This is a genomic window from Baekduia sp. (genome assembly GCF_035685985.1).
Taxonomy (GTDB): Bacteria; Actinomycetota; Thermoleophilia; order Solirubrobacterales; family Solirubrobacteraceae; genus Baekduia.
The window spans coordinates 1-54,557 of the sequence record NZ_DASRZV010000032.1; the positions used below are offsets into that span (position 1 = coordinate 1).

57 protein-coding genes (1 of these 57 running past the window's edge) are annotated in these 54,557 nt (G+C 73.3%); 35 read left to right on the forward strand and 22 right to left on the reverse strand.

The genetic code is table 11. The features are described from left to right. Nucleotides 1-308 precede the first annotated feature (308 nt). Together VFG42_RS21065 and VFG42_RS21070 are read left to right on the forward strand one after the other, a co-directional pair. Nucleotides 309-884 carry a QsdR family transcriptional regulator gene (locus VFG42_RS21065; protein ID WP_324910774.1) on the forward strand — a complete coding sequence of 192 codons (576 nt, stop codon included), beginning with the start codon at nt 309-311 and terminating at the stop codon, nt 882-884. 41 nt (nt 885-925) lie between these two features. After that, nucleotides 926-2,098, forward strand: a complete 1,173-nt coding sequence (locus VFG42_RS21070) for a hydroxymethylglutaryl-CoA reductase (protein WP_324910775.1) — start codon at nt 926-928, stop codon at nt 2,096-2,098. Between the two features lie 15 nt (nt 2,099-2,113). Here VFG42_RS21070 and VFG42_RS21075 read toward each other — a convergent pair whose 3' ends face one another. The 5 genes from VFG42_RS21075 to VFG42_RS21095 all read right to left on the reverse strand — a co-directional run bounded on the left by VFG42_RS21075 (nt 2,114) and on the right by VFG42_RS21095 (nt 5,354). Beyond that, the gene (locus tag VFG42_RS21075; protein WP_324910776.1) at nt 2,114-2,605 is read right to left on the reverse strand and encodes a nitroreductase family deazaflavin-dependent oxidoreductase; all 492 of its coding nucleotides are present in this window, start codon (nt 2,603-2,605) and stop codon (nt 2,114-2,116) included. A 167-nt stretch (nt 2,606-2,772) separates the two neighbouring features. Then, on the reverse strand, nt 2,773-3,678 hold the full coding sequence (locus tag VFG42_RS21080) for a dihydrodipicolinate synthase family protein (RefSeq protein WP_324910777.1): 906 nt from the start codon (nt 3,676-3,678) through the stop codon (nt 2,773-2,775). A 4-nt stretch (nt 3,679-3,682) separates the two neighbouring features. Further along, the gene (locus tag VFG42_RS21085; protein ID WP_324910778.1) at nt 3,683-4,078 is read right to left on the reverse strand and encodes a hypothetical protein; all 396 of its coding nucleotides are present in this window, start codon (nt 4,076-4,078) and stop codon (nt 3,683-3,685) included. Next, entirely contained in the window at nt 4,075-4,782 is a 708-nt protein-coding gene (locus VFG42_RS21090; RefSeq protein ID WP_324910779.1) for a hypothetical protein, read from the reverse strand. The genes VFG42_RS21085 and VFG42_RS21090 overlap by 4 nt, the downstream gene beginning before the upstream one ends. Beyond that, nucleotides 4,779-5,354, reverse strand: a complete 576-nt coding sequence (locus VFG42_RS21095) for an RNA polymerase sigma factor (RefSeq protein ID WP_324910780.1) — start codon at nt 5,352-5,354, stop codon at nt 4,779-4,781. Before VFG42_RS21095 ends, VFG42_RS21090 begins: the two co-directional genes overlap by 4 nt. A gap of 146 nt (nt 5,355-5,500) precedes the next feature. Here VFG42_RS21095 and VFG42_RS21100 point away from each other — a divergent pair, with 146 nt between their 5' ends. Both VFG42_RS21100 and VFG42_RS21105 read left to right on the forward strand, forming a co-directional pair. After that, nucleotides 5,501-5,803 carry a hypothetical protein gene (locus VFG42_RS21100; protein ID WP_324910781.1) on the forward strand — a complete coding sequence of 101 codons (303 nt, stop codon included), beginning with the start codon at nt 5,501-5,503 and terminating at the stop codon, nt 5,801-5,803. Then, complete coding sequence (locus VFG42_RS21105) at nt 5,803-6,462, forward strand: hypothetical protein (RefSeq protein WP_324910782.1); 660 nt, start codon at nt 5,803-5,805, stop codon at nt 6,460-6,462. The genes VFG42_RS21100 and VFG42_RS21105 overlap by 1 nt, the downstream gene beginning before the upstream one ends. On the opposite strand, the gene VFG42_RS21110 is transcribed toward VFG42_RS21105, so the two are convergent. Then, nucleotides 6,459-7,094 (reverse strand): TetR/AcrR family transcriptional regulator, encoded by a 636-nt coding sequence (locus tag VFG42_RS21110; RefSeq protein ID WP_324910783.1) that lies wholly within the window; start codon nt 7,092-7,094, stop codon nt 6,459-6,461. The genes VFG42_RS21105 and VFG42_RS21110 overlap by 4 nt on opposite strands. 126 nt (nt 7,095-7,220) lie before the next feature. Continuing rightward, on the reverse strand, nt 7,221-7,925 hold the full coding sequence (locus VFG42_RS21115) for a TetR/AcrR family transcriptional regulator (protein WP_324910784.1): 705 nt from the start codon (nt 7,923-7,925) through the stop codon (nt 7,221-7,223). Between the two features lie 392 nt (nt 7,926-8,317). Between VFG42_RS21115 and VFG42_RS21120 the strand changes: the two genes are divergently transcribed. Beyond that, the gene (locus VFG42_RS21120; protein WP_324910785.1) at nt 8,318-8,749 is read left to right on the forward strand and encodes a hypothetical protein; all 432 of its coding nucleotides are present in this window, start codon (nt 8,318-8,320) and stop codon (nt 8,747-8,749) included. Here VFG42_RS21120 and VFG42_RS21125 read toward each other — a convergent pair. Beyond that, nucleotides 8,739-9,263, reverse strand: a complete 525-nt coding sequence (locus tag VFG42_RS21125; RefSeq protein ID WP_324910786.1) for a TetR/AcrR family transcriptional regulator — start codon at nt 9,261-9,263, stop codon at nt 8,739-8,741. The genes VFG42_RS21120 and VFG42_RS21125 overlap by 11 nt on opposite strands. 220 nt (nt 9,264-9,483) lie before the next feature. After that, complete coding sequence (locus VFG42_RS21130) at nt 9,484-10,212, reverse strand: hypothetical protein (protein WP_324910787.1); 729 nt, start codon at nt 10,210-10,212, stop codon at nt 9,484-9,486. 157 nt (nt 10,213-10,369) lie between these two features. Between VFG42_RS21130 and VFG42_RS21135 the strand changes: the two genes are divergently transcribed. The 8 genes from VFG42_RS21135 to VFG42_RS21170 all read left to right on the forward strand — a co-directional run bounded on the left by VFG42_RS21135 (nt 10,370) and on the right by VFG42_RS21170 (nt 20,705). Beyond that, complete coding sequence (locus tag VFG42_RS21135; protein WP_324910788.1) at nt 10,370-11,764, forward strand: MlaD family protein; 1,395 nt, start codon at nt 10,370-10,372, stop codon at nt 11,762-11,764. Continuing rightward, nucleotides 11,761-13,110 (forward strand): MlaD family protein, encoded by a 1,350-nt coding sequence (locus VFG42_RS21140; RefSeq protein WP_324910789.1) that lies wholly within the window; start codon nt 11,761-11,763, stop codon nt 13,108-13,110. Before VFG42_RS21135 ends, VFG42_RS21140 begins: the two co-directional genes overlap by 4 nt. After that, entirely contained in the window at nt 13,107-14,582 is a 1,476-nt protein-coding gene (locus VFG42_RS21145) for an MlaD family protein (RefSeq protein WP_324910790.1), read from the forward strand. Before VFG42_RS21140 ends, VFG42_RS21145 begins: the two co-directional genes overlap by 4 nt. After that, on the forward strand, nt 14,579-16,087 hold the full coding sequence (locus VFG42_RS21150) for an MlaD family protein (protein WP_324910791.1): 1,509 nt from the start codon (nt 14,579-14,581) through the stop codon (nt 16,085-16,087). The genes VFG42_RS21145 and VFG42_RS21150 overlap by 4 nt, the downstream gene beginning before the upstream one ends. Beyond that, nucleotides 16,087-17,433, forward strand: coding sequence for an MlaD family protein (locus VFG42_RS21155; RefSeq protein WP_324910792.1), 1,347 nt, complete (start codon nt 16,087-16,089; stop codon nt 17,431-17,433). Before VFG42_RS21150 ends, VFG42_RS21155 begins: the two co-directional genes overlap by 1 nt. Then, nucleotides 17,430-18,914 (forward strand): MlaD family protein, encoded by a 1,485-nt coding sequence (locus VFG42_RS21160; RefSeq protein ID WP_324910793.1) that lies wholly within the window; start codon nt 17,430-17,432, stop codon nt 18,912-18,914. Before VFG42_RS21155 ends, VFG42_RS21160 begins: the two co-directional genes overlap by 4 nt. Before the next feature lie 772 nt (nt 18,915-19,686). After that, nucleotides 19,687-20,103 (forward strand): hypothetical protein, encoded by a 417-nt coding sequence (locus VFG42_RS21165; RefSeq protein WP_324910794.1) that lies wholly within the window; start codon nt 19,687-19,689, stop codon nt 20,101-20,103. Nucleotides 20,104-20,114: 11 nt separating this feature from the next. Further along, nucleotides 20,115-20,705, forward strand: coding sequence for a hypothetical protein (locus VFG42_RS21170; RefSeq protein WP_324910795.1), 591 nt, complete (start codon nt 20,115-20,117; stop codon nt 20,703-20,705). A gap of 69 nt (nt 20,706-20,774) precedes the next feature. Here the strand turns inward: VFG42_RS21170 and VFG42_RS21175 are convergent, their stop codons facing one another. Further along, entirely contained in the window at nt 20,775-21,356 is a 582-nt protein-coding gene (locus VFG42_RS21175) for an NADPH-dependent FMN reductase (RefSeq protein ID WP_324910796.1), read from the reverse strand. A gap of 72 nt (nt 21,357-21,428) precedes the next feature. Between VFG42_RS21175 and VFG42_RS21180 the strand changes: the two genes are divergently transcribed. Beyond that, nucleotides 21,429-22,559 carry an LLM class flavin-dependent oxidoreductase gene (locus VFG42_RS21180; protein WP_324910797.1) on the forward strand — a complete coding sequence of 377 codons (1,131 nt, stop codon included), beginning with the start codon at nt 21,429-21,431 and terminating at the stop codon, nt 22,557-22,559. A gap of 5 nt (nt 22,560-22,564) precedes the next feature. Beyond that, a complete protein-coding gene (locus VFG42_RS21185) occupies nt 22,565-23,776 on the forward strand; it encodes an acyl-CoA dehydrogenase family protein (RefSeq protein WP_324910798.1) in 1,212 nt (403 codons plus the stop codon). Nucleotides 23,777-23,780: 4 nt separating this feature from the next. Here the strand turns inward: VFG42_RS21185 and VFG42_RS21190 are convergent, their stop codons facing one another. Both VFG42_RS21190 and VFG42_RS21195 read right to left on the reverse strand, forming a co-directional pair. Next, a complete protein-coding gene (locus tag VFG42_RS21190; protein WP_324910799.1) occupies nt 23,781-24,155 on the reverse strand; it encodes a TOBE domain-containing protein in 375 nt (124 codons plus the stop codon). Nucleotides 24,156-24,164: 9 nt separating this feature from the next. Then, a complete protein-coding gene (locus tag VFG42_RS21195; protein ID WP_324910800.1) occupies nt 24,165-24,614 on the reverse strand; it encodes a hypothetical protein in 450 nt (149 codons plus the stop codon). A gap of 77 nt (nt 24,615-24,691) precedes the next feature. Between VFG42_RS21195 and VFG42_RS21200 the strand changes: the two genes are divergently transcribed. The 7 genes from VFG42_RS21200 to VFG42_RS21230 are packed head-to-tail and all read left to right on the forward strand — an operon-like array spanning nt 24,692 to nt 29,459. Next, nucleotides 24,692-25,219 (forward strand): hypothetical protein, encoded by a 528-nt coding sequence (locus VFG42_RS21200; RefSeq protein ID WP_324910801.1) that lies wholly within the window; start codon nt 24,692-24,694, stop codon nt 25,217-25,219. After that, nucleotides 25,219-25,959, forward strand: a complete 741-nt coding sequence (modA, locus tag VFG42_RS21205; protein WP_324910802.1) for a molybdate ABC transporter substrate-binding protein — start codon at nt 25,219-25,221, stop codon at nt 25,957-25,959. The genes VFG42_RS21200 and modA overlap by 1 nt, the downstream gene beginning before the upstream one ends. A 10-nt stretch (nt 25,960-25,969) precedes the next feature. Beyond that, on the forward strand, nt 25,970-26,803 hold the full coding sequence (locus VFG42_RS21210; RefSeq protein ID WP_324910803.1) for an ABC transporter permease: 834 nt from the start codon (nt 25,970-25,972) through the stop codon (nt 26,801-26,803). After that, nucleotides 26,740-27,681: an ABC transporter ATP-binding protein gene (locus VFG42_RS21215; protein ID WP_324910804.1), complete on the forward strand. Its 942-nt coding sequence runs from the start codon at nt 26,740-26,742 to the stop codon at nt 27,679-27,681. Before VFG42_RS21210 ends, VFG42_RS21215 begins: the two co-directional genes overlap by 64 nt. A gap of 43 nt (nt 27,682-27,724) precedes the next feature. Beyond that, complete coding sequence (locus VFG42_RS21220) at nt 27,725-28,183, forward strand: plastocyanin/azurin family copper-binding protein (protein ID WP_324910805.1); 459 nt, start codon at nt 27,725-27,727, stop codon at nt 28,181-28,183. 41 nt (nt 28,184-28,224) lie between these two features. Then, nucleotides 28,225-28,785, forward strand: coding sequence for an RNA polymerase sigma factor (locus VFG42_RS21225; RefSeq protein ID WP_324910806.1), 561 nt, complete (start codon nt 28,225-28,227; stop codon nt 28,783-28,785). After that, complete coding sequence (locus tag VFG42_RS21230) at nt 28,782-29,459, forward strand: hypothetical protein (RefSeq protein WP_324910807.1); 678 nt, start codon at nt 28,782-28,784, stop codon at nt 29,457-29,459. The genes VFG42_RS21225 and VFG42_RS21230 overlap by 4 nt, the downstream gene beginning before the upstream one ends. Nucleotides 29,460-29,468: 9 nt before the next feature. On the opposite strand, the gene VFG42_RS21235 is transcribed toward VFG42_RS21230, so the two are convergent. Beyond that, nucleotides 29,469-29,828, reverse strand: coding sequence for a response regulator (locus tag VFG42_RS21235; protein WP_324910809.1), 360 nt, complete (start codon nt 29,826-29,828; stop codon nt 29,469-29,471). 66 nt (nt 29,829-29,894) lie between these two features. Next, on the reverse strand, nt 29,895-30,551 hold the full coding sequence (locus VFG42_RS21240; RefSeq protein WP_324910810.1) for a phosphoribosyltransferase: 657 nt from the start codon (nt 30,549-30,551) through the stop codon (nt 29,895-29,897). Between the two features lie 63 nt (nt 30,552-30,614). On the opposite strand from VFG42_RS21240, the gene VFG42_RS21245 reads away from it, so the two are divergent. Both VFG42_RS21245 and VFG42_RS21250 read left to right on the forward strand, forming a co-directional pair. Beyond that, nucleotides 30,615-31,526, forward strand: a complete 912-nt coding sequence (locus VFG42_RS21245; protein ID WP_324910811.1) for a pseudouridine-5'-phosphate glycosidase — start codon at nt 30,615-30,617, stop codon at nt 31,524-31,526. Continuing rightward, complete coding sequence (locus VFG42_RS21250) at nt 31,523-32,407, forward strand: carbohydrate kinase family protein (protein ID WP_324910812.1); 885 nt, start codon at nt 31,523-31,525, stop codon at nt 32,405-32,407. The genes VFG42_RS21245 and VFG42_RS21250 overlap by 4 nt, the downstream gene beginning before the upstream one ends. Nucleotides 32,408-32,449: 42 nt before the next feature. Here the strand turns inward: VFG42_RS21250 and VFG42_RS21255 are convergent, their stop codons facing one another. Beyond that, nucleotides 32,450-32,785 carry a co-chaperone GroES gene (locus VFG42_RS21255; RefSeq protein WP_324910813.1) on the reverse strand — a complete coding sequence of 112 codons (336 nt, stop codon included), beginning with the start codon at nt 32,783-32,785 and terminating at the stop codon, nt 32,450-32,452. Nucleotides 32,786-32,833: 48 nt separating this feature from the next. On the opposite strand from VFG42_RS21255, the gene VFG42_RS21260 reads away from it, so the two are divergent. Then, nucleotides 32,834-33,346, forward strand: a complete 513-nt coding sequence (locus VFG42_RS21260; protein WP_324910814.1) for an isoprenylcysteine carboxylmethyltransferase family protein — start codon at nt 32,834-32,836, stop codon at nt 33,344-33,346. Here VFG42_RS21260 and VFG42_RS21265 read toward each other — a convergent pair. Both VFG42_RS21265 and hrpA read right to left on the reverse strand, forming a co-directional pair. Beyond that, a complete protein-coding gene (locus VFG42_RS21265) occupies nt 33,297-33,680 on the reverse strand; it encodes a nuclear transport factor 2 family protein (RefSeq protein ID WP_324910815.1) in 384 nt (127 codons plus the stop codon). The genes VFG42_RS21260 and VFG42_RS21265 overlap by 50 nt on opposite strands. Before the next feature lie 64 nt (nt 33,681-33,744). Next, entirely contained in the window at nt 33,745-37,572 is a 3,828-nt protein-coding gene (gene hrpA / locus VFG42_RS21270) for an ATP-dependent RNA helicase HrpA (RefSeq protein WP_324910816.1), read from the reverse strand. 78 nt (nt 37,573-37,650) lie between these two features. Between hrpA and VFG42_RS21275 the strand changes: the two genes are divergently transcribed. Both VFG42_RS21275 and VFG42_RS21280 read left to right on the forward strand, forming a co-directional pair. Next, the gene (locus VFG42_RS21275) at nt 37,651-39,726 is read left to right on the forward strand and encodes a PKD domain-containing protein (RefSeq protein WP_324910817.1); all 2,076 of its coding nucleotides are present in this window, start codon (nt 37,651-37,653) and stop codon (nt 39,724-39,726) included. A gap of 29 nt (nt 39,727-39,755) precedes the next feature. Beyond that, nucleotides 39,756-40,871, forward strand: a complete 1,116-nt coding sequence (locus VFG42_RS21280; protein WP_324910818.1) for a winged helix DNA-binding domain-containing protein — start codon at nt 39,756-39,758, stop codon at nt 40,869-40,871. On the opposite strand, the gene VFG42_RS21285 is transcribed toward VFG42_RS21280, so the two are convergent. Beyond that, nucleotides 40,868-42,289, reverse strand: coding sequence for a cytochrome P450 (locus VFG42_RS21285; RefSeq protein ID WP_324910819.1), 1,422 nt, complete (start codon nt 42,287-42,289; stop codon nt 40,868-40,870). The two genes, VFG42_RS21280 and VFG42_RS21285, sit on opposite strands and share 4 nt — an antisense overlap. 166 nt (nt 42,290-42,455) lie before the next feature. On the opposite strand from VFG42_RS21285, the gene VFG42_RS21290 reads away from it, so the two are divergent. Genes VFG42_RS21290 through VFG42_RS21300 form a run of 3 tightly spaced genes read left to right on the forward strand, consistent with a single transcriptional unit; the run spans nt 42,456 to nt 45,519 of the window. Then, nucleotides 42,456-43,538 carry a PspC domain-containing protein gene (locus VFG42_RS21290; protein ID WP_324910820.1) on the forward strand — a complete coding sequence of 361 codons (1,083 nt, stop codon included), beginning with the start codon at nt 42,456-42,458 and terminating at the stop codon, nt 43,536-43,538. After that, a complete protein-coding gene (locus tag VFG42_RS21295) occupies nt 43,535-44,830 on the forward strand; it encodes a sensor histidine kinase (protein WP_324910821.1) in 1,296 nt (431 codons plus the stop codon). Before VFG42_RS21290 ends, VFG42_RS21295 begins: the two co-directional genes overlap by 4 nt. Continuing rightward, complete coding sequence (locus VFG42_RS21300; RefSeq protein ID WP_324910822.1) at nt 44,827-45,519, forward strand: response regulator transcription factor; 693 nt, start codon at nt 44,827-44,829, stop codon at nt 45,517-45,519. Before VFG42_RS21295 ends, VFG42_RS21300 begins: the two co-directional genes overlap by 4 nt. A gap of 150 nt (nt 45,520-45,669) precedes the next feature. Here the strand turns inward: VFG42_RS21300 and VFG42_RS21305 are convergent, their stop codons facing one another. Further along, on the reverse strand, nt 45,670-46,704 hold the full coding sequence (locus VFG42_RS21305) for an iron-siderophore ABC transporter substrate-binding protein (protein ID WP_324910823.1): 1,035 nt from the start codon (nt 46,702-46,704) through the stop codon (nt 45,670-45,672). Nucleotides 46,705-46,780: 76 nt separating this feature from the next. Between VFG42_RS21305 and VFG42_RS21310 the strand changes: the two genes are divergently transcribed. Then, nucleotides 46,781-48,043 (forward strand): winged helix-turn-helix domain-containing protein, encoded by a 1,263-nt coding sequence (locus VFG42_RS21310; protein ID WP_324910824.1) that lies wholly within the window; start codon nt 46,781-46,783, stop codon nt 48,041-48,043. Between the two features lie 271 nt (nt 48,044-48,314). Here VFG42_RS21310 and VFG42_RS21315 read toward each other — a convergent pair whose 3' ends face one another. Beyond that, nucleotides 48,315-49,166 (reverse strand): TIGR03560 family F420-dependent LLM class oxidoreductase, encoded by an 852-nt coding sequence (locus VFG42_RS21315; protein WP_324910825.1) that lies wholly within the window; start codon nt 49,164-49,166, stop codon nt 48,315-48,317. Nucleotides 49,167-49,195: 29 nt separating this feature from the next. Beyond that, on the reverse strand, nt 49,196-49,504 hold the full coding sequence (locus VFG42_RS21320; RefSeq protein ID WP_324910826.1) for a hypothetical protein: 309 nt from the start codon (nt 49,502-49,504) through the stop codon (nt 49,196-49,198). 152 nt (nt 49,505-49,656) lie between these two features. Between VFG42_RS21320 and VFG42_RS21325 the strand changes: the two genes are divergently transcribed. From VFG42_RS21325 to VFG42_RS21340, 4 genes are all read left to right on the forward strand, one after another. Beyond that, on the forward strand, nt 49,657-50,763 hold the full coding sequence (locus tag VFG42_RS21325) for a DUF5655 domain-containing protein (protein WP_324910827.1): 1,107 nt from the start codon (nt 49,657-49,659) through the stop codon (nt 50,761-50,763). A gap of 180 nt (nt 50,764-50,943) precedes the next feature. Then, nucleotides 50,944-51,489, forward strand: coding sequence for a carboxymuconolactone decarboxylase family protein (locus VFG42_RS21330; protein ID WP_349260447.1), 546 nt, complete (start codon nt 50,944-50,946; stop codon nt 51,487-51,489). Nucleotides 51,490-51,500: 11 nt separating this feature from the next. Next, nucleotides 51,501-52,367 carry an RNA polymerase sigma-70 factor gene (locus VFG42_RS21335; protein ID WP_324910829.1) on the forward strand — a complete coding sequence of 289 codons (867 nt, stop codon included), beginning with the start codon at nt 51,501-51,503 and terminating at the stop codon, nt 52,365-52,367. A 38-nt stretch (nt 52,368-52,405) separates the two neighbouring features. Then, nucleotides 52,406-53,911 (forward strand): hypothetical protein, encoded by a 1,506-nt coding sequence (locus VFG42_RS21340; protein ID WP_324910830.1) that lies wholly within the window; start codon nt 52,406-52,408, stop codon nt 53,909-53,911. On the opposite strand, the gene VFG42_RS21345 is transcribed toward VFG42_RS21340, so the two are convergent. Then, nucleotides 53,908-54,557, reverse strand: the 3' portion of a protein-coding gene (locus VFG42_RS21345; protein WP_324910831.1) for a sigma-70 family RNA polymerase sigma factor. Its footprint extends 685 nt past the window's final position; the window shows 650 of its 1,335 coding nt (coding positions 686-1,335); its start codon lies beyond the right edge, outside the window — the gene reads right to left on this strand; its stop codon occupies nt 53,908-53,910. The genes VFG42_RS21340 and VFG42_RS21345 overlap by 4 nt on opposite strands.

A 54,557-nucleotide genomic window follows, 5' to 3' on the forward strand; every position in this document is an offset into this window, starting at 1 on the left:
CACCCGGCTCGGCTCTGCGCGGACGAGTGGCACATCGGGGTCGTCTGGCGACCCCGATGTGCCATCGATCTCGAGGGTGCGCCACACCGAGCCGGGATTCAGGTCTGGATGCGGGTCCCGCCCCCAGCGTCCCGCGCCCTCCCTGAGCCCGGCGCCCCGGCCCACGGACAACACCAGACGCCGGCTACGCCCACCCGGCCTCACTCCCTCGATGAGCTTGCCCACCAGCGCCCCGCACCACCCGCAAAGCCCGCGCCGGACGCCACCAACGCCCGCGCCACCCGACCAACAGCGATAGGTTGACCTCCGTGGCCGCCGAGCCCACCACACCGCTGCGCCGCCAACTCGCCGGGGAGGGCACGACGCGCCGTCCCTCCGCGCTCGACGCCTTCCTCGCCGCCCGTCGCCGCTTCCTCGCCGGCGAGCGGGTGGACATGACCGCGCTGGCCGCGCAGCTCGGCGTCAATCGGGTCACCCTGTACCGCTGGGTCGGCTCGCGCGAGCAGCTGCTGGTCGAGGTGGTGTGGTCGCTCGCGCGGCGGACGCTCGACCAGCTGGAGGCCGAGCACCGGGGCGAGGGGCGGGCCGTGGCGATCCTCAGCGAGTTCCTGGAGGCGACGATCGCGCACCCCGGGATGCAGCGGTGGCTGGCCGAGGAGGGGGAGTCCGCGATGCGGCTCCTCACCCGCCACGAGACCGACTTCCAGCCGCGGCTCATCGCGGCGGTCGAGGCGCTGATCGACCCGGGGGACCCGGACCGCCACGAGGTCGCGTACGCGCTGGTGCGCGTGATCGAGTCCTACACCTACCTGGACCTCATCACCGGCGAGACGCCGGACGCGGGGCGCGCGCGGCCGATCTTCGCGCGTCTGCTACAAAGCTGACCCTTGTTGCACGGCCCCGTTCGAGGAGGAGAGCCCGACCGATGTCCCGCACCCCGGTCCCGCGCGACCGCGCCAACGACTACACCCGCGACGCGGCGAAGCTGCGGCGCGACTTCTTGACGCAGCGCACCGGCGTCGCGCTCGAGCACCTCGGGACCTACTCGCAGGACCCGGCCGCGCTGCCGGGCAACATCGAGCACTTCACCGGCGTCGCGCAGGTCCCGCTCGGGATCGCCGGACCGCTGCTGGTCGACGGCGAGCACGCCCAGGGCGAGTTCTACGTGCCGATGGCCACCGCGGAGGGCACGCTGGTCGCCTCCTACAACCGCGGCATGAAGCTGCTCCACGAGGCGGGCGGGGTCACGACGACGATCGTCGAGGACCACATGCAGCGCGCGCCCTCGTTCATCTTCCCGTCGGCGCGCGAGGCGCGGCGGTTCGGCGAGTGGCTCGTCGAGCGCTTCGACGACATCGCCGCCGCCGCCGAGGCGACGACCAGCACGGGACGGCTGCGCGAGATCGAGCAGTACTCGGCGTCGCGCATCCTCTACACCCGCTTCAACTACACCACCGGCGACGCGGCCGGCCAGAACCTGACCGGCAAGGCGACGCAGGCCGCCTGCCAGTGGATCGTGGCCAACTACCCCGGGATCGAGCAGTACTTCCTGGAGTCGAACTTCGCCACCGACAAGAAGACCTCGCAGGTCAACATGCTGCACACGCGCGGCAAGCGCGTGATCGCCGAGGCGACGATCCCGGACGCGCTGCTGCGGTCGGTGATGAACTCCAGCAGCGAGCTGATGTTCCGCGCCCGCCAGGTCTCGAACCTCGGCGGCTTCATGAGCGGCGTCAACAACAACGGCGCGCACTCGGCCAACGGCATCACCGCGATGTTCATCGCCACCGGCCAGGACGTCGCCAACGTCGCCGAGTCGTCCGCCGCGTTCGTCTTCGCCGAGCTGCGCGACAACGGCGACTACTACTACTCGATCACGATCCCGTCGCTGATCGTCGCGACCTACGGCGGCGGCACCGGCCTGGGCACCCAGCGCGAGTGCCTGGAGCTGATGGGCTGCTACGGCGACGGCCAGGTCCGCAAGCTCACCGAGATCGTCGCGGCGACCGTCCTGTGCGGCGAGCTGTCGCTCGGCTCGGCGATCGTCGCCGAGGAGTGGGTCAAGGCCCACGACGCCTACGGGCGCAACCGCCCGTAGGCCCGCGGCCGACCGCTACGCCCGCCGCTCCAGGATCACCAGCGGGATCTCGCGCCCGCCGGTGCGCGCCTGGTAGTCGCCGTAGGCGGGGTAGAGGTCGATCAGCTCGGGCCACAGCCGCGCGCGCTCGCCGGCGTCGGCGACGCGTGCGGTGACCGGACGGCGCTCGCGGCCGACCTGGACGGTCGTCTCCGGGTTGGCCTTCAGGTTGTGAAACCACGCCGGGTTCTTCGGCGAGCCGCCCCATGAGGCGACGATCACCAGCGCGTCGCCGTCGGGCAGGTACAGCAGCGGCGCGACCCGCTCCTGACCGCTCTTGGCCCCCACGTGATGCAGCAGCAGCGTCGGCGCGCCGTCGAACGACGCCCCGAGGCGGCCGCCGGTCCGCTTGTAGATGAACGTGTTGGCGGCCGTGATCCGGTTCCAGGCCCAGAACGCCGGGGAACCGGGCCGGGGCGGGCGGGCGGCGGAGGTGATGCGGCCGTAGAGGCCCTTCGAGCGCGTCATGTGGGCGGACATCATCGCTTCAGACATCCGTCCATGCGTCGATCACCGTGGGCATGCGACACATCTGCAACCGCTGCCTGCGCCTGTGGCTTCCCCGGCGCGACGAGCAGCGCGCCACCTGCCGCCACTGCGGCGGCGCCCTGCGCCCGCACTAGCGGCGTCCCGCCTCAGCCCGCCGCGACGGCGGCGAGCGCGGCCCGCGCCCGCTCGACGGCCGCCGGCGTGGCGTTGGCCAGCGGCATCCGGACGTTCGGCGTCGGGATCAGGCCCTGCTCGTGCAGGAGCGCCTTGACGACCGCCGGGCTGGGCTCGGCGAACAGCGTCTGGACCAGCGGCAGCAGCGCCTCGGCGTGCGGGCGGCCCGCCGCCACGTCGCCTGCGGTTCCCGCGGCGAGCATCGTCACGAAGCGGCCGGTGACCAGGTGCGAGGAGGCCGCGATCGCGCCCGCGCCGCCCATCAGCGCGGTGGGGAACAGGAACGCGTCGTCGCCGCCGAGGACCGCGAAGCCGTCGGGCTTGGCGGCCAGCACGGCGAGCGTGTCGGCGTCCAGCGCCCCGACCGCCTGCTTGAGGCCCGCGACGTTCGGCGTGGCGGCCAGCTCCAGCAGCGCGGCCGCGCCCAGCCCCCGGCCGGTGCGATACGGGATGTTGTAGAGCACGACCGGCACCGGCGAGCGCTCGGCGACGGCCTGGAAGTGCGCGACGATCCCCGCCTCGCTCGGCCGGACGTAGTAGGGCACGACCGCCAGCGACGCGTGGACGTCGTGGTCGAGGTCGCCCAGCGCCTCGTGGCGCGCGATCGTCGTCCGCGTGTCGTTGGTGCCCGCGCCGACGATCAGCTCGGCGCCGCGGTCGGCGCACACGCGCGCCAACGCCGCGACCGTCGCGGCCCGCTCGGCGTCGTCCAGCGACGTCGGCTCGCCGGTCGTCGACAGCGCGACCACGCCCTTGGCGCCCGCGTCCAGGGCGTGCGCCGCCAGGTTCTCCAACGCCCCGACGTCGACCCGGTCGTCGGCGTCGAACGGCGTCACGACCGGCACGTAGAGGCCGGACGGGCGATAGGCGGAGGGCATCGCCCTATCGTAGGCCGGGATACGGGAAGGTGAGCGTCCGGCCGAGCTGCTTGCCCTGGTAGATCCAACGGGCCCGGTAGCGACCGTGACGGGCGTGGGGGAAGTGCCGCGCGAGCCGCACGTCGGAGCCGTAGGCGCCGGTCGTCGTCCGCACGAGCGTGAAGGACTTGCAGCGCTCTCGGGCGCCGGGCGGGGTGACGCACACCTGGTAGGGACCGCGCAGGTCCCACCCGGTGATGTTCAGCGTCCGCCGGCCGTGCTTGTCGAAGACGGCGACGCACCAGCGCTCGCCCGGACCGCAGGAGATCGCCTCGCCCGGGCTCGGGATCGGCGCGGCGAGCGCCGCCGCCGGCGCCAGGAGCGCCAGGCCGGCCAGCGCGACGCTCAGCCCGCGCCTCACCGCGAGGACGGATCGCCGACCACGCCCAGCAGCGCCCCGTCGGCGCCGAAGCCCTCGACCGTCGGCGGGGCGGACGCGCCGTCGAAGCCCTCCGGGAACAACGCGACGTAGACGCGGGCGGCGTCGGTCAGCCCGCTGCGGCGCAGGTTCTCGGCGGGGACGGCGACCGTGTCGACCCGCGTGACATTGCCCTTGGGCGGGCGCACGCGCACCGCCGTGACGTCGGCGGCCGCGGTGCCCGCGACGACGGCCAGCCCGCCGGGGTCGCTGAGCATCGTCGTCAGCTTCGCCGCCGTGCGCGGCGTGTCGCAGTTGGTCCCGTTCAGCACCCGCCGGCTCCCTCGCCACGCCTCGGTGTGCAGGCACACGCGGCCGCCGTCGTTCCAGCCGCCGATGCGCCAGAGGACGTCTCCGACGCGTCCGTCGACGAGCCGGACGGCGGGCGTCGACGCCAGTTGCGCCTCCGGTCCCACCTCGCCGACCGGGTCGTCCCAGATCGAGCGCGTGGCAACGACCGCGCCGGGCACGAGCAGCACGCCGATCGCGGCGAGCACCGGGATCGTCCGGCGCCGCCTGCGACTGCGCGACCGAGCGGCGCGCTCGTGCTCGACGCGCGCGGTGGCACTCAGAAGCTCGTCGCCCCAGTCGATCAGTCCGGGCAGGTCTGGGCCGTGGTCGTCCGAGACCGCGGGCCGGTTCGTCACATGAACTCCCGGATCTCGCCCGCGTCCGGGCTCAGCCGTTCCGCGAGCGCGCGCATGCCGCGCGACACGCGTGCGCGGACAGCTTGCTCATTGATGCCCAATTGCTGTGCCATCTGCTCGTACGACTGCTCCTCGAGGACCCGGAGGCGCAAAGCCTCCTGCTGTTCGTGGGACAAGTCGCTCAGATGTGACGCAATCCGGCGCCTGAGGTCCGAGATCCCGGCCAGGTCCTCGAGTCGTTCCAGCTCCACATCGCTGAGATGCGGCCGCTGGATGCCGAGACGTTCCAACGCGCGCGCTTCGGCGCGGTCACGGCGGACGAAGTGGCTGACCTGGTGGCGCGCGATGCCGTAGAGCCAGCCGATGGCCTCCTCGCGCGTGCGTCCGCGGAACTGGTTGCGGTTCGTGAACGCCTGGGCGAACGTCTCCGCGGTGAGGTCCGCGCCGACCCCGGCATCCATCGTCTTGCGCGCGATGTAGACCGCCATGCCCGGCGCGTGTGAGCGGTACAGCGCGTCGAGCGTTTCGCTGGTGATCGCAAAGCGCGGAGGTTCTGTGCGACGGCGGAGCACGAGGGGGCGAGGGGTGGGCGTCACAATAGAGACATCGGTGGCTCTTACTCGGCGCCACCCAACTGATGGAGGAGTCTCGCATGGATCGCCTCGCGCATCGAGCGGCCTTGGTCGCGGCTTGCGCCTTATTCGGCCTTCTCGGCCTTTTGACAAGCACAGCATCGGCTACCAACAACGCCTACTGCGGCATCCTGATCGCCAACGGCACGTGGTGCGGCGACGGGTCGAACCACAGCTGGGTGTTCAACAGCGCCTCCTATACCGGAGGAGGCAGCGTCTGGGTCTGCGAGCGCCTGCTCATCGCGGACACCTCGACCCAGAGGGAGAACCCCGTCTGCGGTTACACCTACGTCTCCGCGTCTTTCGGCTCCTACATCTACCTCACCGAGGCCGAGGTGAGCCACTGGACCGGCGCCAACCACACGATCTACGGGCTGTCCACCTACTGATGCGTCACACGATCCTGAAGAGCGCGGCGCTCGTCGCCGCCATCGCGTCGCTCGCCGGCTCCGCCGGCGCCTCCGAGGCCCTCGCGCCCGCCGCGCCGGCGCCGCCGGCGCCCGCCGACCCGCACGCCCACGCCGCGCAGCCGGCCGGAGCGGCCGACACCGCGCAGGTCGCGACGCTCGGCGTGCTGCGCCGTGCCCGGCAGACCTCCGACGCGGTGCCCGACGCCGTGCGCTCGCACATCGCCCAGGCGATGGGCCCCGACGTCGGCGCCAACCCGGATCTCGCCCGTCGCGCGCTGCGCACGTCGTTGGGCGAGGACCTCTACGTGGTCCCGGGACGCGGCTGGGTCTGCCTCGCCTCGTCCGGCGGCGCGGCCGGCTGCACGCCGACCGACCAGATCGACCAGGGCTACGCCGTCACGCTGCAGCGCATCCCGTCGGGCGTGCGCCTCGGCGGGCTCGTCCCCGACGGCGTGTCGACCGTGACGATCCGCGGCGGCGCGGGGGAGACCGCGACGGCCACCGCCGAGGGCAACGCCTGGCGCGCCGACGTGGCGTTCGACCCGGCCTCGGTCGCGTGGACGCGCGCCGGCGATCGGGCCGAGGTCTCGGTGCCGGTCTCCGTCCCGCCGCCGGAGCCGACGGCGGACGCCGGCTAAGAGTCGGCCTGCTTGCCGGCCTTGGGCTTGGAGCGGCGGCGCTCGTTCTTCAGGAGCGACGTCGCCGTCTCCTGGCCCATGTACGGCAGCACGACGCTGAAGAGGAGGTCCGGCAGCAGCTCGGGCAGCTCGGCGCCGCGGCCCTGCAGGACGCGCGAGTAGACGACCTCGTAGATGCCGCCGACCAGCGTCTCGGCGGTCAGCGCCGGCGGGAGCTTGGACTTCGGCAGCTCGTCGGCCGCGGCCTTCTCGATCATCTCGGCGAAGGCCGCCATCGTCTGGTTGCGGCGCTCGATCGCGTTCGGGCCGGCCGCCATCACCTCGACGATGCACATGTCTGCGAACGCGGGCTCCTCGGCGACGAACGTCAGGAACGCGTTCAGGCTGTCGCGCACGCGCGCGACGAGGCCGTCGGCCTCGGCGTAGGCGGCGTAGACGCGCTCGAGCAGCTGCTTGGTGACCTCGTCGTAGGCGGCGAGGTACACGTCCTCCTTGGACCGGAAGTTGTCGTAGAACGTCCGGCGGGAGACGCCCGAGGTGACGACGATGTCCTCGACGCTCATCGACACGTAGCCCGCGGCGTGGCAGACGTCGGCCACGGCGGCGAGGATCCGGTGCCGCTGGTTCTCCACCACGAACGACCGCGACAGGCCATGACGACCCGCCGGCAGCTGGTGCGGTTCGCGGGAACGCTTCTTCCGGGAAGAATCAGGCAAGGCGGACGGAAACATACATGTCTCGTCGCCCGGCCTGCACGATCATGGTGTCGGGATGGCTCGCTGGGCGGCCGAGAGCGTCGTTCGCTGATATTCGGCCTCTGCCACCTCGGCTCCCACGAAGGGCAGGAGGGCGCTGTGGAGGAGGCTGGGAAGGAGTGTAGGCAGCTCGTGCGTGCGTTGCGACGTCACGCGCGAGTAGATCACCTCGTAGATGCCGCCGACGATCGCCTCGAGCGCGACGGGCGGGGCGTAGGAGGTGACGAGCACGTCGTCGTCCGGCGGGCGCAGCAGCGTCTGGAAGGCCTCCATCGCCTCGGTCCGGCGCGCCAGCGCGCGGGGGCCGGCGGCCAGCGCCTCGACGACGCAGACCTGGGCCAGCACCGGCTCGGAGGCCAGCAGGTTCAGGAACGCCGCCAGGCCGCGGCGCACGCTGGACGTCCAGGTCTCCCCGGAGGCGAACGCGGACGTGACGCCGGTCAGCAGCTGCTCGAGCACCAGCTCGTAGGCCGCCAGGAACGCCTCTTCCTTGTTGGCGAAGTGGTCGTAGAACGTGCGACGCGAGACCCCAGCGATCGCGATGACGTCCTCGATGCGCATCGCGGCGTAGCCCGAGCGGGAGGCCGCCTGGAGCACGGCGTCCAGAATCCGCTCCCGTTGGTTGGACACCACGAACGCGCGTGGGAGACCGTGGCGTCCCGCCGGAAGCTGGTGCGGCGCGCGGTTGTGGGACGTCCGATGCTCCACGGTCAAAACATACTTCTGTTTCTCACTTTGCGCCAGTCTTGAGGAGCATCGCATACACCCGGTTGGGCGCCCGTCTGGATCCTGACCGACCGCTAAAGCCGCGTCACAACAGTGGGTGCCGTGGCTCTTAGGGGTTTGTGTGGGTCGATCCGGGGGCTCGCAGGGGCTGCCGGGAAGCGAAGTTTGGGGGAATAGAGCTGATGCTGAGCGAGGTCCTGTCCGGTGCGCAGACGTGCTCGCCGGAATGCTTCACGTGTGCGCGCCTCCGTGCCGCGGCGGCGCCCGCCGTCCTGATGGCCGGCGATGCGCGCGTAACGCTGTCCCATCTGGCGGCGGCGGCGGGGGTCCCGGCGTCGACGGCGGCCGGGCACTGCCCCGAGGGTGCGGGCGCGGTGATCGCCGACGCGTACCGCCGCGCGTCCGGGGAGCTGTTCGTCGAGTACGCGGCGTCCTTCCGGATGGCCGACTCGTGGTCGGAGAAGCTGGGCGCCGCGCTGCAGCGGCTGCTGCGGCGGCTGGCCGCCGAGCCCGCGATCGCGCACCTCTGCTTCGTCGCGCCGATGGTCGGCGACGCCGAGCTGCGCGAGATCCGGGAGGCGTACCGCTCCCGGTACGTCGAGCTGCTGGCGACCGAGCAGGACCGCCACCTCGACGACGAGGAGGAGCTGCTGCCCGAGCTGCAGCTGGAGATGATGGTCGGCTCCATGTTCCGCACGATCGGGACGCTGGTGGCCGACGGCCGCGCCCCGGAGCTTCCGGCGATGTTGGAGGACGTCGCGTTCTCCGCGGCCGTGTTCGAGCCGCGGGTGGCGCTCACGGCGTGACCGCGGCTCGCCGCTCCGCGGCGAGCAGGGTGCAGATGGCCGGCGCGAGTCGCGGCAGCGACGCGTGCCGGCCGTCGATCAGGCGGCGCTGGATGATCCGGTGCACCGCTCCGAGCACGGCGTGCGCGACGTCGTCGTTGCGCAGCGCGCCCGGCGCGCGCCGGTCCTGCGGGTCCTGGTAGCGGACGATCGCGGCCGCCAGCTCGGCCATCGTCCGCTCGTGGCGCGCCAGGCCCTCGGGCCCGACCGCGAGGATGTCGATGCACAGCACGCGCGCGTGCGCGGGCCAGGCGGCGAAGTAGCGCAGCAGCGCGGACAGCGCGGGCTCGAGCGCGGGGCCGGCCTCGGTGACGACCCGCATCGCGTCGTCGTGGATCGCGTCGTAGGCCGCGTACATGCACTCCTCGCGGTTGGCGAAGTGCTCGTAGAACGTGCGCCGCGAGGCTCGGGCGGCGACGATGACGTCGTCGACCGTGACGTCGAGGAATCCGGTGATCGCGGCCCGCTGCGCCATCGCGGCGAGCAGTCGGCTTCGGGCCGCCGCGGGCCAGCTACTCGGAACGGCGGCAGCCCCATCGCGAAGGACGACGGGGCGGGTCAGCTCAGCAAGCGCGGTGGCGGTGGGCACGATCGACCTTCCGTAGTCCTGGCAGGGTGCGCGGGCCCCCGGGGACCGAGGCGGAACGGGTCCCCGGGGGCGTCGCGCGGCGTCTGGCCCTATGTGGCCGGACGGGCTACTTCTTGCAGGCGACCGAGTCGGTGTAGCTGACCGACTGGTGGGTGTCCAGCGAGAGGTTCACCTGGAACGGCCACTTGTTGCCCGCGCCACAGGACGTCGTGGCGATGATGTCCTTCGCCGCCTTCGTGTACCCGGTGGTGAGCGTCAGGTTGTTGAGCGTGATCGGGATGCCCGCGACGACCTGCAGCGTCTGCGGGACGTCGAAGTGCAGCTTGTACGACCACTGGCCGCTCATCGGCGTGAGCTTGGCCGGGACGACCGCCCGCACGCGGGCGGGGTGCTGCAGCGTGACGTAGGCCAGGATCAGGTTCTTGCCGCCGTTGAAGATCTGGACCTTGGGGCCCGCCTCGACGGTGTCGGCGCTCGCGGAGCCGCTGCCCTCGCCGATCCTGGACTTCGTCGGGCAGGCGCCCGGGCCGCCGCGCGTGAGCACGGCCGACGCGCACTTCGTGTACTTCTCACCCTGGTACTTGCCGCCCTTGGGGAAGTAGATGTCGCCGCTCTGGACGATCGGATGGTCGACGTCGCCGGCCGTCGTCACCGTGATCTTCGCGACGACCTTGTGCCCCTGCGGCTTGGACTTGGACCCGCCGTTGTTCGGCGTGGCCGTGGCCTTGACCTTGATGGTCGTGGGCCCAGAGTCCTGAGCGATCGTCGTGGAGACCTCGACCACGCCCACGGCCAGAACGGCCGCTGCTGCGGTCGGGATCAGGAACTTGCGCATCGGTGCTCTCCTCATTGGTTCTGCGACGCCGGAAAACGTAGCGATTCGCCCGGACGTACGCAAACAGACGTGTCTGCAAGATCAACTCCGAAGCGTCGCGGAAGTTGCGCTGCGAAGCGGGCGTCGACGGTTCGACTTTGCCGCAAAAAACGACCACGTGTACATTGCCGCCATCTCAACCGCGGTCCGCCATCCGTCTCGGGCGCCGCGCGGGGTCGCCGTCATCGCCCTGCTGCTCATCGCAGCGGTCGTTGCCTGGCTGCTCCTGCGCAGCAAGCCCCACGAATATCGCCTCGTCTTCTCCAGCGCCGGTCAGCTGGTGAAGGGCGACGTCGTCCGCGTGGGCGGCACGGGCGTCGGCTCGGTCACCAAGGTCGGGCTGAGCGACGACGACCAGGCCGAGATCGACATCAAGATCAAGAGCAGCTACGGGCCGCTGCACCAGGGCTCCACGGCGACGATCCGCGCCGAGGGCCTGACGGGCGTCGCGTCCCGCTACGTGGACATCGACCCCGCGCCGTCGTTCAAGCCGGTCATCGACGACCACGCGGTGATCAAGGGCGACAAGACCACCTCGATCGTCGAGATCGACCAGCTCTTCGACACGCTGGACCCCAAGACGCGCAAGGGGCTGGCCGGGTTCATCAAGGGGTCGGCGTCCTGGTACGACGGGCGGGCGGACCAGGCCAACGCCTCGGCCAAGGAGTTCCCGAAGGCGCTGACGGAGCTCAGCGCGGTCGCCGACGAGCTCACGCGCGACAACGGCGCGTTCGAGCAGTTCCTGATCAAGGCCGACCAGGCGACGCGCGCGCTGGCCGACCACCACGACCAGCTCACCAGCCTGGTGTCCAACACCCGCGAGACGACCGCGGCGCTGTCGGCCGACACGCAGTCGCTGACCCAGGCGCTCGACAACGTCCCGACGACGCTGCGGAAGGGCTCCGACACGTTCGCCGACCTGCGCGCGGCGCTGCCGGACCTCCAGAAGCTGACCGACTCCAGCAAGGCCAACACCAAGGACCTCGCCCCGTTCTTGAACAACCTGACGCCGGTCCTGCGGAAGGCCACGCCGACGTTCTCCGAGCTGCGCCGGATGTTCTCCCAGCCGGGCGACTACAACGACCTGCTCGACGCGCTGCGCGAGCTGCCGTCGACGGCCAAGCTGACCGACAGGACGTTCCCGAGCGGGCGCAAGGCGCTGCAGGAGTCCTCGCCGATCTTCGCGTTCGGGCGCCCGTACGTGTCGGATCTCATCGGGTGGGTCACGGGCTACGACAGCGCCGCGGCGGCCTACGACGCCAACGGCCACTACATCCACTCGACGCCGATCTTCAACGCCTACACGTTCAGCGACGACGGCTCGGGCGGCACGCTGACGCCGCGGCCGTTCGACCAGCGCGGCACGAGCCCGGCGCTGACCTACAACAACCTGAGGCGCTGCCCGGGCACGTCGGTCTTCAGCCCGGCCGACGGCTCGGCGCCGTTCCTGGACGACGGCGACCTCGCCAAGAACGACTGCGACCCGTCGCAGACCGTGAGGGCGGCCGGATGAGCGCCAAGCTGCGCCGTCGGATCGTCGCCGGCCTCGCCGTGTTCGTCGCGGCCGTCTGCGTGGGCGCCGCGCTCGGCGCGGGCGGCAACGACGACCAGGGCAAGTACCTCGTGCGCGCGGTCTTCGACAACGCGTCGTTCGTCATCCCCGGCGAGGACGTCAAGGTCGCGGGCGTCGTCGTCGGCTCGATCGACTCGCTCTCGGTCGACGACCACAACCGCGCGGTCGTCGTGCTGCGGATCGACGACCCGGCGTTCAAGCCCTTCCACAAGGACGCGACCTGCCGCATCGGGCTGCAGTCGCTGATCGGCGAGCAGTTCGTGGAGTGCGACCCGACGCAGGTGCGCGGCGGCGACCAGGCGCCCGCGCCCACGCTGCCGGCGATCAAGCGCGGCCAACCGGGCGCCGGGCAGCACCTCGTGCCGGTCTCGCAGACCGAGACGCCCGTCGGCGTCGACCTGCTCAACGACATCATGCGGGTGCCCCAGCAGCAGCGGCTGCCGCTCATCATCAACGAGCTCGGCGCGGGCCTGTCGGGCAACGGCCAGGCGCTGAACGCCGCGATCAAGCGCGCGAGCCCCGTCCTCAAGCAGGCCGATCAGCTCGTCGCCACGCTCGCGAGCCAGAACAAGATGCTCGGCCGCCTGGTCGACCAATCCGACGCGATCCTCGCGCCGATGGCCAAGCGCCGCAAGGACATCGGCGCGTTCGTCAAGCAGGCCGGCGGCGCCGCCACGGCCACCGCCAAGCAGGGGGACGCGCTGGAGGCGAGCTTCGCCAGGTTCCCCGCGTTCCTGAAGCAGCTCGGGCCGGCCGTCGACCGCCTCGGCGCGTTCGCCGACCAGGCCACGCCCGCGATCCAGAACCTGTCGTCGGAGGCCGCTTCGGTCAACGCGTCGGTGGCGCGCCTCGGTCCGCTGGCCCAGAAGGCGCTGCCGACGTTCAAGTCGCTGGGCAAGGTCGCCGACGAGGGCCGCACGGTCTTCCCGAAGCTCAAGCCGCACGCCGACCAGATCAACGCGCTGGCCACGGCGCTGCAGCCGGCCGCCCGGGACCTGGCCGCGCTGTCGACGAGCTTCGACAACAGCGGCGGGATCGAGGCCCTGCTGCGGTTGTTCTACTTCTACACGGGCGCGGTCAACGGCGAGGACGCGAGCGGGCACTACACGCGCGCGTCGGTGGTGGTCAACCCGTGCATCGACCGCTACGCCGGCCCCAAGAGCGGCTCGCTATGCCAGGCGGAGTTCGTGAAATCGACCGATGCCGCCAGCTCCGACACCTCCACGGCGCGCGCCAACGCCTCGTCGACGCTGCTCGGCTACCTGCTGGGAGACGGCAAGAAGTGAACCGTCGGCGCAACAACTCGATCGCGGCCAACCCGGTCCTGATCGGCGGCGTCACGGTCCTCGTGACGATCGTCGCGGTGTTCCTGTCCTACAACGCCAACCACGGGCTGCCGTTCGTGCCGACCTACAAGGTCGAGGTCGTCGTGCCCAACGCGGACGGGCTGATCGCGGGCAACGAGGTCCGGATCGGCGGCGACCGGGTGGGCGTCGTGCGCAAGATCACGGGCTTTGCGCGCAAGGACGGCTCGACCGGGGCGCGCATGGAGCTGGCGCTGGACGCCAACGCCGACCACCTGCCGGTGGACAGCACGATCAAGATCCGCCCGAAGTCCGCGCTGGGGTTGAAGTACATCCTGATCACGCGCGGCAAGGCCACCAGGACGATCCCGCAGGACGGCACGCTGGACACGCCGCGCGAGCCGGTGCGGCCGGTCGACATCGACGACTGGTTCAACATGTTCGACGAGCCCACGCGCGACGGGTCGTCGGAGAACATGCTCGAGTACGGCACGGCGTTCGCGGGCCGCGGCGGCGACCTCAACGAGACGTTCCGCAACCTCAACCCGACGCTCCAGCACGCGGGCCCGGCGCTGGAGACGCTCAACGCGCCGGCCACGCGGTTCGACCAGCTGTTCCCGGCCTTCGCGCAGGCGGCCGCCGAGGTGGCGCCGGTGTCGGAGATCCAGGCGCGGCTGTGGGGCGAGGGCGCGCAGACGTTCGCGGCGTTCGCCGGCAACGCGCAGGCGCTGGAGCAGGCGATCGCCGGCGGGCCGGCGGCGCTGGAGACCGCGACGCGCGAGCTGCCCGCCCAGGGCCCGTTCGAGGAGCAGAGCACCGAGCTGTTCCGGCGGCTCAAGGCCCCGCTGAAGTCGCTGGCCCACGCGTCCACGCGCCTGGCGCCCGCGTTCGCGGACGGCATCCCGGCGCTGGACCGGTCGCCCGCGCTCAACGCCCGCCTGGTCGAGACGCTGCACGCGGTCGACCGCTTCGTCGACGACCCGCGCGTGCTCCCGGCGCTGCAGCGGATCACGCGCACGGGCAACCTGCTCGACCCGCTCACGTCGTTCGTCGTGCCGGCCCAGACCGAGTGCAACTACCTGACGCTGGTGCTGCGCAACATCGGCAGCTCGGTGTCGGAGAGCGACGTCGTCGGCACGATGCTGCGCGCGGCGCCGGTGCTCAACCCGAGCGTCTCCGCGGGGAACGTCCCGCTGCCCGACGGCGAGGTTGGGCCGGCGGCCGCGCCGGCCAACGGACCTCCGAACGCGAAGTCGAACGATGTGACAGAGCGGGAGCTGTCGAATTTCCTGCACAGCAACCCGTACCCGAACACCGCCTCGCCGGGCCAGACGCGCGAGTGCGAGGCGGGCAACGAGGGCTACGTCAACCACAACAGCCAGCTGATCGGCAATGTGCCGGGGAACCAGGGCATGTTGGTGGACAAGACGTCGCGCCCGGAGGTCGTCAAGTGAGGCGCAACCACAACCTCGGGATGTCGCCGGTCCGCGCCGGGCTGCTGACGCTCTTCCTCGCCGCCGTCGTCGTGTACTTCGGGTTCACCAAGGCGATCCCGTTCCGCCATCACTTCGAGATCCAGGCGGTGGTCCAGAACTCGAACCTCCTGCGGCCCAAGTCGCCGGTGCGCATCGCGGGCGTGAACGTCGGCGAGGTCGTCAAGATCGGTCGCTACAAGAAGACCAACCTCGCGGTCGTCACGCTGCGGATCAACGACAACGGCCAGCCGATCCACCGTGACGCGACGATCAAGATCCGCCCGCGCCTGTTCCTGGAGGGCAACTTCTACGTCGACCTCAAGCCCGGCACGCCGGGCACGGGCAAGCTCGACGACCGCGGGCTGATCCCGGTGGCGCAGACCTCGACGCCGGTCCAGCTCGACCAGGTGCTGACCGCGCTGCAGTCCGACACGCGCGCGTCGCTGCAGCAAGCGCTGAAGGGGCTGGGCGAGGCGTTCAACGAGAAGCCGACGCCCGAGGAGGACGCGGTCCAGGACCCGGCCGTGCGCGGCATGAGCGGCGGCCAGGCGCTCAACGAGACGCTCAAGACCAGCCCGCGCTCGCTCAAGCAGAACGCGGAGGTCTTCGGCGCGCTGCTCGGTCCGCGGCCGCACGACCTGTCCAAGACGGTGAGCGGGCTGACCAAGGCGTTCACGGCGCTGGCCGACGAGCAGGACGATCTCGCCGACTTCGTCACCGACTTCAACAAGACGATGGGGACGACCGCCGCGCACGCCGCCGACCTGCGCGCTGCGGTCCACGAGCTGGGCCCGACCGCGCAGCACGCGTCGCAGGCCTTCACGCAGCTCGACGCCGCGCTGCCGGGCACGCGCGCGTTCGCCCGCGACTTCGCCGCGTCGCTGAACGAGCTGCCCGCGACGATCGCGGCGGCCAAGCCGTGGCTGGCGCAGTCCGACAAGCTGCTGGGCCAGGACGAGCTGGGCGGGCTGCTCGACGATCTCCAGCCGGCGACGGCCAACCTGGCCAAGCTCGAGCGCTCCACCCATGAGTGGCTGCCGCAGATCGACCTGCTCAACCGCTGCGCGACCGACGTGCTGATCCCGACCAGCAACCTCAAGGTCGAGGACGGGCCGCTGTCGGCCAACACCGAGAGCTACAAGGAGTTCTTCCACTCCCTGGTCGGCATGGCCGCCGAGGGCGCGGGCTTCGACGGCAACGGCGGGTTCCTGCGGCTGCAGGCGGCCGGCGGGCCCGACGCGTTCCGGACCGGCAAGACGAACTACACCGGCACGGCGTACATCGGCAAGCCGACGTTGACGCCGCTGAGCACGCGTCCGGCCTACGGCAACAAGCTGCCGCCGTTCGACCGCTCGGTGGCCTGCAAGGACAGCCCGGTGCCGGACGTCAACGACGCGGCCTCCAAGGGACCGGCGGACGGCCGCAGGCCGCAGGCCGCTCCGCCCAACCCCGACGACGTGGACAACGGCGGGGGCGGCGACTGATGCGCGGCGTCCGCAAGCAGCTGCCCAACCTCATCTGGCTGTGCGCGATGACCGCGTGCGGCCTGGCCGTCGGCGCCTACCTGCTCTCCCACCAGCGCATCCCGTGGCCGAGCTGGGTGCCCGGCCTGGGCAAGGACTACTTCTACGTCAACGCCGAGTTCCAGAACGCGGCCGGCGTCCTGCCCGGCCAGGGCAACGCGGTCACGATCGCGGGCGTCAAGGTCGGCGAGGTCGCCGACGAGTCGCTCAAGGACGGCAAGGCGCTGGTCCGGCTGCGCCTGGACGCCAAGTACGGGCACATCCACCCGGACGCGACCCTGCTGCTGCGGCCCAAGACGGCGCTGAAGGACATGGTCGCCGAGCTGGACCCCGGCACGAGCGGCAAGGAGCTGAAGGACGGCGACACGCTCGGCGTCGGCAACACGCAGCCGACCGTCGACCTCGACGAGATCCTGGCCGGGCTGGACACCGACACGCGCGCGGCGCTGGTGTCGCTGGTCCAGGGCGGGGGCGAGGCGCTCGGCGAGGGCAACGGCCGCAACCTCGCCGCGACGCTGAAGCGCTTCGAGCCGCTGTCGCGCCACGCCGACGAGGCGTCGAAGTACGTGGCCGAGCGGCGCGTCAAGCTGCGCCGGCTGATGGGCAACCTGTCGCTGATCGCCCAGGAGCTCGGCGACCGCGACGAGGACCTGCGCGAGTTCGTGAACTCCAGCGCGGCGGTCTTCCGGCACTTCAGCGCGCAGAACGACAACCTGGGCAAGACGCTCGAGCTGCTGCCCGGCACGCTGCAGAAGACCGACACGGGGCTGGCCAAGCTCGACAAGCTCGGCGCCACGCTGAAGACCGGCCTGACCGAGCTGCAGCCGTCGGCCAAGTCGCTGGGGACGACGCTGAAGCAGTCGCGGCCGTTCCTCAAGGAGACGACGCCGGTCATCGAGAACTCGATCCGTCCGTTCGCACGGGACGCGCAGCCGACGGCCAAGGCCCTCGTGCCCGCCGCCGGGAAGTTCAGCAAGACGCTCCCGCAGGTCGACACGCTGACCGAGATGTTGAACAACCTGTTCAACGAGCTGGCGCACGACCCGCCCGGGAACGGCGTCCACGGCAAGAGCTACCTGTACTACCTGCCCTGGGCGGCGCACAACACCAACTCGGTGATGGCGTCGCAGGACGGCATCGGTCCGGTCCGCCACACGCTGGTGCTGTATTCCTGCGGTGCCCTGCAGTTCCTCGACAACTTGATTTCGCCCACCTCGAAGACCAAGAACGACACGGTCAGGGGCATCGCGCAGCTGTTGGGCGCACCGCCCAAGAGCACCTGCACCCCCAAGGAGCTGGAGCCGTGATCAAGACCGCTCCGACCCTCGGACGCATCGCGGTGATGACGCTCTTCGCGCTGTCGAGCTTCGCGGCCTGCCTCTACCTGTGGATGGCGTTCGGCGGCTCGTCGCCGCTGAAGCCGCGCGGCTACCGGATCCACATCGCGTTCCCCGAGGCCACGCAGCTGGCCAGCCAGTCCGACGTCCGCATCTCGGGCGTCAACATCGGCAAGGTCGTCAAGCTGAGCCCGTCCGAGAACCGCACCGACGCGACCCTGGAGATCAAGCCCGAGTTCGCGCCGATCCCGGCCGACACGAAGGCGATGCTGCGGGTCAAGTCGCTGCTCGGCGAGACCTACGTCGAGCTGACGCCGGGCAACCGCAAGGGGCGGGAGCTGGCTGACGGCGGCACGCTGAACCCGGGGCAGGTCTCCTCGACGGTCGAGCTGGACGAGATCCTCTCGACGTTCGACCCCAAGACGCGCAAGGCGTTCCAGACCTGGATGCAAGCGCAGGCCGAGGCGGTGCGCGGCCGTGGGGCGGACATCAACGCGATCTTCGGACGCCTGCCCGGGTTCACCGACAAGCTCAACAAGCTGACCGCGACGCTCGACGCGCAGCAGGCGGCGACGAGCAAGGCCGTCAGCCAGACGGGCGAGGTGTTCGACGCGCTGAGCGAGCGGGAGGGCCAGCTCCGCGGCCTGGTGACCGACTCCGAGCGGCTGTTCGCGCTGACCTCGGCGCGCAACGAGAAGCTCGGGCAGATCGTGCGCGAGCTGCCGCGCTTCGAGCGCGAGAGCACCGACATGCTGCCCAGGTTGACGGCCTTCGCCAAGAAGGCCACGCCCGCGGTCGAGCAGCTGCAGCCGGCGGCGACGGCGATGGGCCCGGCGTTCGCGGCGCTGGACGACCTGTCGCCGCAGTTCCGGGGCCTGTTCGGCCAGCTGCAGGACGTCATCAGCGCCTCGCAGAAGGGCCTGCCGGCGGCCAACCACATCCTCGACGGGCTGCCGCCGGTCCTGGGCGACTTCGAGCCGTTCCTGCGCAACGTGAACCCGGCGATCGGCCAGCTCGCCAAGAGCAAGCACGAGTTGACCGGCGCGATGGCGAACCTCACCGGTGCCAGCAACGCCTACGAGATCGGCCACGACGAATTGGCCCGTGGTACGGGCTTCATCCACTACCTGCGCGCGTCGTTGACGATCAACCCGGAGTCGCTGACCTACTACCCGCGTCAGATCGGGTCGTCGCGGGTCAACCCGTACACGGCACCGGGCACGCTGGTGGACCGGCTGAAGTCCGGAGGCAGCATCTTCGGCGACGGGCCGTGTCCGTCGGGCAGCCCGGACATCCCGACGACGGCTGAGCCCGCGGAGCTTGCGCCGCTCATCCAGGGCCTCGCGTTCCGGACGTCGGATCGCAACGCCGTGGCCGCTCCGACCTGCAAGGTGCAGGGCAACTTCCCGGGCTCGTCGACGGCGTTCCCGCAGTTGCGCGCCGAGCCATAGAAACACGCGAATTCCCAGTTGACAGCGGTCGATCGGTCTGGTGTCATACCGGCTGAGAGACGGGATCGTGTCTGGACCGGCACGAGTCCAACCTCGCAGCAGTCCTTCCGCCCGCCCGGCCACACATAGGCGCGTGGGGCGCCACCCGGTTCGGGCACCGCGGAAGGAAGGACATCACCGGGGAGCCTGCCCACCCCCGAGGGCAGGCTTCCTGGGTTGTCCGTCCTCTTTCGTGCGTCACTCGCGCCCTGGCCGGGCGGTCGTCTCGCGCGCGGTGACCTGACGCGCCCACGCCTCACGCGGCGCGTGCCAAGCCCCCGACGCGTGAGGCGGACCAAGCGTTCGTGAAGCTTGGTACCGGCCTTGAGGCCAGTCCCCGGCGCTCCACCAGCCTTCCTGTCGTGTGTACGGCGTCATATGGACGCCACCGCCCGGCACGGACCCGCGGATCGCTGCGCTCGCGGACCGCGTTGCCGCCCGTCCCACGCCGACGTGTGCCCCCTACGCGTCGCGCGTTCACGCCGAAGCGCTGACTTCGGCTTTGGGCAGATCGCAGACCTTGCGTCTTGTGCGGACGCTCACGATCTGGTGAGTTCAACATCATTGATCGGTACTACTCACTGACGCTCGACAGGTTTTCCACTCGAAGCGTCGCAAATTCTCCATGGCAGCCGCTCAGGGATGCTCAGCGTGCTTGGGTGGCTGCCTGGCGACGCGACCGTTGTTGGTGGCCGGTCGCCAAGGCAATGTCCAACGAAGTCAGGAGTCTTGGATGACCGTGGCCTTGAGCCAGGAATCCACATCCCTTCGTGCGCGAAGGGATGTGATGTTGTTGATCGCGCTGATGCTCGCGGGCGTGATGTCGATGGCTGCGCCGCTGACAAGTGCACGTGCGTACTCGTACAAGTACTTCGAAGGCGTTCTGTCGCAGCAGCAGCAGACCGCCGGGCCGAGCTACCCGTCGATGGCTCAGTCCTACACCGCGACCTTCGGTGTTGGCCCGGCGTGGGTTGCTGCGGCAGCACATGTTCCCGGCGGCTGGACGCTCTATGGGAGCTACCTCACGGGGTATGGGAGCGCGTGTCACTCCTATGCCACGGGAAACCCGCTTGGAGGAATGGCCATGAACGCTGAGCTCTACAGCTCTTTGCCGATGTGGGCCTACATCGACACCACGGCGGCATGCTGAGCGCGCGGCGGGTGGTCGCCCTCGTGGGCGTGATCGCGGCCGGCTCGGTCGGCGTGGCCTTGGCCAATGGCGATGAGGCTCCCAGCGGGGTGCAGGTGCCGGGTGCGCTTCAGGCGCCGTCGCCGTCGCCGATCGCCGCGGTCCAGCCGCAGGCGAAGGCGGCGTTCAAGGTGCTGCGGGACGTCGCGCCGTCGGTGATGCCGGCGGACGTGGTCGCGCAGGTCGGCTCCTCCGGGCGGTACGGGCGGAACGCGGCGCTGGCGCGGAAGATCTCGACGCCGACGGGTGACGGTTGGGTGATTCCGGGCAACGGCTACGTCTGCATCGCGGTCAACGACACCGGCTACGGCTGGGGGACCAGCTGCGTGCCGACCGATTTCGCGGCAGAGCACGGTCTGGCGATCGGGCTGATGGACGCGAAGGGCCGCACGAAGGAGACGCTGGTCGTCCCGGACGGCAAGACCGCGGCGGAGATCGAGGGCCCGGCCTCGACGAGGCCGACGGCCGTGACCGCGTCGACGAAGTGGAAGCGCGTGAAGATCGACGCGCGCGGCGTGGCGACGGCGCGGACGAACGCGCCGAACTCGCTGCGCGTGCGCTAGGCGCGCGGCGCAGAAGCAGCAACGGCGGGCGGGGCGACGGTCGTCGTCCCGCCCGTTGCGCGTGGCTGCTCAGCCGCGCCCCGCCCCGATCGGCGGCGGCCCGAAGGCCCGGCCGTCGCTCGCGAGCGCGGTGAGGCGCAGCAGTGAGTCGATCAGCGCGTCCAGCCGCGCCAGCGCGTCGTCGGACGGCACGCCGTCGGCGAAGTCCCGGGACGTCAGGTACGCCGACGTCGGGGTCGTGAGCGCGCCGAAGAAGGTGAGGATGTCGCGCAGGTGGCGGTCGGCGCCGAGGTAGTGGTGGTCGCCGGCGCCCATCGTCGCGATGGCGACGGGGGTGTCGCGGAGGGCGGGGACCGGGAGGTGGTCGAGGAGGTTCTTCAGCGCGCCGGTCGGCGAGCCGCGGTAGACGGGCGTGGCGAGCAGGACGGCGGAGGCGTCGGTCACCGACGCGACCACGCGGGCGGTGTCGCCGGCGGGCGGCGTGCCGTCGGCGAACGGGATCTGCAGCTCGGCCAGGTCGAAGGTGGCGATCGTCGATCCGGCGTGCCGCGCGGTCGCGCGCTCCGTCGCGGTCGAGATCGCGCGATGCAGGCGGCCGGGCGGCGTGACGCTGCCGAGGAGCACGGTCAGGGTGGGGGAGGCGGTAGGCATTCGTGGTAATGTCTACCAAAGTTATGCAGAAGGTCGGAGGCGTGGAGCCCCGACCGACCCAAGGTCCTTCACTTGCCCATCGTCCTGCACTGGTTCCTGCCCACCAACGGCGACTCGCGCGCCGACCTCTCGCTCGGCAACGCCGTCGGCGTGACCGGCTCGCGCGTCACCGAGAACGGGGTGGAGCGCGCGCCCGACGTCGGCTACATCGGGCAGATCGCCCGGTCGGCCGAGCAGCTCGGGTTCCACGCGGCGCTGACGCCGACCAGCAGCTGGTGCGAGGACGGATGGGTGCTCACGGCGGGGCTGACGCAGGTCACCGAGCGCTTCCGCTTCCTGGTGGCGTTCCGGCCGGGCCTGCAGTCCCCGACGCTGAGCGCGCAGCAGGCGGCCACCTTCCAGCGGATCTCCGGTGGCCGCCTGCTGCTGAACGTCGTCACCGGCGGCGACGACGCCGAGCAGCGGCGCTTCGGCGACCACGCCGGCAAGCGCGAGCGCTACGCCCGCGCCGCCGAGTTCCTGCACGTCGTGCGGGAGCTGTGGACCGGCGAGACGGTGGACTACGAAGGCAAGTACTACGACATCCAGGGCGCGAGGCTGGTGTCCCCGCCGCGGTGGCCGGACATCTACCTCGGCGGCTCGTCCCCGGAGGCGATCGACGTGGCCGCGCGCCACGCCGACGTCTACCTCACGTGGGGCGAGCCGCCCGAGCAGGTCGCCGAGAAGCTCGACCGCGTCCGGGACGCCGCCGCGGGCGTCGGGCGCGAGCTGCGGTTCGGCATCCGCCTGCACGCGATCGCGCGCGACCGCTCCGAGGAGGCGTGGGCGGAGGCCGACCGCCTGCTCGCCGGCCTGGATCCGGCCGAGATCGCGCGCGCCCAGGAGGTCCAGCGCGCCTCGCAGTCCGAGGGCCAGCGGCGCATGACCGCGCTGCACGGCGGGCGCACCGACGCGCTGGAGATCGCCCCGAACCTGTGGGCGGGCGTCGGGCTGGTCCGCGGCGGCGCCGGCACGGCGCTGGTCGGCAGCCACCAGGAGGTCGCCGACCGCATCGAGGAGTACCACGACCTCGGCATCGACGAGTTCGTCCTCTCCGGCTATCCGCACCTGGAAGAGGCCTATCGCGTGGGCGAAGGCGTGATCCCGGAGCTGCGCCGCCGCGGGCTGGTGGTGGACCCCGGCCCGGTCGCGGTGGCATCCTGAGCGATGTGACCGTCCGTGCCGCCGCCGTACCGCCGCTGCTGACCACGCACGAGGACGCCGTCGCCGCCGCCCACGCGGTGGCCGAGGCCCTCACCGACGGCGTCGTCGAGCGCGATCGCGCGGGCGCCGCGTCCGTCCCCGCCCGGGCGCTGAGCGTCCTCGACCGCTCCGGGCTGCTGGCGTTCACGGTCCCGACGCGGGACGGCGGGCCGGGGCTCGGCCCGCGCACGCTGGCCGAGGTCACGCGCGTGATCGCGGCGGTCGACCCGGCCATCGCCCAGATCCCGCAGGCGCACTACCTCTTCGTCGATGTGCTGGCCGTGTGGGGGAGCCCGGAGCAGCGCGCGCGGATCCTCGGCGACGTGCTCGCCGGCGCCCGGATCGGCAACGCGCTGGCCGAGCGCGGCGGCACGCACGCCCAGGACCTCGAGACCCGCGTCGACGCCGCCGGCGTTCTCAACGGCACCAAGTACTACTGCACCGGCGCGTTGACCTCGCGCTGGATCGCGGTCAGCGCGCTGGACTGGAGCGACCGCCTCGTCGCCGCGTTCGTCGCGCGCGACGCGCCCGGCGTGACCGTCGACACCGACTGGGACGTCATCGGCCAGCGCGCGACGATCAGCGGGACGACGCGCTTCGAGGACGTCGCGGTCGATCCCGCGCTGTTGGTGGACTACGCGCGGGCCTACGAGGTCCCGCAGCAGCTCGGCGCGCGGGCGCAGCTCACGCACGCGGCGATCGAGGCCGGGATCGCCGGCGGCGCGCTGCGCGACGCCACGACCTACCTGAAGGACCAGGCGCGGCCGTCGACCGAGGCGGCGAAGGCGGTCGGCGCGACGGCCGCGGCCGACGACCCGCACGTCCTGCACCGCTACGGCCGGGCGGCGACGCGCGTGCGGGCCGCCGAGGTCCTGCTGGCCGATGCGGCCGCGGTGCTCGAGGAGGTCGGGCTGGTCCCGGCCGACGAGGCGGCCGCCGCGCGCGGCTCGCTGGCCGTCGCCGGCGCCAAGGCCTACGCCTCGGAGGTCGCCGTCGCGGTCGCCGATGAGCTGTTCCAGCTCTGCGGCACGTCGTCGACCGCCTCCGAGTACGACCTCGACCGCCACTGGCGCAACGCGCGCACCCACTCGGTCCACGACCCGCTGGACTGGAAGTACCACCACATCGCCGCCCACGCGCTGGCCGGCGTGCAGCCGCCCAACCACGGGCAGTTGTAGGGGATCAGCCGCGCTCGACGATCACGTTGGTGGCCTTGATCACCGCGGTCGCGGTCATCCCCGGGCGCAGCCCGAGGTCGTCCACCGCCTCGCGCGACATCAGCGAGACCACGCGGAACGGGCCGCAGGCGAGGTCGACCTGCGCCATCACGCCGTCGCGCTGGACGGCGACGACGACGCCCGCCATCCGGTTGCGCGCGCTGGTGTGGTCGTGCGCCGAGCGCTCGCGCAGCAGGCGCGCGAGATCCTCGGCGCGGAGGTAGCGCTGGCCGCCGTGGCGCTCGAAGGCGATGCGGCCGTCGCGCTCCCAGCGGCGCAGCGTGTCCACGCTCAGGCCGAGCGCCGCGGCCGCGGCGCCGATGCGCACCATGTTCTCCATGCGCAGACGCTATCCGCCCGCGGGCGTGAAGCGAAGCACGTACGGGAAGTCGCCGAACGAGACGTCGACGAGGTAGCGGCCGTGCGCGGTGATGGTCTTGGTTCCGGACGATCGCGCGGCGCTGAACAGGTGCTGGGCGGGGCGCCCGGACGGCGTCTGGAGGTCGGCGACGAACGCGGTCTGCGTCGTGAAGTCGAGGTGCGGGTCCTCGGGCGCGTACTGCTCGAAGCGCACGGTGTAGCGGCCGTCGAGCGTGACCGGGCCCTCGGTCTGGGGCGACGCGCTCGCGCGGAACAGCAGCTCGCCCGGCCGCTTGGGCGCCCGCGCCAGCGCCGGATCGCCCTTCAGCGCGGCCACGCCCCGGGGCGCGCCGGAGGACGACTCGGCGTCGTTGCCGCAGCCGGCCAGCAGCGCGGCGGTGAGTTGGAGGGTGACAAGTACGAGCACGACCCGGGACATCGAGGGGTAGGATGCCGCACGTGAACCTTCCTAGGCAATGCATAGGTGAGCAGCGTGACACCGGCGTCACGCGAAGCATGCTGTTGCGCGGTGGCGCGGTCGCGGCCGCCGGGGTCCTGCTGCCCGCCGGCGCGGCCCGGGCCGCGCTCCCGGCGCCGACGCCCGAGGGCGACGACGTCGGCTACGTCCAGTTCGCGGCGATCGCCGAGTCGGTCTCGGCCGCCTACTGGAAGCGCGCGGGCGACGCCGCGGCGGCGAAGCGCAAGACCGCGGTCGTGGCCAAGCTGATCGCGGCGCTCGGCGCCGACGCGCCGCAGAGCGACGACTTCGTGATCGACCTGCCGAGGAAGCTGACGCCGGCGGTCGGCGTGCGGATCGAGACGATGCTCGTCCGGACGCTGGTCGGCGCGCTGGCGTCGACGGCCGACGGCTCGACCCGCCTGCTGCTCGCCCGCGTGCTGTCCACCGACAGCCAGCAGCTCACGATCGCCCGCGCGGCGGCCAAGCTGCCGCCGGTCACCGGCCTGCCGGTGCCGTTCGACCTCGACGCCGCCGGCGACGAGCTCGACACGTTCATCAAGGCCCCCAACTACCCCACGTCCTGATGCGCACCCGAAACCTCCTGCTCGCCGCGAGCGCGACCGTCGCCCTCGCCGCGGCGGCGCCCGCCGCCGCCACGGCCGCGCCGACCGTCTACGCCGCCGCGTCGCTGAACAACGCCTTCCCGGCGCTGGACGGCGCGCCGAAGTACAACTTCGCCGGCTCCAACACGCTGCAGACCCAGATCGAGCGCGGCGCGCCCGCCGACGTCTTCGCGTCCGCCAGCCCGACCGAGGCCCAGGCCCTGTTCAACGAGGGCCGCTGCACGCGTCCGGTGACGTTCGCGACCAACATCCTGGTGGTGGTCGTCCCGAAGGCCAACCCGGCGGGCGTCAAGTCGGTGTACTCGCTGCGCGGCAGCGGCAAGCGCATCGCGATCGGCACCGCCGGCGTCCCGATCGGCAACTACACCAGGTTGCTGCTGCGCCGCCTGCACCTCTCCTCGATCCTGCAGACGAACACGATCAGCCAGGAGAAGGACGTCACCTCGGTGCTGACCAAGGTCGCGCTCGGCTCGGCCGACGCGGGCTTCGTCTACCACACCGACGCGCTCTCCACGCGCGGGCGGACGATCGAGATCCGCGTGCCGAAGTGGGCGCAGCCCGCGGTCCGCTACCAGATCTGCGCGGTCAAGCGGCCGGGCGCGGACACCGCCGAGGCCGAGGCCTACATCAAGAAGGTCGTCGGCGGGGCGGGGCGCACGATCCTCAAGCGCTACGGGTTCGGCCTGCCGCCGCGGGGCTAGGCGCGGCCGGGTGCGCGGCCGCGCGTTCGACGTCGTCGTGATCGCGAGCGCCGCCCTGGCGCTCGCGTTCCTGACGCTGCCGCTGATCGCGCTGTTCACGCAGGTCCCGCTGACCGACGTCCCCGACCTGCTCGGCGACCCGGTCGTCACCGACGCCATCAAGGTGACGCTGAAGACCAACCTGATCGCCGACGCGCTGATCCTGCTGCTCGGGACGCCGACCGCGTTCCTGCTCGCCCGGCGGCGCTTCCGGGGACGGACGTTCATCATCACCTTGGTCGAGCTGCCGCTGGTCCTGCCGCCGGCCGTCGCGGGCATCGCGCTGCTGGCCGCCTTCGGCCGCGGCGGGCTGTTCGGCGACGCGCTGGCCAACGCCGGGATCATCCTGCCGTTCACGCAGTGGGCGGTCGTGCTCGCGGTCGCGTTCGTCGCCGCGCCGTTCTACGTGCGCCAGGGGATCGCCGCGTTCGCCGCCGTCGACCCGCAGCTGCCGGCCGCGGCGCGCACGCTCGGCGCCTCGCCGTGGCGGACGTTCCGGCGCATCGACCTGCCGCTGGCCGCCTCCGGCCTGGCCGCCGGCGCGGTGCTGGCGTTCGCGCGCGGGGTGGGGGAGTTCGGCGCGACGATCGTCTTCGCCGGGAGCGTGCGCGGCGAGACGCAGACGCTCACGCTCGGCATCTACGACCAGCTCGAGTCCAACTTCGACGCCGCGCTGGCGATCGGCATCCTGCTCGTGGCGCTGAGCGGCGCGGTGCTGCTGGGCGTCAAGATGCTCGCCACATGGCGCAGCTCGACCTCGACATCGCCGTCGCCCTTCGGGCCTACGCGCTCCGCGTCGGCCTGAGCGTCCCGGCGGGGGAGACGGTCGCGTTCGTCGGGCCGTCGGGGGCGGGCAAGTCCACCGTGTTGCGCGCGGTCGCCGGGCTGCTGCATCCCGACGCGGGGCGGATCGCGCTCGACGACGACGTCTGGTTCGACGCCGCGCGCCGCGTCCGCCTGCCGCCCGAGCGCCGCGCGGTCGGCCTGGTCTTCCAGGACCACGCGCTGTTCCCGCACCTGACCGTGCTGCGGAACGTCGCGTTCGGCGGGACGCCGGAGCGCGCGCGGGAGCTGCTGGAGCGCTTCGGGATCGCGCCGCTGGCCGACGAGCGGCCGCCGCGCCTGAGCGGCGGCGAGCGCCAGCGCGTCGCGCTGGCCCGCGCGCTGGCCCGCGATCCCGGCGTGCTGCTGCTCGACGAGCCGCTGTCGGCGCTGGACGCCCACACGCGTGCGGTCGTCCGCGGCGAGCTGGCGGCGATGCTGCGCGAGCTGACGATCCCGGCGCTGCTGGTCACCCACGACCACCGCGACGCGCTCGCGCTGGCCGACCGCATCGGCGTGATCGTCGAGGGGCGGCTGCGCCAGGTCGGCACGCCCGCCGAGCTGCTGCGCGCGCCCGCCGACCCGTTCGTGGCGACGTTCACGGGCGCCAACGTCGTGCGCGGCGTCGCGCCCGGCGGCGCGGTCCTGGCCGTCCAGCCGTGGGACGTCCGGGTCACGCTCGTGGAGCCCAGCGCGAAGTGGTCGGTCCCGGGGCTGATCGAGGCGATCGAGGACGAGGGCCCGCGCGCCCGCGTGCGCGTCGGCGGCCTCGTCGCCGAGGTGCCCACGTCCGACGCGACGCACCTGGTGATCGGCGCGCGCGCCTGGGCGGCGTTCGACGACGCCCACGTCATCGGCTGAGGACCGACGGGAAGGAATCGGCCGCGGCGGGGTCTTGCCTGCCATGACCCGCCTTCTGACCCCGCTGGCCGCCGTCACCGCGGCCGGCGCCCTGGCCGCCGGGTGCGGCAGCAGCGGCGACAGCACCAAGACCACCGCTGCGCCCGCGGCGGCCGGAACGACGGCGACGCGGGCGTCGACCACCGCCTCGTCGCCGTCGGGCGCCGGCTCCGGCGCGCAGCTCACGCTCGCCGCCGACGAGCAGGGCGGGCTCTCGTTCACCAAGAAGACGCTGAGCGCCAAGGCGGGCCACGTCACGATCACGATGGCCAACCCGTCGGGCGACTCGCTGCCGCACGCGATCGCCATCGAGGGCCACGGCGTCGACCAGGACGGCCGGACCGTCCAGCCCGGCGGGACGTCGACGGTGACCGCCGACCTCAAGCCCGGCACGTACACGTTCTACTGCCCGGTCGACGGACACCGCCAGGCCGGGATGAAGGGCACCCTGACCGTCCGGTGAGCACCTCGACGCCGAGCGCGCTCGCGGTTACCGTCGGCTGCGTGCCCGAAGAGCGATCGCGGCCGCTCGATCCTCAGCACCTCGGCGATCACCTCGATCGCCTCTACCGGGCGGCGCTCGCGCTCTGCGGCGGGCACCGCGCCGACGCGGAGGACCTCGTCCAGGAGACCTACGCGCGCGTCCTGGCCCGCCCGCGGTTCCTGCGCCACGACGACGACCTCGCCTACCTGCTGCGCGTGCTGCGCAACACGTTCCTCAACCGCGTCCGCAGCGAGCGCCGCCGGCCCGCGCCGGTCGAGCTGGACGCCGAGCGCGACGGCCTGGCCCGGCCCGGCGACCCGCGCCACCCCGAGGCCGCGCTGGAGGTCGCCGAGCTGCTGGCCGCGATCGCCGCGCTGCCCGGCGACCAGCGCGACGCGGTCGTCGCCATCGACATCGTCGGCCTCAGCTACCGCGAGGCCGCCCGCGCGCTGCGGGCCAAGGAGGCCACGATCACCACCCGTCTGCACCGCGGCCGCGCGCGCCTGGCCGAGAACCTCGCCGTGTCCCGCGCTCCGAGCCCGTCCACCACGACCGCCGCCCCGCGGCACCGCCCACGATGACCGACCGACCCGACGACCGACCCACCGATCCGCGCGAGCGCGACCGCGAGCGCGGCGCCGCGCTCGGCGAGCGCATCCGCGAGCTGACCGGCGACATCGAGGCGCCCGCGTCGCTGCGGCTGCGCGTCGACGAGCGACGCGCGGCGCCCGCGCGGCGGCGGCGGCTCGTGCTGCCCGCCGGGGCGCTGGGCGCGCTGGCCGCCGTCGTGGTCGCCGTCGTGCTGGTCGCCGGGGGCGGCGCCGCGCCGACGGTCGGCGACGCCGCCGCGCTGGCGCTGTCGCGCCCGACGCAGCCGGCGCCGGCGGTCGACCCGTCCAACGCCTATGTCATCGACGCGGGCGTCGGGGGCATCCGCTTCCCGAACTACACCTACGCGTGGTCGGGGTGGAGGGCCGTGGGCCGTCGGACCGACACGATCTCGGGGCGCGACGCGACGACCGTGACCTACCGCGGGCCGCAGGGCGACGTCGGCTACACGATCGTGGACGGCAAGCCGCTGGACGAGCCGGCGGCGGCGCGATGGGTGACGCGCGATGGCGTCCGCTACGCGGTCGTCCGCCGGGGCAACGCGACCGTGGTCACCTGGAGGCAGGCCGGGCACACGTGCGTGCTGGCCGGGCGCGGCGCGCCGGGGATGGAGGCGCGGCTGCTCGCGTTCGCGGCGTGGACGTGAGCCCGAGGGCTACGCCACGACCTTCTCGATCGCCGACAGCACGCGCTGCGCCTGGAAGGGCTTGGCGATGAAGTCCTTGGCGCCGGCCTTGACGGCCTCCAGGACCTTGGACTCCTGCGCGAGCGCGGAGCACATGACGACCTTGGCGCCCGGGTCGATCGCGATGATCTCCTTGAGCGCGGTGAGCCCGTCCTTCTCCGGCATCGTGATGTCGAGCGTCATCACGTCGGGACGCAGCTCCTGATAGCGCTGGAGCGCCTCGTTGCCGTTGGCCGCCTCGCCGATGACCTCGTGACCCCCGCCCTGGAGGACGTCGATCACCATGCGACGCATGAAGGCGGCGTCGTCCACTACGAGAATGCGGGCCATGTCCACCCGGATGGTCGGCCGCGTGCGGCAGACCTGAAATCCCACGGTCACGCCCAGGACGTTGGCTCAGCGACCGCCGTGGGCGAACGACCGCAGCGCGCGCCGCACGTCGTCGTCGCCGACCTCGCCGAAGTCCTCGTACCAGAGGCCGACCGCGCGGAAGCGGTCCGGGACCAGCGGGCAGACGAGCGCGTCGGCCTCCTCGGCGACCAGCGCGCAGGCCTCGTCGCTGCCGACCGGGGCGGCCGCCACGACGCGGGCGGCGTCCAGCGCGCGCAGCGCGAGCACGGCGGCGCGCATCGTCGCGCCGGTCGCGAGGCCGTCGTCCACGACGACCACGGTGCGGCCACGGAGCCGCGGCGGCGGGCGGTCGCCGCGGTAGGCGTGCTCGCGGCGGCGCAGCTCGCGCTCCTCGGTCGCGGTCACGCTCGCGATGTCGTCGTCGCCGAGGCGCGCGAGGGCGACCACGTCGGGGTTGAGCACGCGCGCGCCACCGGAGGCGATCGCGCCGAAGGCCAGCTCGGCGTGGCGGGGGACGCCGAGCTTGCGGACGAGCAGGACGTCCAGCGGCGCGTCGAGCGCCTCGGCGACCGCCGCGGCGACCGGCACGCCGCCGCGCGGGAGGCCGAGCACGAGCGGCGTCGCCGCGTCCGGGCCCAGCGCGCGGACGATCCCCGGCGCCAGGCGGCGCCCCGCCTCGGCCCGGTCGGCGTAGCCGTCCATGCCCATCACGCTGCCCGACGCGAGCCGCCGGTAAGCGCCGGCGGGCGCTACTTTCGGAGGCTCATGATCAACGTCGCACCCGAAGTCGCGCAGGCGCTCCAGGACGGCCAGGCCGTCGTCGCGCTGGAGTCCACCATCGTCAGCCACGGCCTGCCGCGGCCGCAGAACGCCGAGATCGCCCGCCAGATCGAGGACGCGGTCCGCGAGGGCGGGGCGGTTCCGGCGACGATCGCGCTGGTCGACGGCGTCGTGCGCGTCGGGCTGGACGACGCGGCGCTGGAGGCGATCGCCACCCGCGACGACGTCGTCAAGTGCTCCTCGCGCGACCTGCCGATCGCGGCGGCGCGCGGCGCCACCGGCGCCACGACCGTCGCGGCCACCGCGCACCTCGCCGGGCAGGCGGGCATCGGCCTGTTCGCCACCGGCGGCCTGGGCGGCGTGCACCGCGAGGCGGCCGACACGTGGGACGAGTCCGCCGATCTCGTCGCGCTGGCGCGCACGCGGATCTGCGTGGTCTGCGCGGGCGTGAAGTCGATCCTCGACATCCCCGCGACGCTGGAGCGCCTGGAGACGCTGGGCATCGGCGTCGCCGGCTACCGCACCGAGCGGTTCCCGGCCTTCTACCTGACCGACTCCGGCCACACGCTGCCGTGGCGGCTGGACACGCCGGAGGAGATCGCCGCCGTGCTGGCGCAGCGCGAGACGCTCGGGCTGGCCGGCAGCGCGCTGGTCATCGCCAACCCGCTGCCCGAGGACCGCCAGCTCGACCCGGCGCTGCACGAGCGCGTGCTGAGCGAGTCGCTGGCCGCGGCGGCGGCCGAGGGCGTGCGCGGGCGCGACGTGACGCCGTTCCTGCTGGCGGCCTTCCACGAGGGCACCGGCGGCGAGTCGCTGCGAGCCAACGTCGAGTTGGTGGTGTCGAACGCCCGGCTGGCGGGCGCGATCGCGGCGGCGGAGGCGGCCGCGCGCGGATGACGGTCGTCGCCGTCGGCGACCTGATGGTCGACGTCGTCGCGGCGGCCGCCGCGCCGCTGGCGCACGCGTCGGACACCGAGGCGCGCGTGCGCTGGACCGGCGGCGGCGCGGCCGCCAACGTGGCGGCGTGGCTGGCGTCGCAAGGCAAGGAGGTTGCCTTGGTCGCGCGCGCGGGCGACGACCTCGCCGGACGCGGCTCGGTGGACGAGCTGCGCGCCGCCGGGGTCGACGCGCACGTCACGCTGGACGACGAGCGCCCGACCGGCACGTGCGTGGTCGTGATCGGGGCCGACGGCGAGCGGACGATGCTGCCCGACCGCGGCGCGAACCTCGCGCTGGCGCCCGACGACCTGCCCGCGTCGCTGTTCGCCCAAGGCAACCACCTGCACTTGAGCGGCTACGTGCTGCTGCACGAGGGCCCGCGCGCGGCCGGGCTGGCCGCGCTGGACCACGCGCGCGAGGCGGGCATGACGATCTCGGTCGACCCGGCCTCGGCCGCGCCGCTGCGGGCGTGCGGGGCGGCGCGCTTCCTGGAGTGGGTGCGCGGCGTCGACGCGCTGCTGCCCAACCTCGACGAGGCGCGGGTGCTGACCGGCGCGGACGACCCCGAGGCCGCGGCGCGCGCGTTGGTGGCCGCGGCCGGCGCGCGCGAGGTCGTCGTCACGCTCGGCGCCGGGGGCTCGGTGTGGACCGACGGCCGCGACGCCGTCCGGGACGCGCCCGAGGACCGCGTGGACGTGGTGGACACCACCGGCGCCGGCGACGCCTTCGCCGCCGGCTGGCTGGCGGCGTGGCGCGACGGCGCCGCCCCGGCGGCCGCGCTGGCCGCCGGCCGTGCCCTGGGCGGCGCCGCGGCGGCGCGCGCCGGCGCGCGTCCCTGACGGCGGCCGCGGCCCGTCGCCGTCCCGCCGGTCAGCGCGCGGTCACGCCGGCGTGACCGGGTCGTCGGTCGACTCGGTCACCTCGTCCAGCACGCCCAGGATCTCACCGACCCGGCACACCAGGAGGCGCTCCTCGTCGACCTCGACCCACGCGCCCGCCGACGCCGGGAAGACCACGTGGTCGCCGGGGCGGATCGGCATCCGGAAGCCGACGTGCTCCCACCAGTCCAGGCCCTGGCCGACCGCGAGCACGATGCCGTGCTGGGGCGGCGGCTCGTTGGAGCCGGCGGGCACCAGCAGGCCGGAGCGCCGGAACCGCTCGGGCTCCAGCTCCTTGATCACGACGCGGTCGAACAGCGGTCGCAGGAAGTGCTTCATCGCCCGCGCAGCGTACGAGACCCGCCGTCCGGCAAGATCCGCGGCAGGATGCGCACCGTCGTCGGCAACCTCACCTTCGCGCTCGTCGGCCCCGGGCTGGAGGCCGTCGTCGGCCCGTACCTGCTCGTGCGCGTGGCCGGCAGCGACCTCGACTGGCCGTTCGCGGTCCGGGCGCTCGGCGTCCTGCTGATCGTGCTCGGGGTCGCGGTGCTGCTCGACGTCTTCCGCCGCTTCGCGCGCGAGGGGCGCGGCACGCCGTCGCCTGCCGCGCCCGCCCGGGACCTGATGCGCGGCGGCGTCTTCGGGGTCGTGCGCCATCCGATGTACGTCGCGACGGCGACGATCGTCGTGGGGGAGGCGCTGGCCTTCGCGCAGCCGGTCCTGCTGGTCGGCGCCGCCGCCTACCTGGCGGCGATGGCGACGCTGAGCGCGCTGGTCGAGGAGCCCATGCTCGCCCGCCGGCACGGCCCCGCGTTCGAGGCCTACCGGCGGGAGGTGCCGGGCTGGATCCCTAGGCCGCGGTGGCCTCGGGGACCTCGACGAACCCGACCACGTCCTTGAGCCGGCCGTCCGGGGCGACCGACGCGTAGTCGTGGCCGATCATGGCCACCGTGTCGGTCCCGGCCGGGCGCAGGTGCCAGGTGAAGCGCACGTGCGCGCCGTGGTGGTCGGGCGCGCCGGCCAGGATCAGCTCGACGCCCGGGTGCTGCTCCTGGGCGCCGGCGATCATCGCGTCGATGCCGTCGGCGCCGGTGCCCGAGCGGGCCGGGTCGACGTAGGTGGCGTCGTCGGCGAAGACCTCGGCCACGAGCGCGCGGCGGCGCTCCGGCACGCGCTCGTTCCAGGCGGCCAGGTAGGTCTCGACGACGTCGGTGATGTTCTCGGTCTCGATCATGGACCCCATCTTGCGCGGCGTCCGCGCCGGGGTCGATGACCTCCGAGGTCATGTCGTCGCCGTCTCAGCCGAGGAGCTTGCGGATCCGCTTGGCGCTCGGCTGGCCCTTGACGCCGACGACCTGGGCGAACTGCGCCACGCGCAGCTCCTGGGCCATCCACCAGGCCTCGCGCGCGTGCGGCGAGCGCGACGCGCGGACCTCCGCCTCCAGCTCGCGGATCGCCGCCATCCGGTCGCGGTCGACCGCGACGTTGTTGGACAGCTTCTCCAGGCGCCGGTCGGCGGCGCGCAGGTAGCGGGGGAGGTCGGGCAGGTGGGCGGCGCCCGTCGCGGTCACGAAGCCGGCGAAGACGAGCGAGCCGAGCTGCTCGGCGACGTCCTGGCGGGCGTCGCGCAGCGGCGGCGCGACCATCGACTCCATGCGGCGGTGCAGGTCGGCGCGGGCGGCGAGCGTCTCCACGACGTCGCGCATGAGCCGCAGCGTCCGCTCGGCCAGCGAGCCGGCGACGTGGTCGCGCAGCCGCCGGAAGCCCGCGGCGTCCCAGGCCGGGCCGCCGGCCTCGTCCATCAGCGCCTCGGCCGCGGCGGTGGCCGCGTCGTCGACCACGGCGGCCAGGGAGCCGTGCGGCGCGGTGGCCAGCGTCAGCTGCGCCCTGTTGTCCAACCGGCTGATGACCCACCTCGCGGGCGACGGGATCGTGAGCAGCAGCAGGCGGCGCGTGCCGGTGCGCATCGCGGCGTCCTGGGCGGCGCGGGACTCCAGCATGCGCACGTCGACCGTGTCGCCGCGGTCGATCAGCGCCGGGAACGCGCGGCCCGCCTCGCCCGCCTGCGGCAGCTTGATCTCGCGCGGGATCACGTCGATCGACCACGCCGTCAGGCCCGTGTGCTCGAAGCGCGCGGTCGCGGCCGACAGCGCCTCGCGCAGCCGCGGGCGGACCTGCTCGCGCACCTGCGCGAGGTCGGTGCCGTGCGCGACGACCGCGCCGGTCTCGTCGGCGACCGAGAACGACATCTTGAGGTGGTCGGGCAGCGAGGCGGCGTCGAACGCCCCCGCCGGGATCAGCGTTCCGCGCAGCGCGCTGACCTCGCGCGCCAGCACCTCGGCCAGCGGTCCCGAGCGCGGCTTCATCCGCTCGACGGCCAGCCGCGCCGTCTCGGGCACGGGCACCAGCGGACGGCGCAGCTCCTTGGGCAGCGAGCGCAGCAGCGCGGTCACCAGCTCCTCGCGGAACGCGGGCACCAGCCACTCGAAGCCGGTGTCGCGCACCTGGGCCAGCTGGGCGAGCGGGATGTGGACGGTGACGCCGTCGTGCTCGGAGCCCGGGACGAAGGCGTAGGTCAACGGGAACGTGAGGTCGCCCTGGCGCCAGGCGGACGGGCGCCCCGCGCCCGCCAGCGCGTCGCGCGCCTCGGGCCGGACGAGCAGCTCCAAGGTGTAGGTCAACAGCTCCGGCTCGGAGCGCCGCGCGTCCTTCCACCAGCGGTCGAAGTGCCGGGCGGAGACGACCGACTCCGGGATCCGCGCGTCGAAGAAGTCGTACAACGTCTGGTCGTCGACGAGCAGGTCGCGGCGGCGCTCGCGCTGCTCGAGCACGTCGACCTCCTCCAGCGCGCGGGCGTTGTCGGCGAAGAAGCGGTGGCGCGTGTCCCAGTCGCGCTCGACCAGCGCGCGGCGGATGAACAGCTCGCGGCTCAGCTCGGGGTCGAGCTGCGCGTAGCCGACCTTGCGGCCCGCCACGATCGGCAACCCGTACAACGTGACGCGCTCGGTGGCGACGACCGCGCCGCGACGGCGCTCCCAGCGCGGCTCGGAGTACGTGCGCTTGACGAGATGGCCGGCCAGCGGCTCGACCCACGCGGGCTCGATCCGCGCCGCCGTGCGGCCGAACAGCCGCGCGGTCTCGACCAGCTCGGCGACCATCACCCACGACGGCTGCTTCCGCGCCAGCGTGGAGCCGGGGAAGATCGAGAAGCGCGCGCCGCGCGCGCCGACGTACTCGCGCTTCGCGGCGTCCCGCATCCCGACGTGCGACAACAACCCGCTGAGCAGCGCCGTGTGGATCTGGCCCGGCTCCGCGGGCTGCTGGTTGCGCGTGACGCCCAGCTCCTTGGCCGCCGACCGCAGCTGGCCGACGAGGTCCTGCCACTCGCGCACGCGCAGGAAGTGCAGGTACTCGGCCTTCAACCGCTTGCGGAACTGGTTGCCGGTCAGCTCGCGCTGCCGCTCGCGGACGTAGGACCACAGGTTGAGGTAGGCGATGAAGTCCGAGTGCTCGTCCTTGAAGCGCGCGTGCTGCTGGTCGGCCTGGGCCTGGTGCTCGGAGGGGCGCTCGCGCGGGTCCTGGATCGACAGCGCGGCGGCGATGACGATGACCTCCTCCACGCACGACAGGCGGTCGGCCTCCAGGATCATCCGCGCCATCCGCGGGTCGACCGGGAGGCGCGCCAGCCGGCGGCCGACCTGCGTCAGCCGCTGGCCCGCCGGGGCGTCGGGGTCCAGCGCGCCCAGCTCGTGCAGGAGGTTGACGCCGTCGCGGACCTGGCGGGCGTCCGGCGGGTCCAGGAACGGGAACTCGCTGACCGCCCCGAGGTCCAGCGCGGCCATCTGCAGGATCACCGACGCGAGGTTCGTGCGCAGGATCTCCGGGTCGGTGAAGCGCGGGCGCTCCGCGAAGTCCTCCTCGGAGTACAGCCGGATGCAGATGCCGTCGCTCGTGCGGCCGCAGCGGCCCTTGCGCTGGTCGGCCGAGGCCTGCGAGATCGGCTCGATCGGCAGCCGCTGGACCTTCAGCCGCGCGGAGTAGCGCGACATGCGCGCGAAGCCGGGGTCGACCACGTACTTGATGCCCGGCACGGTCAGCGACGTCTCGGCGACGTTGGTGGCCAGGACGACGCGGCGGGCGCGATGCGACTGGAAGACCCGCTGCTGCTCGGCCGTCGACAGCCGCGCGAACAGCGGCAGGACCTCGACGCGGTCCCCGAGCCGCCCGCGCAGCACGTCGGCCGTGTCGCGGATCTCCCGCTCCCCGCTCAAGAACACCAACACGTCGCCGTCGCGCGACTCGGCCAGCAGCTCGTCGACCGCGTCGCCGATCGCGTCGGGCTGGTCCTGCTCGGGCGCGTCGTCCTTGTAGCGGACCTCGACCGGGTAGGTGCGCCCGCTCACCTCCACGATCGGCGCGTCGCCGAAGTGCGTGGCGAACTGCCCGGGGTCGATCGTCGCGCTCGTGATGATGAGCTTGAGGTCCGGCCGCTTGGGCAGCAGCTGGTGCAGGTAGCCCAGCAGGAAGTCGATGTTCAACGAGCGCTCGTGGGCCTCGTCGATGATGATCGTGTCGTACTTGCGCAGCAGCCGGTCGTGCTGGATCTCGGCCAGCAGCAGGCCGTCGGTCATCAGCCGGACCAGCGTGTCCTGCCCGGTACGGTCGTTGAAGCGCACCGCGTAGCCGACGGCGTCGCCGATCGACACGTCCAGCTCGGACGCGATCCGCTCGGCGACCGTGCGCGCGGCCAGGCGGCGCGGCTGCGTGTGGGCGATCGTCCCGCGCACGCCGCGGCCCAGCTCCAGGCAGACCTTGGGGATCTGCGTGGTCTTGCCCGAGCCGGTCTCGCCGGCGACCACGACGACCTGGTGGTCGCGGATCGCGGCCAGCAGCTCGTCGCGGCGCGCGGAGACCGGAAGCTGCTCGGGGTAGGTGATCCGCGGGACCGCGGCGCGGCGCCGCTCCATCCGCGCGGCGGCCTTGGCGAAGTCGCGGTCCAGCCGCTCCAGCGCGGCCTCGTCCTCCGGATGACGGCGCGCGCGGTCCAGCCGCCGCTTGAGGCGGTGCGCGTCGAGCAGCGTCAGCTCGTCGAGGCGGTCGTGCAGCTCGGCCAGGGCCACGCGCATGAGGATATGGCTCCGCGACGCGGCGTTTGCGGACCGTCCCGTCGCGCAATGGCGCGCGAATCGCCAGAATGCACGGCCGTGTCCAGCATTCCGCTCCGTCGTCGCGTTCCGCGCCTGGCCGCCGCCCTGACGGCCGCGGCCTCCGTCCTGCTCGTCCCGGTCGCCGCCGCCCACGCCGACGCCGTGATCAACGGACCCGCCGTCAACGCGGCCTTCGGCGCCCAGGCCGGGGACGTCGCCGCCGCGCCCGACGGGTCGGCGACGATCGCCTGGAGCGGGGGCGTGGGCAACGAGCTGTGGACGCGGCACGTCACGTCGGACGGCGCGGTGTCGACGCCGGTGTCGCTCGGCGCCGCGCTGCGGAACGCCGTCCCGGTCCTGACGGCGGCGCCCACCGGCGTGACCGCAGTCGCCTGGACGGCCCCGGTCGGATCGGGCCGCGCCTCGCTGCACCTGGCGACGCTCGACCCGACCGGCACCCCGCGCCACGACACGACGCTGGAGACCACGACCTCCGCCGACGCGCACTTCGGCAGCTACGCGGTCGGCATCGACGCGGACGGCGCCGTGACCGTCGCCTGGGCCGGCCCCGGCGCCGCCCCCGGGTCCTATGTCGTCCACGCGACCCGCGTCGGCCCCGATGGCGTCGCCGGCCCGACGCTGGACCTCGGCCCCACGGCCCAGGACGGGCCGTCCACGGCGGCGAACGGCATGCAGGTCGCCGAGACGCCTGACGGGACCGCGTGGGTGGGGTGGCTGGGGCCGGACTACCAGGTGAAGGTCGTGCGCCTCGTCCATGGCTCGATCGAGGCGTCGTCGGCCACGTCGGTGTCGGGGATCGGATCGGAGAGCTTCCGCCTGGCGTCGTCACCCGCCGGCGCTGTGGCCGCCTGGCTGACGCACGATCCCGACGCGCCCGGCGACCCCTTCGCCACGCTCGTCGCCGGCGTCCGGCTGCCCGTCCACGGGGCCCTGACGGGCGCGGGCTTCACGAGCGGCCCGTTCACCTACATGTCGAGCGGGAGCGGCCACGTGCCGCAGTACGACGCGGCGGTCGGCCCGGACGGCACGGTGGCGCTGCTCTACTCCGACGTGAGCCTCTCCACGGTGACCGGGGCGCTGCGGCTCGACCTCATCGCGCCGGGGCAGTCCGGCGGCTCCCCCGTGGCGGTGGCCACCGAGCAGGCCTGGCGGGTGCAGCTCGCGCCGTCGCTGGGGGTGCGTCCCGACGGGACCGTGCTGGCCGCCTGGGTGGAGGCCGACGGCGGGTCGACGGCCCAGATGGTGGTCCGCCGGATCGCCCCCGGCGGCGCGCTCGGGCCGGCGCTGGAGGCGGCCAGGATCCCGCTCGGGTCCGACGGCTACGCCGTGCAGACCATCCGCACCCAGCTCGGTGGCGAGGGCGCGATGTTCGGCCTCGGGCTCTGGAACTCCGATCAGGACGGCAACACGAGCTGGGACCTGAACACGGCCTACCTCGACGTGACCGGGCCGACGCTGTCGGTGGACGTGCCCGACTCGGTGACCGTCCTGAAGCCGGTCGTCCTCACCGCGTCGGTGTCCGACCCGACGGGCGCGGCGGTCACGTGGGACTTCGGCGATGGCGCCTCCGCGACGGGGGCCTCGGTCACGCACGTCTACGCCGCCACGGGGACGTACGCCGTGAAGGCGTCGGCGACCGACACGCACGACAACCGGACGGTGGTGTCGCGGACGCTGACGGTCACCGATCCGGAGGTTCCCGCCGGACCGCCGCCGGCGGTCGTCGGGTCGCCGAGCCCGACGCCGCAGCCCACGCCGACGCCGCACCCCACGCCGCAGTCCGCGCCGGCCTCTGCCGCGCTGAAGGTGACCGCCGCGACCCGCACGGGCGCCAAGGTCACCGTGTCGGGCACGATCGCGGCGAAGGCGGCCGGGACGATCACGGTCACCTACGCCCAGAAGGCGGGGCGCAAGACCATCGAGGTCAAGAGGACGGCCAAGATCGCCAAGGGCCGCTGGAAGGTCACGCTGACGCTGCCCAAGGCGCTCACCCGCGGCGCCGCCGCGCGCGGCAAGGGCACGGTGACCGCGAGCTTCGCCGGGACCAAGACCATCAAGAAGGCCACGGCGAGGAAGACGGTCGCCCTGGCCAAGGCCAAGAAGAGGAAGTAGGGACGCGAGCGGGCGCTAGCGTCCCCGCCGTGCCCGCCGTCCTCGACCGCCGCGCGCTCAACCGGGCGCTGCTCGCCCGCCAATGGCTGCTGGGGCCCCGCCGTGCCGCGACCGCGCTGGAGGCGATCGAGCATCTTGGTGGCCTTCAGGCCCAGGACGCCAAGGCCCCGTACTTCCAGCTCTGGGCGCGGCTGGCGAACTTCGACGCCGCCGAGCTGAGCGACCTGCTGGAGCGCCGCGAGGCCGTGCGGATCGCCGCGCAGCGCAGCACGATCCACCTGCTCTCCGGCCGCGACGCGCCGGCGCTGCGGGCGCTCGGCCAGCGGGAGATCGTGCGCGCCACCGACGGCAACTGGAAGCTGCCCACCGACGTCGACGGCGACGCGGTGATGGCCGCCGGGCGCGCGCTGGTCGACGCGCAGCCGCGGACGTTCGCGCAGCTGGCCGCCGAGCTGGGCCCGCGCTGGCCGCACGCCGATCCGAAGGCGCTCGCGCAGCAGGTCCGCGCGCGCGTCCCGCTCGTGCAGGTGCCGCCCCGCGGGCTGTGGGGCCGCGGCGGCGCGCCGGCGCACACGTCGCTGGAGGCGTGGACCGGCCGGACGCCGCCAGCGCCCGACGACCTCGACCTCGCGCCGCTGATCCGCCGCTACCTCGCCGCCTTCGGGCCCGCGCGCGCCGCGGACTTCCAGAAGTGGTCGGGCCGGCGCGCCGGGGTGATCGAGGCCTTCGCGGCGCTGCGCTCCGACCTGATGGTCTTCGCCGACGAGGACGGCCGCGAGCTGCTCGACCTGCCCGATGCGCCGCGCCCCGCGGCCGACACGCCCGCGCCGCCGCGCCTCACCGGCCCCTTCGACAACCTGATCCTGTCCCACGCCGACACGGCGCGCGTGCTGCCCGCCGAGCATCGCCCGCGCGTGATGACCCAGAACGGCCTCATCGCCGGCCTCGTGCTGGTCGACGGCTTCGTCGCGGGCACCTGGAAGCTCGGCAAGGCCACCAAGAAGTCCGCGACGCTGACGATCGCCGGGTTCGAGGCCTTCGACCCGGAGGCCGTCGCCGCGCTCACGGACGAGGCGACCAGGTTGTTGGACTTCGCCGCGCCGGGCAGCGCCGAGCGCGACGTCGTCCTCGCGCCCGCCGGCTAGGCGCGGCGGCTGAGCACCCGCACGGTCGCGCCGCGCGACGGGATCATCGTCACGTTGCGGTGGATCGCGCGCTCGGGCTCGGGCGTGTCGTAGGCCAGGTCCAGGCGCCGGGCCATCGCCTCCAGCACGACGCGCTGCTCGGCCATCGCCAGCGCGGCGCCCAGGCAGCGCCGGATGCCGCCGCCGAACGGGATCCACGTGTAGGTGCCGGGCTTGGCGTTCTCCCAGCGCTCGGGCCGGAACGCGAACGGGTCGGGGTAGACGTCCTCGCGGTGGTGGACCAGGAGGATCGACATGGTCACCGGCGTCTCGGGCGGCACGGCGTACTCGCCCAGCCGCCAGTGCTTCTTGACGCGCCGCCCGATGATCGGGATGACCGGCCGGGCGCGCATGCCCTCCTGGATCGTCTGCTCGACGACCTTGTCCGACAGCTCCTGGTCGCCGCCGCGGACCGCGTCGCGCAGGCGGTCGTGCGCGGCCGGCGTGCGGACCAGGCGCTCCCACGTCCAGGCCAGCGAGTTGGCCGTCGTCTCGTGGCCGGCGAGCACGAGCGTCAGCAGCTCGTCGCGCAGCTCCTGGTCGGTGAGGGCCTCGCCCTCCTCGGTGCGCGCCTGCAGCAGCAGGGACAGGATGTCGCGGCGGTCCTCGAGGTCGGTCGCGCGGCGGCGCTCGGCGATGATCTTGAACGTCGGGCGGTCCAGGAAGCCGAGGCCGAACTTCGTGATGCCGACCGGCTCGTCGCGGCCGATGTTCATCAACTCGGCGAGCTGGGCGGTCTTCCACGTCGAGGCCTCGATGAGCCCGACGACCGCGCGGCGCAGCGCGTGCTCGGTGCTGCCGCGCTCCGGCGTGCCCTCGATGCCGAAGATCCCCGACATGATCACGTCGAGCGTGATCGCCTGCATGCGCGGCGCCAGCGCGATCGGCTCGCCGACCGGCCACTTGGCGATCTCGCGCTCGGTGACCTCGACGATCATCGACACGTACTCGTCGATCGCCTCGCCGTGGAACGGCGGCAGCAGGAGCTTGCGCTGGCGCATGTGGCGCGGGCCGACCGAGGTCAGCACCGAGTTGGGGCCGACGATCGGCCGCAGCGGGGACTCGCCGGTCAGCGACGGCGCGTCGTCGGGCTTGGCCTTGAACAGCGACTGCACGTGATCGGGATGCGAGGTGATCACCGGGTCGCCGGGCACGATGCCGCGCATCCGGAAGACCTCGCCGTGGCGCCGGCGGGCGCCGAAGACGAAGTCGATCTGGCGCTGGTTGAAGCGCAGGGTCTGCAGCACGCGCGGCAGGTCGATCATCGGCGGCGTGGGCAGCGACGCGGCCTCGGCCGCGTCGATGGGTCCCGCGGGGGAGGGCGGCGCCTCGCCGATCAGGCGGCCGTCATGGGCTGGGGCTTCGGGCGCGAGGGTCATGACACGAGTGAGTGTTCCACCGATCGATGTCACGGTTGTGTGCGGTTCCGCACGCTTCTGACTGGATGGTCAGGAACCGTACCCGGCGACGTCTCCGGGACATCCCGGAGACGCGTCCGGGCCATTCCGACTACCTCGCCGGCGCCTCGGCGTCGATCATGGGGCCATGACCGGTCCCGCCGTGCCCCCACCGCCCCCGCTGACCCGCGCCGCCCACGGCCGCTGGATCGGCGGCGTGTGCGCGGGCATCGCGCAGGCCCGCGCCGTCCCGGTCGCCGCGGTGCGCGTCGCGTTCGCGGCGGTCGCCTGCGTCGGGGGGCTCGGCGTGCTCGCGTACCTGGCGTGGTGGCTGATCGTGCCCGCGGAGGGGGAGGAGGACGCGCCGCGGGCACGGCCGCTCGCCGCGCTCGTGCTGGCGGGCGCCGGCGCGGTCGGCCTGGCGACGCTCGCCGCGCTGGCGGCGGCGGCCACGGTCTTCGGCCTGGGCTGGATCGTCCTCGTCGTGGCGGCGGTCGTGCTGGTCGCGGCCCTGGCGTCCTGGGAGCGGCTCGGCCCGAGCTGGGCGCTGCTGCCGGTCGGCGCGCTCGCGCTGCCGTCGGTCGCGCTGGCCGCCGGCGGCGTGCACCTCGCGCGTCAGACCGCCGACCAGCAGTTCGCGCCGCGCGCGGTCGCCGACTTCCCGGCCCACGGCTACCGCAGCGGGCTCGGCGAGACCGTGATCGACCTGCGCCGGACGCGGTGGCCGCGCACCGGCACCGTGGACCTGCGCATCGACGGCGGCGTGCGGCGGACGATCGTCGCGCTGCCGCACGGGCGCTGCGTGCCGGTGAGCCTCGACTTCGACATCCACACGTTCGCGACCCGTGCCGTATGGGTGCTCACCGGGCGCTCCTCGACGCTCTTCTCGGCCGTGTCGGTCTTCGGCAACCAGCGCTGGGGCGGCTCCGGGCACGTGATGTCGGTCAACGACCGCCACGCGCCCTTGACCTTGAACATCACCTTCACCTCGGCCGGAGGCGGCCTCTACGTGCGCGACTACCCCGACGACGTCGATCCCCGCGGCGACGTGGACTGGCCCGGCTTCCCCTACGGCTACATGCCCGCGCCCGACACGCGCGGCGAGAAGCGCGCGGTCGCCAAGCGGCGCCTGGCGCGCTGGCGCGTGGCCCACAAGGCCGAGGTGCGCCGCAACCACCGCGTCACCGCGCAGCGGCCGGGCCCGTGCGCGAGCGGGAAGGCGAGCGCGTGAGCGAGCAGGCGACCACGATCGCGCCGGCGCCGGCGCCGGCGCGGGGTCCGCGCGTCGCCGACGACCCGGCGTGGCGCGCCACGGCCGTGGCGGGCGCCGCGATGCTCGGCGGGCTGGCGCTCGCGCTGGCCGACGGCGCGCGCGGCACCGCGGCGGTCGCCGTCGCGCTGGCCGGCGTGGTCGTCGCCGCGTTCGTGCTGATCCCGCGGATGCTCACGGCGATCCACCGCCGGCCGGCGATCCTCGTGCTCGGCGCGGTCCTGGTCGTCGTCGGCCTCTGGTTCGCGGCCGCGACGCTCGGCTACGGCGACGTCGGCTCGCGGTTCTCCGGCTGGCCGGGCGCGAGCCTCTTCTCGGCCGCCGGCGACGTCGCCCGGACGCGCCTCTGGCCGCTGGTGCTGATGACGCTGGCGGCCACCGGCGGCGTGGTGCTGATCGCCGACGCGCTGCGCGACCGGCTCGGCCTGGCGCGCGACCGTCGGTCGCCGTGGCGGCAGATGACCGAGGGCGGCGCGCCGCCCGCGCCGGGCTTCCCGTGGCGCGCGGTGGCGGGCGTGCTGATGGTCGGCTGGGCCGCGTTCCTGGGCCTGGGCTTCGTCGGCGGCTACGTGCGGGCCGACCCGTTCCTGATGGTGTTGGTCCTCGCCGTGGCGTTCGGCGCGATCGCCGTGCTCGTCGGCGTGCCGGTGCTGATCGCCGCCCTGGCACGCAGCGGCCGCCAGGACGCGGCGCGCGCCGAGGACGCCGACCGCGCCCGGTTCGGCGCGCACCTGCACGACTCGGTCCTGCAGACGCTCGCGCTCGTCCAGCGCCAGGCGCACGACCCGTCGGCGGTCGCGCGGCTCGCGCGCCGCCAGGAGCACGCGCTGCGGGCGTGGATGGCCGGCGAGGCCGAGCTGGCGTCCGAGACGCTGGTCGCGGCGCTGCGCGACGTCGTCGCCGAGGTCGAGGAGGAGCACGGCGTGGCGATCGAGCTGACCGCGATCGGCGACCGGCGCCTGGACGCGGACGGTGCCGCGCTGACGGCCGCCGCGCGCGAGGCGCTGCGCAACGCGGTCCGCCACGGCGCGCCGCCGGTGGTCGTGTTCGCCGACGTCGGGCCCGCGGGCGCCGAGGTGTTCGTGCGCGACGAGGGCCCGGGGTTCGTGCTCGCCGACGTCCCGACCGCGCGGCGCGGCGTGCGCGACGCGATCGTCGGCCGGATGGCGGCGGCGGGCGGCCGCGCGACCGTGGAGTCGACGCCCGGCGAGGGCACCGAGGTCGCGCTGCGGCTCGGCGAGGGCCCGCGATGAGCGAGGCGCCCGACCGCATCCGGATCGTCGTCGTCGACGACCACCACCTGTTCCGCGCCGGCGTGCGCGCCGAGCTGGCCGCGTCCTGCGAGATCGTGGGGGAGGCCGCGGCGCCCGCCGAGGCGGTGGCGGTGATCGCGGCGACCGCGCCGCGGGTCGTCCTGCTCGACGTCCATCTGCCCGACGGCGGCGGCGTCGCGGTGCTCGAGGCGCTCGGCGCGCTGGAGCCCGCCGCCGCCGTGCCCGCGGTCCTGGCGCTCTCGGTCTCCGACGCCGCCGAGGACGTCGTGCCGATGATCCGCGCGGGCGCGCTGGGCTACGTGACCAAGACGATCGACACGGACGACCTCGTGGCGGCGATCCGCCGGGTCGCGGCGGGCGACGCGTACTTCAGCCCGCGGCTGGCGGCGTTCGTCCTGCAGGCGTTCAGCGCGCGGGAGTCCCAGCCGCCGGCGCCCGAGGACGACCCGCTGGAGGACCTGACGCCGCGCGAGCGCGAGGTGCTGCACCACCTCGCGCGCGGCTACGCCTACAAGTTGATCGCGCAGCGGCTGGGGATCGGCGTGCGGACGGTCGAGTCGCACGTGCGCGCGGTGCTGCGCAAGCTCCAGCTCAGCTCGCGCCACGAGGTCTCGCACTGGGCCGCGACGCGCGGGCTGATCGACGAGGGAGAGGAGGGGGCGCCGTGACGCCGCCCGCTCCCGAGTACCGCTGCACGGTCTGCGGCGCGGGGTGGAGCTACCGGGCGGTGCGCCACGTCGCGCGCTGCCGGGACTGCGGCGCGGGGCTGGTGCGGCCGGGGCCGGGGGCCGGGTCGGAGGCCGACGGCGCGGCGGGCCTCAGCGCGCCGCCATCTTCCGCGGCGCCTTCCCCGCGACCGCCTGTGCGAGCAGCGGCGTGAGGTGCTGGGCGACGTAGCGCAGCGACAGCGGCGTCTCGAAGTACATGGCGCCGCTGAGGATCGGGTCCGTGAACACGGCGCGATGGTGCTTGACGGCGTCCAGCGGCCCGAACGTCGGGATCTTCATGAGGTTGTCGACGTCCGCGGGCTTCTCGGTGGCGAAGACGAGGACGTCGGCGTCGATGACGTCGAGGCGCTCGGCCGAGATCTGCGCCTGCGTGCCCGGCCGCGCCAGCGGCTTGATCTTGGGGTTGACGGTGAAGCCGAGCATGTCCAGGAACTCGACGCCGAGGCCGGGCGGATAGACGTACAACTTGCCGTCGTAGAACGCGTTCTGGCTGAAGGTGACGGTCTTGTCCTGGAACTCGGGGTGCGCGGCGAGCGCGTCGGCGAACTCCTGCCTGACGCCGGCGATCAGCTTGGCGCCCGCGTCGTGGCGGCCGAGCGCGTCGGCGATCAGCTGGGTCTGGACGTCCCAGCGCGAGAAGTACAACGTGCCGCCCTTGGGTCCCGCGATCGTCGGCGCCAGGGCGGACAGCTTCTTGTACATGTTCTTGTCCATCCCCGAGTTGGTGCCGACGATGAGGTCGGGATGGAGCTTGGCGACGGCCTCGACGTTGATGCCGTCGTCGGCGTGCAGGACGGTCGGCTGGGAGTCGCCGAGCGCGGCCTGCGCCCACGGCCAGGTCGCGTAGGGGTGGTCGCCGTACCACTCGGTCACGCCGACCGGCTTCTCGCCGAGCGCGAGGAGCACGTCCTGCTCGGTCGCGCCGACCGAGACGATCCGCCGGGGCGCCTTGGTGACGGTCGTGGAGCCGTAGCGGTGCTCGACGGTGGCGGGGAAGGTGGACGGCGTGGCGTTCGTGGCCGTGGCGCGGGCGGCGGGCGCGGCGGCCGAGTCGGTGTCGTCGCCGCCGCATGCGGTGAGCAGCAGGGCGAGCACGGCGAGGGCGGCGGGGAGGAGGCGGCGCATGAGTTAGGGCACCCTAACACGAGGGTTGGGCGGGAGCGGGTCCGGCCCGTGCGGCAAGATGGGACGCCTCCCCGCCATGTCCGCATCTCCGTCTTCGTCTCCCCAGCGTCGGCGCCCCGCCCGTCGTCGCGAGAAGCTGTCGTCCGCCGAGGCCCGCCGCGTCGCGCTGGCCGCCCAAGGCTTCGCCGAGCCACCGCTGGGCCGCGCGGTCGACACGCGCGCGCTGCGCGCCCGGGTCGTCGACCGCGTCGGGCTGATCCAGATCGACTCGGTCAACGTGCTGCAGCGGGCGCACTACCTGCCCGCGTTCGCGCGGCTGGGCGCCTACGACACCGACCTGCTCGACAAGTTGTCGCACTACGCCCCGCGACGGCTGTTCGAGTACTGGGGCCACGAGGCGTCGCTGATCCCGGTCGAGCTGCATCCGCACCTGCGCTGGCGCATGCGGCGCGCCCACGACGACGCCTGGGGCGGCATGCGGCGCATCGCGCGCGACCGGCCCGAGCTGGTCGCCGCGGTCCTCGACGACCTCCGGGCGCGCGGGCCGCTGACCGCGTCCCAGCTCGGCCATCTCGACGAGCCGCGCGCAAAGAAGGGCCCGTGGTGGGACTGGTCGGACGTCAAGCGCGCGCTGGAGTTCCTGTTCTGGAGCGGTGAGATCACCAGCGCGCGGCGGCGCCGCTTCGAGCGGCTCTACGACGTGCCCGAGCGCGTGATCCCGGCCGACGTGTTGGCGGTGCCGACGCCGCCGGTCGAGGAGGCCCAGCGCGAGCTGCTGCGCGTCGCCGCGCGATCGTTGGGCGTCGCGACCGCGACCGACCTGCGCGACTACTTCCGGCTGCCGGCGGTCGAGGCCAAGGCGCGGATCGCCGAGCTGGTCGAGGCGCAGGAGCTGCTGCCGGTCGCCGTCGAGGGCTGGGCGCAGGACGCCTACCTGGCGCCGGGGGCGCGGGTGCCGCGCCGCGTGGACGCCCGCGCGCTCGTCGGCCCGTTCGACTCGCTGATCTGGGAGCGTCCGCGCGTCGAGCGGCTCTTCGGCATGCGCTACCGGATCGAGATCTACGTGCCCAAGGAGCAGCGCGTGCACGGGTACTACGTGCTGCCGCTGCTGCTCGGCGACGAGCTGGTCGCGCGCGTGGACCTGAAGGCCGACCGCGCGGCGAGCGCGCTGCTCGTGCAGGCCGCGCATCTGGAGCCCGCCGGGGCGTCCTCGCCGGGCGCGGTCGCCGAGGCGTTGTTGGAGCGGTTGCGCGCGATGGCGTCCTGGCTGGGGCTCGACGACGTGGTGGTGGTCGGCGCGGGCGACCTCGCGCCGGCGCTGCGCAAGGCGTACGGGTAGCCGCTGCCGATCGACCCGCCGACGGTCACGCCCGACTGCGGCACCCGCCTGGTCAACTACGAGGTCCAGCTCAGCGCGACCGGCCGCGCGGTCGCGATCACGCCCGACGCCCTGACCGAGGGCAGCGGCATCCGGGAGAAGATCGGCTACGACAACTGCAAGCTGATCACGCCGGAGAACGTGCTGGAGGGCTCGTGGCCGGCGGCCACCGGGCGGCGACGACGTCGATCGACTGGAAGCTGACGTTCACGCGCGTGGGAAAGGTGCGCCGCTAGGTCGCCTGGGCCGCGAGCGCCGGCACCAGCTCGCGGCCGATCCGCTCGACGAGCGCCAGGTCGCGGTGGTCGAGGTGCTGGACGAAGGCCCGGGCGACGCCGAGCCGCTGGTGGTCCCGCAGTTGGGCCAGCAGCGCGTCGTAGCCGCCGTCGGGGACCGGGCCCATCGTCGAGAACGGGATCGGCTCGCGGCCGGCGGCCGCGCACGCGGCGTCGATCCGGGCCTTGCGCTCGGCGATCTCCTCGGCCGTCGGCATGACCGTGTTGTACTCGTCGGCGTAGCGCGCGGCCAGGCGCGCGGCGCGCGGGCCGGCGGCGCCGCCGAGGATCAGCGGCGGGTGCGGTCGCTGCACGGGCTTGGGCTGCGCGTCGAGGTCGGTCAACGTGTAGTGGTCGCCCTCGAAGGTGTAGTGCTCGTCGTCGCCCCAGTGGCCGTCGTGGACGATCGCGAGCTGCTCCTCGAGCACGTCCATGCGGTCCTTCATGGAGGTGAACGGGAAGCCGTAGGCGGCGTGCTCGACCTCGTGCCAGCCGGTGCCCAGGCCCAGCTCGATCCGGCCGCCGGAGACGTGGTCGGCCGTCGTGGCGAGCTTGGCGAGCACCGACGGATGCCGGAAGCTCGCCGGGGACACGAGCGTGCCGAGCCGCAACGTGGTGGTCCGCGCGGCCAGCGCGTTGATCGTGCCCCAGGCGTCGAGCGCGCCCCGCTCGCGGTGGCCGGAGACCGACACGTAGTGGTCGGACCGGAACAGCGCCTCGATCCCCGAGGCCTCGCACGTCTCGGCCAGCGCCACCCAGTCCGCCCAGGTGACGTCCTCCTGACCCTCGATCATCAACGCGATCCGCATGACCCACGTCTTAGCGGATCACGCGCGCCCTACGGCTTCTTGTACGTGAAGACGACCGTCTGCTTGGAGCCGGACCTGCCGCACAGGTACGTCTTGCCCGTCAGCCGGCACGTGAAGCCACTCGCCTTGAACGACACCTTGCCGTTTGCCTTGCCCGCGACGGCCTTCGCCGTCTTGCAGTCGACTTTGAAGCCCCTGATGTACTGCGCCTTGCCACCGTTCCTCGTGTCAACCGTGCCGCACTTGTTGGTCTTCGGAATGCCCGCGCCGTGCGCAGGCACGGCGGCGACGGCCAGCGCGGCGGCGGCCAGGAGCGGAACGGCGGTCCGGGTCGTCATAGACACGACCGTACCTGATGGACACCGGGTGCGGGAGCTTTCGGTCCGGGGGAGTTGCTGCCGGTGGGCAGCGAGCCCGCGCAGCGGCGCGCAGACCTGACGACCTTTGCCGCTCCGCCAGTCGTCTGCAAACGCCCGTACGATGCGGGCCCGTGGCGCTTCCCGACACCATTGCAAAGTCGCTTGAAACGGTTGCCAAGCTCAAGGCCGGCGGCGCAGGTAACGAGGCCAACACGAAGGCGCTGCTGATCGAGCCGCTCGTCGCGGCGTTGGGGTGGGACCCCGCCGACCTGGATCACGTTCAGCGCGAGGTCAGGGTCTTCGAGGGCACCTTCTTGGACTACGCGCTCAAGCTCGACGGCCAAGCGCGCGTGTACGTCGAGGCCAAGGGCCTCAGCGAGAACCTGGACGACAAGAAGTTCATCGCGCAAACGCTCAACTACGCGAACAACGACGGCGTTGTCTGGTGCGTGCTGACCAACGGCTCGCGGATCAAGGTCTACAAGACCAACGAACCGGTGGCGATGGATCGCAAGCTGCTCTTCGAGGTCGACCTTGCCGACGCAGCGGAGACCGCTGGTGAGAAGGCCAAGCTCCTGCGACTGATCTCGCGAGAAGCGGTCAGCGCCGGCGATCTGGACCGCTTCGGCGAGCGTGTGTTCACGGACGGGCGCGTGCGTCAGGCATTGGCCGAGCTTGCGATCGATCCGCCGCAGACGATGGTCGACATACTGACGGCTCGGATCGGGCACCCGGCCGTCCCGGCTGAGGCGCTGAAGCGCAGCCTCGCGAGGATCCTCGACGCGCCGGTCACCGCGGTCCCCGAGCCCGACTCCGGCGGCCCGGCCGGCCGGAGCGTGGCCTCTCGGCTCGGACCGCCTGCGCCGCCTAGAGGGCAGGAATACGATTTGGGTGTTCACCTCGACAACAAGAGCGCGTTGATCAAAGACGTCTTCGCCGAGGTCAACGCCTTCGGTCTCTCGCTGGGCGGTGACGTGACGCGTCGGGTCCGGAAGCTCTACATCGGCTACTTCCGTGGCAAGCGGTCGTTCTTCACCATCGAGCTTCAGCAGCAGCGGGCCGTCGTCTACCTGGCGCTCGATCCGGATCGCGCGCGGCCTTGGAACGACGACGTGATGCGCGATGTGCGGAGCATCGGCCACTTCGGCTTGGGCGACACCGAGTACTCCGTGCGCAACGTCGATGTTCTGGCCGACCTCAAGAGCCTCATCCAAGTCGCGTACGACGCCCGTGGCTAGCGCTCGCGACGGCGATCGGTGAAGACGGGGTCGTCGCCGTTGGCCGTGGCCGGGCGGCGGTCCTTTCGTTTCCTGGTTGTCATAACGCCGATTAGCGAGCATTGATCCCGCGAGGAAGCCCTTCTCCCACGGCTTGCGGATCCGATGTCACGCGCTCGCGACGGGCGGTGTCTCCTGTGCATGACACCGCGTATCCCGAAGGTCGACCTCGGTGAGGTCGGAGAGAACATGATCGAGCGGTTCGGGTTCGTGCCCGCGCCGACGGAGGTGGCGTGGCATCACCCGGAGTTCGGCGAGGCCGCGACGGCGTTCGGCGGTCAGGTCGCGAGTTGGGACGCGGCTGACGAGAGCCTGAAGACGTTCGCGCACATGGCGGTCGCGGCTCGGGTCGGCTGTGCCTGGTGCTTGGACTTCAACTACTTCCAGGCGCTCCACAAGCAGCTGGACCTCGGCAAGGCCAGCCAGGTGCCGCGTTGGCGCGAAGCGGACGTCTTCACGCCGCTGGAGCGCGACGTCCTGGAGTACGCCGAGGCGATGACGGCCACGCCGTCGGCGGTGACCGACGAGCTGTCGGCGCGGCTGCTCGACGCGCTCGGCCCGAAGGCGCTGGTCGAGCTGACGGCCGTGATCGCGTTCGCGAACCTGTCGACCCGCGGCAACGTGGCGCTGGGCGTCGAGTCGCAGGGCTTCTCGTCGGCGTGCGAGATCCCGCTGGCGGCGGCCTAGCCTCGATCGCGATGACCGCCGACCCGTTCGTCACCCACCGGCCGCTGCTGTTCACGGTCGCCTACGAGATGCTCGGGTCGGCGGCCGACGCCGAGGACGTGCTGCAGGAGTCGTGGCTGCGCTGGGCCGACGTCGACCAGGCGCGGGTGCGCGATCCGCGCGCGTACCTGGTCCGGATCGTCACGCGCCAGGCGCTCAACGCGCTGCGGTCCGCGTCGCGGCGTCGCGAGGACTACGTCGGCGAGTGGCTGCCCGAGCCGCTGCTGACCAGCCCGGACGTCGCCGAGGACGTCGAGCTGGCCGAGAACGTGTCGATCGCGATGCTGACCGTGCTCGAGACGCTCAGCCCGACCGAGCGCGCGGTGTTCGTGCTCGGCGAGGTCTTCGACCTGCCCTACGGCGAGATCGCCGCGGCGACCGGCAAGAGCGCGGCGGCCGTGCGGCAGATCGCCCACCGCGCGCGGGCGCACGTGGCGGAGCGGCGGCCGCGGATCCGCGTGGAGCGCGACGAGCAGCAGGCCGTCGTCGATCGCTTCCTCGCCGCGCTGCGCACCGGCGAGCTGCAGGAGCTGATGGAGGTCATGGCGCCCGACGTCGTGCTGATCGCCGACGGCGGCGGCGTCGCCGCGGCGGTGCGCGTCCCGGTGCGCGGCCACGACCGCGTGGCGCGCCTGCTGGCGCGCGCCGGGCAGCTGCCCGAGCCGGTGCGCACCTCGCCGCTGTGGCTCAACGGCGCGCCCGCGGCGTGGGTCGAGGTCGGCGACGAGACCGGCGCCGTGAGCGTCGTCGTCGAGGACGGCCGGGTCAGCCGGATCTTCCTGATGCGCAACCCGCGCAAGCTGACGCGGCTGCAGGAGCCGGCCGACCTGGCCCGGTGATCGGTGGCCCGGCCGCGCGCCGGGTACGGTCCCCCGCCATGCGCCTCCTTCGGACGCCGCTGGTCGCGGCCGCGGTCGTCGGGCTCTCGGGGTCGTGCGTGGGCGTGTCCGCGGCCGGGGCGACGACGCGCCTGGTCGGTCCCGGACACGCGTACGCCAAGCCGTGCCAGGCGATCGCCGCGTCGGGGCCGGGCGACGTCGTCCAGATCGACGCCGCCGGCAACGGCACCTACGACGGCGACGTGTGCGCGTCGAGCGTGACGCACCTGACGATCGAGGGCGTCAACGGGCGCGCGCACGTCGACGCCGCCGGCCACAGCAGCGGCGGCAAGGCGATCTGGGTGCTGTCGGGCGTCGGCACGGTCGTGCGCGACGTGGAGCTGACGGGCGCCCAGGTGCCGGACGCCAACGGCGCCGGGATCCGGCTGGAGGGCGGCTCGCTGACCGTCGTCGGCTCGTCCTTCCACGACAACCAGGAGGGCATCCTGGTGAACAACGTCGCGTCGATCGACCTCACGGTCGACAGCACCGAGTTCGCCCGCAACGGCGCGGGCGACGGCCAGTCCCACAACATCTACGTGGGCAACATCCATCACTTCACGATGCGCTACAGCTACTCCCACGCCGCCCAGGTCGGGCACCTGGTGAAGTCGCGGGCGGCGATCAACGACATCATGTACAACCGGTTGACGGAGGAGGGCGGCACCGGCTCCTACGAGCTGGACCTCCCCAACGGCGGGCTGACGCGCGTCGTCGGCAACGTCATCCAGCAGGGTGCCGCCACCGAGAACTCGACGCTGCTCGCCTACGGCGAGGAGGGCGCGTCGAACTCCGACTCGCGGCTGACCGTGGTCGACAACACGTTCGTCGACGACCGTCCGGCCGGCGGGACCGCGATCGCTGTCGCCGCCGGCGTCGGCAGCCCGGCGGTCGTCGCCAACAACGTCGTCGTCGGCGCGACGACGTTCGTCACCCAGGCCGGGGCGCGGCTGAGCGGCAACTGCCAGGTCGCCGACCCGGGGTTCGTCGACCGCGCGGCCTACGACTACCACCTGCGCGAGACCTCGCCGTGCCGCGACGTCGCGAGCCCCTCCCCCTCCGGCGGCCTGCCGACCGAGCAGTACGTCTACAACTTGGGTCACGAGACGCGTCCGGTCCACGGCGCGCCGGACGCGGGCGCGTTCGAGTGGGCGCCGTCCGTCCGTCCTCCCCTCTCGATCGCCGCGCGGCACGTGCGCAAGGACGGCAGCATCCGCCTGACCGTCGAGGTCGCCGGCGCGGGACGCCTCTCGGCGAGGGCGACCGCGCGGTCGGGCGGCAAGTCCATCACCTACGCGAGGGGCGCGGCCCGCGCCACGTCCGCGCGGACCCTCACGCTCACGCTGAAGCCGACGCGCTCCGGCGCCCGCGCGCTGCGCCGCCGGCACCGCCTCGCGCTGAGGATCGCGGTCTCGCTCGAGCCGACCTCCGGCACGACGACGACCACGACCCGCGGGACGACGCTCGCGCTGCGCCGGGCCAGGACCGGCGTGCGCGCGGGCTAGCCGGCGGCGGCGTCGGCGCCCGAGGCGGCGCCCGCGCCCGCCGCGCCCGTCGGGGCGGTGGCGGTCTCGGTGGCGTCCGCGCCCTGGCCCTCGGGGCCGCGGACGACGCGCGCGGAGGGCGCGTTCGCGCTCTCCGCGCGGATGACCACGGCCGGCGGGACGCGCTTGGCCGGGACGTTGGACGTGGACGTCGTCGGGCGCGCGACGGTGACGGTCGTGCCGGTGGCGATCGACACCCCGCGCCGCGCCGAGCCGTCGGTCAGCGCGGTCCCGGTCCCGGTCGCGGCACCCGTGGTCGCCGTGCTCGCGGTGGCGGTCGTGGTCGCCGCCGAGGCGACGGTCCCCTCGCCGCCGGCGGTGGCGCCCGTCGACACCGGGCGGCCGCGGTGGTGCGTGCGCCGCGGCACCGGCGACGCCGCCGGCCGCTCGGCCCTCAGCACCGCGCCCGCCACCGCGGCGCCGCCGCCGACGCCCACGAACGTCGAGGTCGCGACGGGCGCGGCGGCGATCCCGCCGGCCAGCGCCGTCGCGCACGCTCCCGCGCAGACCTTGGTGGCCAGCGTCACCTGCGGCTCGTGGCCGGCGATCGCGAACACGTACTCGCGCAGGCGGCTCAGGACGAGCGCCGGCGGGCTGAGGATCGCCG

Bases quoted from the DNA above. Each gene is read 5' to 3' on its own strand.
- VFG42_RS21070 (WP_324910775.1), top strand. From the start codon at position 926: ATGTCCCGCACCCCGGTCCCGCGCGACCGCGCCAACGACTACACCCGC.
- VFG42_RS21075 (WP_324910776.1), bottom strand. From the start codon at position 2,605: ATGACGCGCTCGAAGGGCCTCTACGGCCGCATCACCTCCGCCGCCCGC.
- VFG42_RS21080 (WP_324910777.1), bottom strand. From the start codon at position 3,678: ATGCCCTCCGCCTATCGCCCGTCCGGCCTCTACGTGCCGGTCGTGACG.
- VFG42_RS21105 (WP_324910782.1), top strand. From the start codon at position 5,803: ATGCGTCACACGATCCTGAAGAGCGCGGCGCTCGTCGCCGCCATCGCG.
- VFG42_RS21125 (WP_324910786.1), bottom strand. From the start codon at position 9,263: ATGGCGCAGCGGGCCGCGATCACCGGATTCCTCGACGTCACGGTCGAC.
- VFG42_RS21130 (WP_324910787.1), bottom strand. From the start codon at position 10,212: ATGCGCAAGTTCCTGATCCCGACCGCAGCAGCGGCCGTTCTGGCCGTG.
- VFG42_RS21140 (WP_324910789.1), top strand. From the start codon at position 11,761: ATGAGCGCCAAGCTGCGCCGTCGGATCGTCGCCGGCCTCGCCGTGTTC.
- VFG42_RS21155 (WP_324910792.1), top strand. From the start codon at position 16,087: ATGCGCGGCGTCCGCAAGCAGCTGCCCAACCTCATCTGGCTGTGCGCG.
- VFG42_RS21165 (WP_324910794.1), top strand. From the start codon at position 19,687: ATGACCGTGGCCTTGAGCCAGGAATCCACATCCCTTCGTGCGCGAAGG.
- VFG42_RS21175 (WP_324910796.1), bottom strand. From the start codon at position 21,356: ATGCCTACCGCCTCCCCCACCCTGACCGTGCTCCTCGGCAGCGTCACG.
- VFG42_RS21190 (WP_324910799.1), bottom strand. From the start codon at position 24,155: ATGGAGAACATGGTGCGCATCGGCGCCGCGGCCGCGGCGCTCGGCCTG.
- VFG42_RS21195 (WP_324910800.1), bottom strand. From the start codon at position 24,614: ATGTCCCGGGTCGTGCTCGTACTTGTCACCCTCCAACTCACCGCCGCG.
- VFG42_RS21200 (WP_324910801.1), top strand. From the start codon at position 24,692: ATGCTGTTGCGCGGTGGCGCGGTCGCGGCCGCCGGGGTCCTGCTGCCC.
- modA (WP_324910802.1), top strand. From the start codon at position 25,219: ATGCGCACCCGAAACCTCCTGCTCGCCGCGAGCGCGACCGTCGCCCTC.
- VFG42_RS21215 (WP_324910804.1), top strand. From the start codon at position 26,740: ATGGCGCAGCTCGACCTCGACATCGCCGTCGCCCTTCGGGCCTACGCG.
- VFG42_RS21220 (WP_324910805.1), top strand. From the start codon at position 27,725: ATGACCCGCCTTCTGACCCCGCTGGCCGCCGTCACCGCGGCCGGCGCC.
- VFG42_RS21230 (WP_324910807.1), top strand. From the start codon at position 28,782: ATGACCGACCGACCCGACGACCGACCCACCGATCCGCGCGAGCGCGAC.
- VFG42_RS21235 (WP_324910809.1), bottom strand. From the start codon at position 29,828: ATGGCCCGCATTCTCGTAGTGGACGACGCCGCCTTCATGCGTCGCATG.
- VFG42_RS21240 (WP_324910810.1), bottom strand. From the start codon at position 30,551: ATGGACGGCTACGCCGACCGGGCCGAGGCGGGGCGCCGCCTGGCGCCG.
- VFG42_RS21245 (WP_324910811.1), top strand. From the start codon at position 30,615: ATGATCAACGTCGCACCCGAAGTCGCGCAGGCGCTCCAGGACGGCCAG.
- VFG42_RS21250 (WP_324910812.1), top strand. From the start codon at position 31,523: ATGACGGTCGTCGCCGTCGGCGACCTGATGGTCGACGTCGTCGCGGCG.
- VFG42_RS21255 (WP_324910813.1), bottom strand. From the start codon at position 32,785: ATGAAGCACTTCCTGCGACCGCTGTTCGACCGCGTCGTGATCAAGGAG.
- VFG42_RS21260 (WP_324910814.1), top strand. From the start codon at position 32,834: ATGCGCACCGTCGTCGGCAACCTCACCTTCGCGCTCGTCGGCCCCGGG.
- VFG42_RS21265 (WP_324910815.1), bottom strand. From the start codon at position 33,680: ATGATCGAGACCGAGAACATCACCGACGTCGTCGAGACCTACCTGGCC.
- hrpA (WP_324910816.1), bottom strand. From the start codon at position 37,572: ATGCGCGTGGCCCTGGCCGAGCTGCACGACCGCCTCGACGAGCTGACG.
- VFG42_RS21285 (WP_324910819.1), bottom strand. From the start codon at position 42,289: ATGACCCTCGCGCCCGAAGCCCCAGCCCATGACGGCCGCCTGATCGGC.
- VFG42_RS21290 (WP_324910820.1), top strand. From the start codon at position 42,456: ATGACCGGTCCCGCCGTGCCCCCACCGCCCCCGCTGACCCGCGCCGCC.
- VFG42_RS21300 (WP_324910822.1), top strand. From the start codon at position 44,827: ATGAGCGAGGCGCCCGACCGCATCCGGATCGTCGTCGTCGACGACCAC.
- VFG42_RS21305 (WP_324910823.1), bottom strand. From the start codon at position 46,704: ATGCGCCGCCTCCTCCCCGCCGCCCTCGCCGTGCTCGCCCTGCTGCTC.
- VFG42_RS21310 (WP_324910824.1), top strand. From the start codon at position 46,781: ATGTCCGCATCTCCGTCTTCGTCTCCCCAGCGTCGGCGCCCCGCCCGT.
- VFG42_RS21315 (WP_324910825.1), bottom strand. From the start codon at position 49,166: ATGCGGATCGCGTTGATGATCGAGGGTCAGGAGGACGTCACCTGGGCG.
- VFG42_RS21320 (WP_324910826.1), bottom strand. From the start codon at position 49,504: ATGACGACCCGGACCGCCGTTCCGCTCCTGGCCGCCGCCGCGCTGGCC.
- VFG42_RS21330 (WP_349260447.1), top strand. From the start codon at position 50,944: ATGACACCGCGTATCCCGAAGGTCGACCTCGGTGAGGTCGGAGAGAAC.
- VFG42_RS21335 (WP_324910829.1), top strand. From the start codon at position 51,501: ATGACCGCCGACCCGTTCGTCACCCACCGGCCGCTGCTGTTCACGGTC.
- VFG42_RS21340 (WP_324910830.1), top strand. From the start codon at position 52,406: ATGCGCCTCCTTCGGACGCCGCTGGTCGCGGCCGCGGTCGTCGGGCTC.